The sequence below is a fragment of the Candidatus Binatia bacterium genome (assembly GCA_023150935.1).
Classification (GTDB): domain Bacteria; phylum Desulfobacterota; class Binatia; order HRBIN30; family HRBIN30; genus JAKLJW01.
On the sequence record JAKLJW010000036.1, the window covers coordinates 1 to 55,261 of the forward strand.

Sequence of the window (55,261 nt, forward strand, 5' to 3'; positions counted from 1 at the left end):
CGTGCCCCCACGTGGGTGTGCCGCCGGTAGGGGGCACGTAGCAACGTGCCCCCACGTGGGTGTGCCGCCGGTAGGGGGCACGTAGCAACGTGCCCCCACGTGGGTGTGCCGCCGGTAGGGGCACGTTGCAACGTGCCCCTACCCCGTGGACGCACTTCAAAGTTCCCTTGACAATGCGGTGCGCCGGGAGTAAGGGGGGCATCTCCTGCGGTTTTGGTTCCCCTGCTCACGGTCCGCCCTGCTGTATCCGGCGGCGCTAAATTGTGAAGGAGGCGTACATGAACCGGCCAGTCGTTTCGATCGTTTCCGTGGCAGTTCTGGTTGGCGGGGCACTCTACGCAGCGGCGGCGTCCGCGCAGCCGCCGCCGATAGTAGGGACGTGGAAGTGCGACGCCCTCGCCGGTAACGTCCAGATCCCGCAGCAGCTCTACAGTAGCGGGTTGTCGGGGTGGAAGTTCAAGGGTATAGGCACGGCGACAAACTGCACCCAGACCAGCGGTTCCGGTGGATATCCGGTCATCTGGGCCTCGTACAAGTTCAAGGGTTACCACCTTGGGCCGAACACGTGCACGGCGGCGGGCGGTCCCACATATTACGGGTACATGAAGGTCAGGTGGTACTATCCCTTCGTGAATTCCAGTGGCAACTACGTCATGGGGTGGGTGACCACGGTGTACAAGAACTGGGGTAACAACAGTCCACCCATGTCGTTCACGGCCTTACCGTGCCCGGGGCCGTTAACGGCCTCGCTGGATTACTCGAGTGGCTACGCGGCCGGGACGGGCGTAACCCTCAACGCCATGCAGACGAACCCCAACTGCACCGATACGGCGACCCAGTGTGCGAGTTCCTATCCGACCGGATTCGCCGGCTATACGTACGGCACACCGGGATACTTGGAGATGAATTGAGCGGGGGATCCGAGATGCGCTTTCCGCGCTTGCGCGCGGCGTGAAGAAATCGAACGGGTAGGGCGAGGCTCCCGCCGAGCCACGACGGTCCGCTGACGGCTCGGCTGGAGCCTCGCCCTCCCAAAGGCATGTCTGGTCAGGTCATGGATTGCGGGCGCCAGCCCGCTCCGCGAGAGATATCCCGACTCCGCAGTTCCGGCAGCGGAGGCCGGGCCGGGCAAGAATCGTCTTGCCGCCTCCCTCGCGTAACAATGTTACGCGATTCTTAACAGCTATGGTTGCATCGGCGCCGGCCGGCGCGTGAGCCCAGCTTCGAGGGGGGCTTCCCGGGTGGCAGCCCGAGCGCGCCGCGCGCGTTCGGGCTGCCACCCGCGCCGGCCTGCCGGTGCATCCGGATTTACGATCGATCCGCCGGACTCGGCAAGGGGGATTTCCGAGCCGTCGCCCTCGACGGCTGCCGTCGCCGAGCGCCAGGGGCTGGCGAACCCCACGGCGGTGCGTTGGCCGCAGTGAGCGATCTTTGCGCTGCCGGTCGACCCTTAACATTGTTTGGTCGTTTCTAACGCCTCTCTTACAGGCCGCGGTGCGCCGATGGTGCCGGACTGCCCGGAGTGGGCCGGTGGTTTCCGTGGCCTGGAATTGGACCGATGTCGATTTGCGCAAAGATCCTTCGCATGCAGTGCCCGCTGGTTCAGCGCCCGCCGCCGCTTGGTGGGAAGGTCAATGAATTTCAGCTTCCCAAACCCTTGCCCGATCTCGAACAGATTCGAAGGAGAAACGATGATGCACCTCGATCGTACGGTTAGCGGCTTACTGACCGGCACAGTTATGGCGATAGCTGCGGCGGGTATCCTTACCCTCCCCGGCGGCGCGGCGGCAGTGATGACCTGTAGCGGCCAGACACCGCCGGCAACCCTGACGGACGATTACCAGACGTTCGGCGGATACAACTGCTTCACGCTCTCGGCCGGACAGGACCTGAACATGAACGGAAAGAAGATAAGTTGCTACCCTGGGCACATCTGCGGTAAGGCGATCGTCGGTAACGGCGGGAACTCCGACGTGTCCAACGGGACAATCGAAGGGAACTTCTACACCGGCGGCGTCTCGAACGTGAGAACCGTCGAGAACCTGAACATCCGGTCGGGAGTTACCAACCCGCTAATAAACGTGAAACGTGCTCAGGGCAACGTCATCTCGGGCTTCTACGGGACGGCGATTCAGGCAACGTTTTCTCTCGGGACCGACTACGTGAGTGAGAACTACATCACGGGCGGCAGCGAGGGCGCGCAGTACGGTATTCGCGTCAACTCGACAGCGGCGACAGGCAGTCCCGATCTGGAGCGGAACTTCGTCCTCGCGGTCTCGGACACGGGCGTCGTTGCGGAAGGTGGACGTATGGATGTGAAGGGGAACATCGTCGGTCAGTTGCTCTACGTGTCAGAGCCTCCGATCCCGTTCGCCATCTCGGGTATTGTCGGCGCGGCGTTCGAGAATTTCGGCAGGGCGTTGCGCCCTGCCGACTCGCCGTCCGACTTACCACGGCATCGAGAAGGCGTACTCTACTCCGACCGTGGGGATGACGTCGGCGCGCACGCCGTCGTCGTTCAGCGGAATCAGCGCGTTCGCCGTGATCACCCCGGTTTCTGCAAAGAGTACGCGCACCCCGACCGAAGCGTCGAAGAGGTCCGCACGCTCGATTTGAAAGAAGAACGGATCCGGGATTTCGTCTGCCAACGAGCTGAATTGCGAGCGGCCGAGGAACACTACGGCCGCGTTTACCGGCCCGTACAGCCGCGCCGTGCCCCCGGCGGCCCACGCGAACACGCTGCGACTCGCGTCCTCCGTGTCGATGTCGACGGCAAGGTTGATCAACGGCTCGATCCGGTCTTCGAATACGTGCGACAGAATGAGCTGCGGCTGCACGCGCATCGTCCCCGCCCCCTGCAGGTCGTTGTCGTCGCCGGTGGGGAAACTCAGTCCCAGGCCGGCCGCAACGTCCACCCAGTCGAAACGGTGGAGCACGTACTTCGTCCGCAGCAACAGGTCGCCGATTCCGGCCGCACTCCCCGACTCGCTGAACGTCCGCGTCCCAGTTAGAGGGCTTCCGGCCGGCAGCGCGAACTGCGGCAACCGCGGATCCGGTACCTTTGCCGTCACGTCCAGACCCAATGACGTGACCATGACAGGCAAGGCCAGGTTGACGTCCCAGTCGGGCGTTATGCCGTACGTGATCGCCGGGGCGATGATGTGCGCGGTGACCGACAGATCGGCGCGCACGCGCACCGGCAGGTACGTGGTGAATCGTCCGTCGGCCAGCCGCGTGCCGCCGGCGACCTGAAAGTAAATGAAGCGGCCGTCGAGGAGCGGTTTGTTGACCAGGTTGTCCAGCGCCTCGCCGTTGATATCGGAGATGTTGACGTAGGAGTAGCTGACGCCGAGGTTCACCTGACCCTTGCCGATCGTCTCCGTGCGTTCGCCGAAGATCGGTCCGAGCACGCCGGTGCGGCGCTCGAAGGTCTCCAGCGCCGGATCGTAGACGTAGGTGACACTCGAGCTCGCGGACGCCACCGGGTAGGTCGACGCGACCGTGTTGGCCAGTGCCGGCCCCAGGGGCTTCAGTTGCAGGCCGGCCAGGGTCGGGTTGTCGAACAGGCCGGTAAGGTCGGCACGGGCGGCGAGCGGCAGTGCCGGCACGAAAGCCGCCGCCATCAGCGCGCGGATTACGAGGCGGCGGAACGAAGCGAATCGGACGCGGGCGGAGGGCAGCATAACGCGGACCGGGCCGGGCGGTTGTCGGCATTTACTCCGATTACCCGTTGCTTTACAACTTGATCAGGTTCGCCTGCGCGCACACCGTCATGCCTGACGAGACCCCGTTCACCCGCCGCATCTGCGCCGTGCTTCTTGCGGATGTAACGGGGTTCAGCGCCCTCATGGGCAAGGACGACGAGCGCACGGCGCGGGCGGTCCACCGGCTCCAGCAGGTCGTTCAGGATATCGTTGCCGAGGCCGGCGGCCGTGCCGAACCGTGCGCCGGCGACGCCATCTTCGCCACCTTCGATAGCGTCGTCGGCGCAGTCGCCGCGGCGCTCGGTATCCTGCGTCGCCTCGACCGCGAGCAGTTCGAAGGCCAGCACCTGAAACTGCGCATCGGCATTCACGTCGGCGACGTACTCACTCGCGACGGTGCCGCGTTCGGCGACGCCATCAACATCGCCGCCCGCTTGCAGGCGGTGGCGCGCCCCGGTTCGATCTGCGTCTCCGAGACCGTCTATCGCCAGGTTCGCAACCGCTTCGACGACCAGTTCGTCAGCATCGGCCGGCAAAATCTGAAGAACATCTCGGATCAGATACAGGCGTACCTGATCCTGCCGCGCGACGTCGCCGTCGGGCACAACGAGCCGCGGTACCGGCGTCCGCTCCTCTGGGGCGGCGCCGTGGCCGCCGTGGTGGCAACCGTCGCGGCGGGGGCGCTGCTGGCTGTGCGCGACCGGAGCGGCCCGACCATAGCGGTGCCGGCCGGCGGTGCGGGCTCGCAGGCCACGGTCAGGGGCGAAGCCGATTCGCCGGGTGTGCGCGAAGACGGCGGAGCCGATCTCGCGGCGGCGGCCGACAAGGTCGTGCTCGGGGTTATGGGCTTCAAGGGTCTCGGCGGGGGCGAGGGCGACGACTGGCGCCGCGAGGCGCTGCGCGACGGCCTCAACACGCAACTCAGCCAGCTCTCGCAAGTCAAGGTGTACTCGAAGGAGTTCATCGACTTCCTGATCTCCCGCAAAGGGCTCAGCGAGATCGAGGCGGCCAAGGATCTCGGCATCGCCAAGATGGTCTCGGGTAGCTTCGTGGTGGTCCGCGACGAACTCAAGATCGAGACGCACGTGGTGGACGTCGATACCGGCGTCCTCGAAGCGTCTTACGAAACCGCCGGGCAGGCGCACGAGTTTCTCGCGCTGCAGAATCAGCTCGCCCTCGGACTGATTGCGCGGCTCGATATCCCGATCACCGACGCGGAACGTCGCCTGCTTGCGCAGCGGCCGAGCAGCGAGGACGCGCTGCGCATGCTGCTCGAAGCCGAGGGCCAGGCCCGCCCGGCCGCGACGCCCGCCGCGCGCGGTCCGGGAATCGGCAGGCCGGTTATGCCACCTTCGGCGGCGCTGGCTGCCGTCTGGCCGTTCGCGGCGCGGTCGGCGCGGGCCGACGATGTGGGGCAGGCTGCCATCCTTGCCGCGCTGGAGAGTTATCGCGCGGCCACCGAAGCGCGCGACCTTGCCCGCCTGGCGGCGGTGTACAACGCTTTTCCGCCCGAGCAGCAGGCGGCGCAGCAGCGCTACTTCGACAACGTTCGCGATCTCAAGGTGACGATCGAAAACCCGGAGATCGCCATCGTTGGCGACGAGGCGGTCGTGAGCTACACGCGCACCGACGACTTCGTCGACGCCCGCACCGGCCGGCCGATGCACGTCTCCGTGCGCCTCACCAAGATCATGGTGCGCGACGACGGCAAGTGGCGTCTGGCGCCGGGGAAGTGATTTGGGGGTCCTGGGGTCCTGGGGTCCTGGGGGCTTGGGGTCTTGAGGTCCTGGGGTCCTGGGGGCTTGGGGTCTTGGGGTCTTGGGGTCCTGGGGTCCTGGGGTCTTGAAGTCTTGGGGTCTTGAGGGGGGATGGATGGCTGCATCGTACGCCGCCTTCCCCGGCGTCCGCTTCAGTCCTGGCCCTGATAGGCCATGGGGCCCGGGAACTGCGCGGCGATGCGGTCGGGGTCGATGACCAGGCCAGTGGTGTGGGTGACCTGGCGCAGGTTGGTGCCGCCGGCGTTCATCATGAACACCTGCGCGCCATCGGGGTTGGTGCCCAACGGGTCGCAGTTCGAATAGAGCAGCAGGGTGTCGGTGGGGGCGTCGTAACCGAAGATCAGGGTTGCGCACCCCAGACCCAGCGGTCCGAAGTTGCACCCGACTTCGGACTGTGGGGCCTCGTCGAACGAGGAGAGCTGGGTGAGGCCGGCGCCGGTGGTGTCGACGGCGAAGACCTGGCAGTTGTGCGACGGGTTGCTGCCGAGCGGATCGGCCGAGCCGACGAAGAACACGCGGGCGTCGTGTACGTCGATGACCGGGTTGGTGGTGTCGGAGCGCTCGAAGCCGGTCAGTTGCAGGTAGTTCGTGCCGTCGATGAGCAGGATCTCCTGGACGTTCCCTGCCGGCCCCTCGCGGGCAGGGGTGTCGCTAAGCAGGAGGCTCACGCCGGGCACCCCCTTCGGCGCAACGAAGGTCGGGTCGATTTCGCTGTCCGGTCCGACCTCGGTCGGCGGGAGCCGGGTCAGGTTGGTGCCGTCGACACTGACCGTGAAGAGTCCGAGCACCTGTTTGGGATTCAGATTGTCCGGATTGGCGGACGATGCGAAAGCCACCGTGCGTGGGTCGGCGAATCCCGGGCAACAGGTGGCGGGAAGATCCGGCGCCCGGCGTCCGGGCGGAAGTCGCGTCAATAGCCGCCGGCCTCCGGTGGTCAGGTCGAGGGCGGCGATCTGCACGGTGTCGATGCCGTCGGGTCCGGGGCCGCGGTCGGTGAACGCGGCGATCCGGCCGTTCGGGCTTAAGGCGAGCGACGGAATGACGAGGAGCGCATTCTCCCCTTCGAAAAAGATGGGCTCGGCGCTGGCCTCGCCGATACGGCGCAAACCGGTTCCGTCCGGCCGGACGAGAAACATCCCGCTGGCGCCGGGCGGCAGGGCGGGGGGTGTCAGGCAGAATTCGGGCGTGCAGTATGCGAGCCGATCGGTCACCTCGAACAGCACCGCAGAGCCGTCGGGAAGAACGCCGAGGCGCTGGAACACGCCCGCGAGGACGAGTTCGGGTCCGAAGCGGTCTTTCGCCAGTGCCACGCAGGCGCCGGTGGGTGCCGGGGGGCCGAGAATCGGGTACCGCACGACGGTGACCGCCGGGCCGTTGCCGCGCCGGACGACGAGGCGCTGCGTGCCGATCGGACTCAGGCCGAAACCGGTCTCTTCGCAATCGGTGATCACCCAGGCAAGGGTCCCGATGTCCGGGGCCGGCGGCGGCGCGCCGTCGTCGTCGCCACAGCCGGCGATGACCGGCAGCACGACCGCGAGAGCCGCACTCAGCGTCAGGACTCGGCGGGCGAATGGCGTAAGCCGGATCGGTGGTAGGTGCGGCATCGCAGCGGTCCGTTCGGGTCGAGGCCGCGACGATAGCGCAGTGGACCGTATCGGCTCAACGTGGTCGGGGCCAAAACACAGGAAGTTGTGGAAGTTGGGTGACGCAGCGTGTACGGTCGACAGGCGGCGCGCAGCAGGTCATGAGTTTCGTGTATTACACCGTCGACACCGGCATCGAGGCCAGCCAGATATTCTGGAGCCACGACTCGGTCGACGACCACGTCGGGCTCTGCGATTTCGAGACCACTCTGCCGGTCTTTCTCGAGGCGTTGCCGAAAGGCGCGGTGGTGATCGATGCGGGCTGCGGTCTGGCACGCTGGGTGTTCTACCTGCGGGCGCGGGGTTACCGCGTGATCGGTACCGACTGCGCCTTCGCGGCTCTGGCGCAAGCGAGGCGTCACCAGGCGACCGCGCCGCTGTTCGTCTCCGATACGTTGCAACTGCCGTTGCGCGACGAGTCCGTGGGCGGCATCATCTCTCTCGGGGTCGTCGAACACGCGATCGAGGGACCGCACCGCGCCCTGCGCGAGTTGCGCCGCGTGCTGCGGCCGGGCGGCGTGGCTCTGGTCGCAGTGCCCTACAACAACCCCTGGCGCCGCGCCCTGATCAATCAGTTGCGACGCTTCCGGGACTGGCAGAAACGCCGTGCCGGGTTCAAGCTCGACTTTGCCGAGTACCGCTTCTCCGCCCGCGAACTCGCCGGCTTCCTGCGCGATAGCGGGTTCGAGGTCGAGTCGGTGTACGCGGACGACTTCACGCCGCCCCTGGGCAAGGGCCTCTGGGTGGATTCCTCGTCGTTCTTCGGCTACCGGGCCGGGATGTTCGATCTGCAACCGGGGCGCAAGCGCTGGGAGCTGAATCGCCGCGGGCGGTTCGTGCAGCGCTGTGCCAACCTGGTCTCGCCGTGGTTGGTCGCCGGCGGGGTGCTCGCGGTCGCTCGACGCCGGTGAACCGTATGCCGTCGCAGCGCGCCGACGTTCCCAGCGTCGCGGTGATTGTCCTCAACTGGAACGGCACCGACGACACCCTCGAGTGCCTGCGCAGCCTCGTCGGGCAAGACTACCCGCGCTGCGAAGTGGTCGTGGTGGACAACGGCTCCCAGTCGTCGCCGCGGGCTCGCATCGCGGCCGAGTTTCCCTCGGTAACCTGTATCGAAACCGGGCAGAACCTCGGCTATTCCGGCGGCAACAACGTCGGTATTCGCTACGCGCTCGAGCGGGGTCACGATTACGTGTTCGTGCTGAACAACGACACGATCGTCGAACCGAACTTCCTGACGCGGGCGATCCCGGTGGCCGGCTCGGACCCGTCGATCGGTGTGGTCGGCATCAAGATCCTCGCGTGGGACCAGCCCGGACGCGTCTGGGTCGCGTACGGGGAGGTTACGTACCGGCAGAGTCTGGTGCGCCTGATCGGTTACTACGGCCTCGACGACGGACGCTACGACCACCCGTGCGACGTCGACTGGGTGCCGGGTACGGCGATGCTGTTTCCGCGGCAGGCGCTCGAGCGAGTGGGGCTCTTCGACGAGGCATTTTTTGCGTATCACGAAGATGTCGACTGGTGCGCACGGGCCCGCGAGCGGGGCTTGCGCGTGGTGTACACCCCGGTTGCCCGCATCTATCACAAAGGCCACCGCAGCTCGGGCGGCAAGGTGTACGTCACGCCGCGGCAGTATCTCGCCGGGCGCAATATGGTGCTGTTCGTCCGCAAGCACGCGCGCTGGTATCAGACGCTGCGCTTCGTCGCCTTCCTGTTGGCGACGCTGCCCTTTCAGTATCTGCGCCGGCTCGCCTCCGGTGAACAGCGCGGCGTGGTCCTGAAGGTGCGCGGCATGCTCGACGGCTGGCGCGGCCGTCCGGTACCATTCGAGCAACTGGGGTTCCGTTGAGGGTGGGCGAGACCCGCCGCCCGCCGGCGAGTTCCCCGCCGAGGACCTTTTCGTTTCGATGCGTGTCGCCGTTGTCATTCCGATGTGGAATCAGGTCGAGCTGACGCGGCGCTGCCTGCGGAGCTTGCCCCGGCTCGACCTCGCTCCCGACCGCGTTGTTGTGGTCGACAACGGCTCCCGCGCCGGGCCGGTGGGGGACCTGGGGGAGGATTATCCCGGGGTGACGGTGGTCCGTCTCGATCGCAATCGAGGATTCGCCGGCGGGTGCAACGCGGGGATTGGCGACGCCCTGGGGGCGGGGGCGGACGCCGTGTTGTTGTTGAACAACGACACGACGGTGCACCCGGGGCTGCTGACCGAGCTGGTGCACGCCCTGGCGGCCGATCCGCGGATCGCGGCCGCGGGTGCCAAGACGCTGACCGAGGAGGACCCGCCGCGCATACATGCCGCTTACGGCGTGCTCACCTTCCATGGCTCGCTGGTCCGCGTCGAAGGCTGGCTGGAGCCCGACGCCGGCAAGTTCAACGAGGCGTGCGACGTCGACACCGCCTTCGGCAGTGCGCTGCTGTTGCGGCGCGAGGCGCTGGAGGCGGTGGGGCTGCTCGACGAGGAGTTCTTTGCCTACCACGAAGATGTCGACTGGTGCGCCCGGGCGCGGCGCGCCGGCTGGCGGATTCGCTACGTTCCCACGGCGCGTGTGTATCATCGCATGCACGCCTCCACGGGCGGCGGCTATGCGAGTCCCATTACCTATCTTGTGGCCCGCAACAGCATCCTGTTCGTGCGCAAGAACGCGACCTGGGCGGAGGTTGCTACCTACTGCGTGTACACCGCCGGCAACCTGTTCAAGGAGCTGATCTTCCGCTGGCGCCGGGGCGAGATCGACGGTTACCGGCTGCGCTTGCGGGGCATGCGCGACGGCCTGCTGCGCCGCGCCGTGCCGCTCGCCGAGCTGGGATTGGCGCCTGACTGATCGCTTCCCTCCGGGCTGCCTGCCTGGCGCGGGCTGGCGCCCGTAACCTGTATTGGGATTTCCGCGGATGCGCCCACGGCGCGAAGAAATCTTCAGGCCATGGAGCGGCAGTGCCCCGCCGTTCGTCCCGAGTAGCCGCCGTCTTCTCAGGCGGCGTATCGAGGGAGGCGGGGGACCACGACGGCCGCCCCTCGATACGCGCCCTGTTTTACGATTTCCGAGTTTGCGCGCACGACGCGAAGAACTTTCCAGATGATCGAGGAGCAGGGCGCCACCGTTCGTGCCGAGTAGCGCCGTTTATTCAGGCGCGTATCGAGGCACGTCCGGTGTGACCCCTCCATACGGCCCCTGAACAAACGGGTCCTACTCGGGGCGAACGGGGAGTTGCGGGCATTGGGTTGCGGGTGGTAGCCCGCGCCAAGCCCTGCACGGCGTAAGTACGGCGACGCGTCTTGATCCGTGACATCTTCCGCTCGCACCGGGAGACCCGACCTTTGTCTGCGCCGGTTCGGCGCGCCCGTGAACGTATCACGTGCACCTCAGTGTACGCCGCGACCTGTCGAACGCACAACTCGGTGCGGGCGCGGGCCCGGGGAAGCTGGCCGTGGCGCACTGCCCCGCCGGTGGATGTAAGACAACCCGGCCGCGGACGGGTAGACCGTCCGCCGGCACCGCGTACGAGCCCGCCCGGCCCCTGACGAGGATCTTCACCAGTCCCGGAGTCCTTGCCGAGCGGTCCCGGACGACGATCTTGAAAACCCCTCCTGGGGCCGCCGGGCTGCGGTTGAGATAGGCCCACAGCGTCCTGGCTCGATTGGTTCTCCAGCCGGTGCCCGTTGCTCTGTCGTACTGCCCTCCCGGAACCGCGACGTCGACGACCGGTCCATGAGCGTTGTCGAGCAGCAGGCGAACTCCGTTGGCGTGCGGATCGAGCGGCGGACTGAAGGGGAACGACAGGCGCACACTGCCGCGGAAGACGAGCCTGTCGTCGCCGGGAGGCGTGTCGAGCCGGCTCAAGGCGATCTTCGCCTGGTTGACGCTGACCGCGCATTCGAGCGTGCAGCCCGAGTCGCAGCCGTCGCCGTTTTCAAGGTTGCCGTCGTCGCACTCCTCAGCGGAATCGATGGTGCCGTTGCCGCAACCGGCCGCTGTCGGCGTCGCGCTCTGCGTGCTTGTCGGCGTTGCGGTCGGGGTGGGCGCGCTCGTGGGCGTTCCCGTGACGGTCGGCGTTTCGGTTGCTGTGGCGGTTAGCGTCACGGTGGGAGTGAGGGTCGGAGTTGCCGTTGTGCCGGTCGGAGATGGCACGCACGCCGGACAGGACCCGGCGCATTCGTTCCTGGCGATGTCAACGCAGACAGGCAACCAGGACAACCGGCAGCAGTTCGGGTAGAGATCGCAAACGCACGCTTCGCACGGTGCGTCCCCGCAGGTTTGAAACGGTATGCAGCATCGCTCGCAGGGCTGCGGCTCTCCGGCGCAGAACACGATGGTAGAGCTCGACAAACATCTCTGGTCGGCGGGGCACTCGATCGAGGCGCCGCAGGGCGACCCGTCGCCGCTGCAGAATCCTGACATTAACGAGCAGGTCTCGCCCATGGTGCACGAGTTCCCGTCATCGCACGCGGTTCCTGGGGACAACCTCGTTCCCTGGCACCGCCCCAGGGTGCACGTCTCGCCTGTCGTGCACGGATCGCGGTCATCGCAAGGGGGCGAACCGGGCACTGCGCTGCCCGTACAGCGTCCTGCCGAACACGTGTCGGACTCGGTGCACAGGTTGAAGTCGTCGCAGGGTGCCCCTTCGGGCAAGGGATTCCCGGCGCATACCCCTGCCCGGCAGGTGTCGGCTTCGGTGCATGGGTTGGTGTCGGTACAGGCGACCGATCCGTCGGGCACCTGCGTACCGATGCAGCGCCCGGCCTGGCACGTATCGCCCAGCGTGCAGACGCGGTAGTCGTCGCACGGGTCGCTGTTGTCGATATGCACGCAGGCCCCGGCGCCGTCACAGACGTCATCGGTGCAGGTGTTCCTGTCCGAGACGCACGCACGTCCGCCCACCGCCGCCTGGCAGGTCGAGGAGCAGCAGTCGGAATCGTCGAAGTTATCGTCGTCGCACTGCTCGCCGGGCGCATCCAGGACGCCGTTCGGACAGCCGGTGCACGGTCCCAGCGCTTTCGGCGTCACGTTGGCGCCCGGCGTGACGGTCGCGCCCGTCAAGACGGGTGCGTTCTCGCACCGCAACGGCGTACCGCACGTCCCGTCCGTGCTCGGATCGGCGCAGCGGCATTCGATGAAATTGCCGCTAGGGCTATCCGTATCTGCCAGCATCGTCCCCCCCGTTGCGTCGAAGCTCCCGCGATAGATGACGAGGTTCTTTCCGCCGCCCCACTCGATATCCGTGTTTCTCGATGTGAGGGTGCCGGAAAGGCGGATCGTGCAGGCGGGTCCGACAGTGATGCTGCCGTTCCTGTAGCCGTTCGATGCGGTCGTTCGGGCGTCCAGCGTGCCGGCAATCGTGAGGCGGCGATTGGGGCCGGCGCTTACCGCGATATCTCCGCCCCACGCGCCGCCGCCGCTCGCGGTCGCGGCGACGTTGCCGGCGAGGTCCGCATCGCCGGCCGCCACCAACTCGATGCCGCCACCGCTTCCCCCGCCCGCGGCAACGGCGCTCAGCGAGTTGCTGCCGGCGGTCACGATGTCGCCAGTGTCCGCGACTGCGGAGATGTAACCGGCCGAGCCTCCGTTGCCGCCGTCGACGTTCCACGCGCTCCCGGTCGTGACCGCGCCTGCGGCCACTTCGATTGTCCCGCCCTCGGCCCCGGTGCCGCTGCCCGTGGCCGCGAGATCGGCGTCGATCGTGGCGGCGTTCTGCGCCCTCAACGAAATCTCGCCACCGCCACCCCTGTTGGGGCCATTTGCACGCAGGGGTGCCGTAACCGAGATCGCACCGCCGGCTTCGACAGAGATCGAACCGCCGGGAGCATCCGCCCCCCCGCCGCCGTTCGCGGAGGTCAGCCCACCGATGCTTATATCGCCGGCGGTCGCCTCCAGGGTAATGGAGCCGCCTTCTCCCCGGTTGTTGCCGTCGGCATGGATGGGGCTCGTGGTCGCGATCGAGGCGGCCACGATGGCGATTCCGCCCCCGTTCGTTGCCCCGCCGCCGTCGGCGGAAACGTCCTTGCCAAGCAGCATTACGCTCCCACCCGCGGTGATATAGACCCAACCCTCGGACGTGGCGGCGTCGGCCTTCACGTCGATCTTGCCCGGAGAGTTGCCGACCGACTCGGTCTTGAAGTTGCCGGTTACAACGACGTCGATCTGGCCCCCCGCCGCCTCCAGCAAGCCCTGGACGGTCAGGTTCCCCGCCAAGACGCCGTAAGACCCCCCGGGGGTGGCGGCCTTGAGAGCCGCCGAGCCGGCGACCGTTACGCTCCTTGCGCCGAGGTCGAGTTCGCACCCGTCGTCGAGGAAGTGGGTGCCAACGATCGTACAGGGATCTCCGATGCAGATGCCCGAATCGCACTCGGCCAGAGCCGTGCCGTGGGTCAGTAGGGTGCCAACGAGCCCGGCGGCCGTGAGGCTCCAACGCAGGAAGGGCGGGCATGCTCGGTAGCCGGGACGGGGCAAACCCTCCTCTGCCGTTTCACGCCGATGACGCTCCATTGCGGGCGCCTCCTCTTCGGGTTCGGAAAAGTGATTTCAGGTCAGAGACGCGATCGTCGAGCCGGTTCCCACCGACGAGGCACAGCGCCGACGCCACCGCATGTCACAGGATGAGCAAGAACGGGGCATCCGGCGCTGTGCCGATCTTGGAAGGCTACCCACCACCCTCCTCGTCTTATGATGTTCCCTGTCACGCCGCATACGATGTGACCTGATGCCTGTCAAGTTAAGATTCCACTCCGGGCTGTGGTCCGTAACGCCTTCGGCGTAAGGAAACCCTGCGCCACAGCAACGGGCGCTGTTCAGGTTAACGCGAATGGGGGCCGGTGATCCCGGGGGAATGGAACCGGGTGCTCAGCCGGCGCTGGCAGGCGAGTACTCGAAGGCCGGCGCCGCGGCGACCTCGATGGGCGTCTCGACACGGGCGCCGTCGGCCCAGAACTGATACGCCAGGTTGGGCCGCCGGGCGAGATAGTCCACGACCCGCGTCTTGGCGTAGGCGATCGTGCGCACCCGGCGCATCTGGTGAGCGAGGAAGCGGAGATTTTGCCGGTAGTACGCGGTCCGCATCAGCGGCAGGATGGTCGCTTTGGGGAAGCCGTGTACGGCCATGCCGAAGGCGACGTCCCAGTACAGCTCCTCCTCGGTCCGCGAGTGCATCAGGTGCCCGCCGTAATAGCGGTAGCCTCTCTGCGCGATGTGCTCGACGTCCGCGGGGGCAATGATCCCGTCGCGCAGGGCGCGCACGGTGAGGTCGACGCCGGGGAAATAAGCCAGAGAGAAGTAGTTGAAATAGAACGGCTTGGGCAGCCGGCAGAGCAAGTCGAGCGTCTCCAGACGCTCGTCGTCCGTTTCGTACGGGTTGTCGCCGATGAAATCGAGATTGAGGATCACCCCGAAGCGCTTGAAGAGACGGCAGGCTTCGACGATCGACTCGGTCGACGTCTCCCGATCGTAGCACTCGCGGCGCACCCTCTCGGAACCCGACTGGATACCCATGGTCGTCGCCCACAGGCCCGCGCGCCGCAGCATCGCGACCCGCTTCTCGTCCACCATGCGGGGAAACGAGTAGATGATGAACGGCAGACCGATCTCTCGCGGGTAGACCGAACAGAACTCCTCCAGCCACGGGCGTGGCGGTGCGAAGATGTCGTCGCTGAACGCGACGGTCCTGAGTTTGGGGCGGGCCGCGACCGCCTGCTTCAGTTCGTCCATGACGTGGCGAACGCTGCGCCGGCGGACGTAACTGCCCAGTCCGGCAGCATCCCTGCGCGCGATGTTGTGAATGCAGAAGCTGCAGTGAAACGGGCAGCCGCGCACGCCCATGACGTCGTAGCTGATTGCCTGCGCGTCCCACGACGCGACGTCGCGCCAGGTGTCGAAGCCGAGGTAGTACTTGTTCCGTGCCGTCAGGTCCGCCGGCGGCAGGACGTCGAGGTCGGGGATGAGCGGGCGGGGCGGGTTGCGCACGATGTCGCCCCCCGGCGTACGCAGCCAGCAGCCGTGAAGATCGCGGTAATCTTCGTTGCGGCCGATGCGGTCGGTCAGCTCGACGAGCACATGTTCGCCTTCGGAACGGCAGACGATGTCGGCGTCGGCGAGGCAGTCTTCCGGGCAGGTCTGCGCGTGTATCCCTCCCCAGATCACGACCGGGTTGACCGCCGCGCGCACGCGCCGGGTCACGCGCGCCGCGAGCTGGTAGTAAGTCGACCAGACGCTCATGCCCACGATGTCGGGCTTGAGGCGCGCGATCAGGTCGACCACCAGGTCTTCGTCGCGGGCGCTCGGCGTGTTGTAGGTGAAGTAGTTCTTGAAAAAGATGGAGTGTACGTCGTGCCCGCGGCGTGCCAGTAAGGGGTGAAAGATGCGCAGGGCGTGCGACTGGTAGTTGTAGAAGGCGACCAGCACCACGCGCAGCGGGCGCCCGGCGGCGGGCCCGTCGAGAGAAGTCGTAATCATCGGGTACCTCGTAGAGGCTTCCATCCCGGCGGCAGCGTGTCAACACGGTTCGGGCCGGTGCGACGGATCGACGCGTCGCGGTCGCTTTTACAAATCGGACCGCGACGGCTAGCATCCGGGCCTCGCATGATTCCCGACCCGCCCCCGCGCGTTGCCGTCGTCATCCTCAACTGGAATGGCCGCGACGATATCCTCAATTGCGTATCGACGCTGCCGCGGCTGACCTATCCGAACTACTCCGCCACCGTGGTCGACAACGCCTCGGCGGACGGCAGTGTCGAGGCCTTGCGCGAGCGCTTTCCGCGGCAGCGGGTGTTGGTGATGGAAAAGAACCTCGGCTTCTGCGGCGGCAATAACCGGGGCATTCGGGACGCGCTGGCGAACGGGGCCGACTACGTACTGCTCCTCAACAACGACACGGAAATGCACCCCGAGCTGATCTCCGAGTTGGTGCGCGTCGCGGTCACCGACGCGCGTATCGGTGCGGTCGGGGCGAAGAACCTGAGGCTGGAGGACCCGAGCGAGGTGTGGGGTGCCTACGGTCGGTTGACGTGGGGCAAGGAACTCGTGCAGGTCGTCGGCCAGGGGCGGCCCGACGGACGGGAGTATCGTGAGGTGCGCGACGTCGATTGGGCGATCGGTAACGGCATCATGATGAGTCGCGCGGCGTTGGAGACCGTGGGCGGGTTCGACGAGGGCTTCTTCGGCTATCACGAGGACGTCGACTGGTGCCAGCGCGCGCGCGAGCACGGCTTCCGGATAATGTTCAACGGCGACGCAATCATTTACCACCGGGGCTTCGGGGCTTCGCACCCCGGCCGGCCGATGCCGTTTCCGGTGCTGTACTTCCTCGGGCGCAACGGCATCTTTTTCGCCCGCAAGCACGGCACCCGGTGGCAGGTCCTCAAGTTCGGCACGCTCTTTCTGCTCGAGGTGGTGCGGTTGCTGATCCGCGGCGCGTGGCGCGGCGAGCGGCTGAAGGATTACCTGTGGCTGCTGCGCGGCTTCGCCGACGGCGTGGTCGGACGGCTGCCGCTGCGGGACCTCAGGTTGCAATAGACGCTGCAGGACGAGCCCGTCCAGGTGAAGAGGTGGTCGTTCCGTGGCGACACTGCGCCGGCTGACTTCCAACAGTGCGGTCGTGGTGGTCGGCAGTGCGCTGCAGCGGCTGCTGACCCTCGGGACGACGTTGCTGCTCGCCCGGGGTCTCGGGGACGAGGAGTTCGGTGTGTACGCCTTTGTCGGGGCGTACATGATGCTGTTCGGTTTCCTCGTCGATCTCGGCTTCGAGAGAGTGATTGCGCGGGAACTGGCCCGCGACCCGCAGCGGGTCGGAGTGTTGATGGGCACCGGCTTCATCCTGCGCGGGGCGATGTCGTTGGGGGCGGCGGCCGTGGCGGTGGGGGTCGCGTGGTGGCTCGACTTCGCCGCGGTGACACGGTGGTGCATCGTTCTTGCCGCGGCCGGCCTGCCGCTTTCGGTCGAGAGCCTGGTGCGGGCCTTCTTCCAGTCGCGGTACGAGATGCACTACGCCTACCTGTTGAGCCTGCCGGGGGGAGTGCTGTTCCTGGCCCTGGCCGGAACGATCCTCTGGCTCGGCGGCGGTCTGATCGGCGTATTCGCCGCTGCCCTGGTTACGGGGGCGACGATCGTGGTGGCGATGCTTTGGGTTGCGCTGCCGCACATGCAGCCGGTGTGGCGGATCGACTGGAGCCTGATCGGTTATCTCTGGCGGGAGGCGTGGGAGCTGGGCGTGGTCATCGTGATCTGGTTGATCACGATGCGCATCGACCAGATTCTGCTGTACTGGTTGCGCGGACCGGGCGAGGTGGGCCAGTACGCCGTGGCGGTGAAGATCACGGAAGCGTTGAGTGTCATTCCCGAAGCGGTGACGGCGACGACGTTCCCGTTGTTGGCGGCGGCGATCGGCTCCGCGCCGGAGCGCGTCGAGTACATCTATCGGTTGGCGATGCGCTATCTGATTCTGCTGGCGTTGCCGGTGGCGCTGGCGGTGTGGTGGTGGCGGGAGGCGCTGGTTCGTGTCCTGTTCGGCGCCGGCTATGTCGACGGCGGGAGCGATGCGCTGGGGGTGCTGGCGTGGTGGCTGTTCTTTTCTTACACCGCGGCGGTTTATCTGGGACTGATGATCGTGCGCAGTCAGCAGCGACTGATTGCAGTCATCAGCACGGCGGCGCTGGCGGTGAACGTGGGATTGAATCTGATCTTGATTCCGCGCTGGGGTGCGAGCGGTGCTGCGGTGGCGATGCTGACGAGCAGTGCGACGAGCTTCGTGCTGTTCTCGATCGCCGCGGACTCGCGGGCGGCGATGCGCGTCTGTTACGGCGAAGCGGCGCGCCCGGCTGCGGCTCTTGCGGTGGGCGGGCTTGCCGCCGGTCTGCTGGCGCCGTACGCGCTGGGTCCGGTGCTTGCGGTACCGCTCTACGTTGCCGCACTCGTCCTAATCGGTGGCCTGGGTCGAGAGGACATCGCCTTCGCGCGGCGATTGGTCGTGCGGTGATGCGGCGGTTGCGCTGCCGACGATCCTGGCCGGGTTGCCAGCGACAATGGCGTAGTCCGGCACATCGCGCGTGACCACGGCGCCGGCACCGACGATGGCGCCGCGTCCGATGCGCACCGCTTTGAGCACGATGGCGCCGGCACCCAGCCAGGCGTCGTCCTCGATGACCACCGGGCCGCTGGGAATCGAGCCCGTCAAGCCGTAGTCCGCACGGCGCAGCAGGGCGTCCGTCGGATGGACGTCCGTGTCGTAGACGAAAACCGAGGGGCCGAGCCGGCAGTGATTGCCGAGCGAAATGCCCTGGACCGCGCAGAGGATGGTGTTGGGGCCGAGGCTGACGTGATTGCCGATGCGGAGATGGGCCGCGTACGGACCGCCGAGGCCGACGATCCAGGTGCAGGGCGTGCCGATTTCGACGTGATCGCCGATGGCGATCTCTCCCGAGCCGAGGATCGCCGGTACCGGACCGTGGAGGCGCATGCCTCGGCCGACGCTGGCGCAACGAAAGCGCAGTATCGGCTCCCGCACGAGGGCCTGCATGACGACGTTCCAGAAGTTACGGACGAGCGGCGTGCCATACAGGAGTGCCTCGCCCAGGGTATTGCCGATCGGTAGCGCGTATCGGCCCTGCACTTCCGAGAGCTTCCAGATGAGTCGCACGAACGGGTGCACGCGGGGCGCGGACATGGCCGGCGCATAGGGGACGTCCGGCCGGGTGTCAACCCGGCGGCGACCTTCGACGCGATCGATTTCCAAGGTTTACATCGATGTGGGGGTCGGTTAGCGTCTTTCCTACCATGGGACATGCATGGCTGCGCGGGCCTGGCAGCCCGTTACGCCGCGCGCGGTTGCTGTATGCGAAGAACCGCTACCTCACCCCGCGCCGCCTGCTGAACTACTGGCACGTCCAGCACGAGATGAAGGCCGGCCGGACAACGCTGCGGTCGCGCCCGTACGAGCTGTGCATCGACACCACCAACAAGTGCAACCTCGGGTGCCCTTACTGCCCGACGGGCCGCAAACAGCCCGGACGCGGCAAGGGCAGCATGCCTTTCGACGTCTTTGCGTCGATCGTCGACGAGCTGGCGCCGTATGCGTTCACGCTCGAACTCTACAACTGGGGCGAGCCGTTCTTCACGCCGGACCTGCCGCGGCTGATCGCGCACGCTTACCGCCGCCGTCTGGCGACGCTCATATCGAGTAACCTGAGCTTCTCGCTGAGCGACGACTACATCCGCAGCATCGTCGAATCGGGGCTGACCTACCTGACCGCGGCCATCGATGGCGTCGACCAGGAATCGTACGAGATCTACCGGCGCGGCGGGCGCTTCGATCGCGTCGTCGAGAACCTGCGCCGCATCGTGCGACTGAAGCGCGAGTTGAACCGCGACCTGCCGAGCGTGTGCTGGCAGTACCTGATCTTCGCGCACAACGAAGACCGCGTCGACGAAGCCCGTCGTCTGGCCGCGGAAATCGGCGTCGACAAGTTCATCGCCTCGGCCGGCCTGTACGACGACCCGAGCTGGGCCCCGAAGGGCGATTACGGGATGCCCTACCTCGAAATGCACCAGAACCGCTGCACTTGGTTGTGGACCAGGGCGGTCTTCCACTGGGACGGTGGCATGGCCTCGTGCTGCATGGGGTACGACAAGCAAGATGACTTCGCCGATTGGGCGCCGGGGGATTTCGGGCGCCTGTGGAACAACGAGAAGTTCGTCGCGGCGCGCCGCATCTGGACCGAGCCGCAGTCGGCGCTGCCGGCCGGCCACTACTGCACCGAATGCGACAAGGTACGCTTCTATCGTGGCCTGCCGCTGCGGTCGCGGATGAAACCGGCCCCGGCGTTGAGGCAACAGGCGACGGGCTGAGGCCCGCGTGACGAAGCCGGGGGCGCGATCGATCTCAACTCGCTTTCGTTGCCGCCGGCTGAGGCTTGGTCTTCGATAGTTGCGGTAGCCCGCGATAGAAACGCACCTTGTCGCAGGAGGTGCAGTAGTGGCCCGCCGGGAGAGGTGACTCCCGCTCGGTCCAGATGCGCCGGGCGGCCACGAACTTGTCGTTGTTCCACAGGCGCCGAAACTCCCCCGGCGCCCAGTCGGCGAAGTCGTCGTGTTTGTCGTAGCCCATGCAGCACGAGGCCCAGCCGCCGTCCCAGTGAAACACAGCCGAGTTCCACAGCCACACGCAGCGGTTTTCGTGGACCTGGAGGTATTCCATCGAGTAATTGCCCGCGGGTTCCCAACTGGCGTCGTCGTAGGTCCCCGCCAGTGCCCGGAACCCGTCGAGCCCGAGTGCCGCTGCCAGCTCGCGCGCTTCGCCGACCCGATCTTCGTTCGGTGCGAAGATGAGGTACTGCCAGGTGATGCGTGGCGTGTCGCTGCCCATCCGGCGCTTGAGTCGCACGAAGGTGCGCAGGTTCTCGACGACGCGGTCGAACTTGCCGCCGCGGCGGTAGATTTCGTACGAGCGCTGATCCGCCCCGTCGACCGAAGCGGTGAGATAGGTGAGGCCGCTGCGGATGATCGTGCCGATCTGTTCCTCCGTGAGGGCAAAGCTGAGGTTGCTCGAGATGGTTGTGATCAACCCCTTGCGGTGTGCGTATTCCACGAGGCGGGGCAACTCGGGGTTCAGGAACGGCTCGCCCCAGTCGAACAGATCCAGCGAGAAGGCGTACGGCGCCAGCTCGTCGAGGATCGAGGCGAAGGTTGCGAACGAGACGTTGCCGCGCGGCCGCCCCTCGTTACGCCGGCCGGTCGGACAGAAAGGACAGCGGAGGTTGCACTTGTTGCTGACGTCGATCGTCAGCTTGTAAGGCCGCGAGCGCAGCGTCGTGCGGCCGAGACGCATCTCCAACTTGTTGAGCAGGGCGTTGAACAGACGCCGTGGGGTCAGGTTGGGGTTCTTCTCCAGCGCCGCGCGCACGGACGACGGCGCGAGTGGCGCAAGAACGCGAGTTACGATGGCCACCGGATCACCTTAGCACGGACCGCCGACCCATCGGCAATCGGGCGCTCCGGGCGTTGTGCGACCGGAACATGCCGAGCTACGATCGGTGCAGTGGCCCGTAAACACCACACTCTGCGCCGCATCTTGAACCGCTTCGCGGTCCAGGCCGAAATGAAGCTCGGCCGCAACCGCTTGTGGTCCTACCCGTTCGAGCTCTGCATCGACGTCACCAACAAGTGCAATCTGCACTGTCCCTACTGTCCGACCGGACGCGGCGAGCAGGGGGGGCGCGGACGCGGAACCGTTTCGTACGAGCTGTTCGCCGCCATCCTCGACGAACTCGGGCCGTACGCCTACGACCTCGAGCTGTTCAACTGGGGCGAGCCCTTCTTCAATCGCGACCTGCCGCGGTTAATCGCTTACGCGACCGGCAAGCGCGTGCGTACCGCCGTCTCGACGAACCTGAGCTTCCCGATGACCGAGGAATACGTCCGCTCCGTGGTAACGGCCGGCCTCGGCTCCCTTACCGCCGCTATCGACGGGGTCGATCAGGCGTCGTACGAACGCTACCGGCGGGGCGGCAACTTCGAGCTGGCGATCCACAATCTCGAGACGTTCGTGCGGGTGAAACGGGCGTTGGGTTCGCCGACGCCGGACATCTGCTGGCAGTATCTGGTGTTCGCGCACAACGAGTCGGCGATCGAGCGGGCACGCGCGATGGCGGCGGAGATCGGGACGGACTACTTCTCGGTCGCAGCCGGCCTGCACGCCGACCCCGCGTGGACACCGCAGGGGCGCTACAACGTCGACTACCTCAAGGTACACGCGAACCGGTGTACGTTCCTGTGGGAGAAAGCGGTCTTTCACTGGGACGGAGGCTTCGCTTCGTGCTGCGCGGGTTTCAACAAGCACGACGACTTCGACACGTTCCGCGCCGGCGATTTCCGCCGCCTGTGGAACAACGACAAGTTCGTGGCCGCGCGGCGCATCTGGACGGACCGCGACTCGGCGTTGCCGGAAGGCCACTTCTGCACCGAGTGCGACAAGGTGCGACTGTATCGTGGCCTGCCGCTGCGTTCGCCGGCACCGGCGCGGCCAGTCAGTGCCGCCTGAGCCCGAGCCCCTGGGGGACATCGGAGGTCTTCCTGCGCGAGGTGGCCTTTCTCTACGGGGATAGTACGGGGCTCCCCACGCCGAGCGCGGGCGACGCCGTCCGCCGCGAGGCCGAGTAGTCTGGCGGCTACAGGGCGTCCTCCTCGATCTGGTTGAAAAGCAGCAACGATAGAAGGAGATAAATTACGAGGATTGCCCCGAAGGCGCCTCGTTCGGCGCGGGTCGCGGCGTTAGAACCGGTCGATTCCATGATAGTGCAACGTGCGTGCGTATAGCGGGAACCCCGATCAGGAGAACATGGAAGACGTGAAATCGGAAGCCGAAAGCCGGGAAGGGGAGGTGGCGGGTGTGGTTCCCTGGCGACTCCGCGCTGCCGTGCGTCGGGCCAACCGCCCGGGATTCTTCTTCGTCAACATCGGCGCCAACGACGGCGTCAGCAACGACTACGTCTATCCGTTCCTCTGCGAGTACGGCTGGCGCGGCCTCGCCGTGGAGCCGCTCGATGAGCGTTTCGCCGCGCTGGCTCGCAACTACGCCCGCTTTCCCCGGGTGATTCTGGAACGGGCGGCGATTTCCGCCACGCCGCGCGCTCTCCACTTCCTTGCGCCGACGCCGGCTTACGACCGCCCTTGGATTCAGCAGGTGGGCTCGCTGGATCGCGCCCTGCTGCTGAAGACGATCGAGGGTATGCGCGCGTGGGAAATGGATGGCCCGGTGCCGGCGGATATCGAGCGAGCCATAGTTTCGGTCGACGTCCCCTGCCTGTCATTTGCGGCGTTGATGGAGAAGCACCACGTCGAGGCGATCGACTTCCTCAGCATCGATGCCGAGGGCTCCGACTACGAGATCTTCTGCTCCATCGACTGCGCACGCTACCGGCCGCGCATCCTCGTCATCGAGACCGGGAACATGACCGCCGCGCAGCGCAGCGACTTCGACGCCCGGCTCGTCCGGCTCGGTCTCGCTTTCCTGACGCGTCTGGACTTCCTCACCGAAGCGTTTGTCGAGCGCGAGCTGCTGCCGCCGTGGCCTCGGCTCCGCCTGGAAATCGCCCGGGCCTGCCGCCGCCTGCGAGATCTGGCCTCGATCTAAAATACCTGGACGCCATGGATTGGCCCCGGGCTCGTTTGGTCAGACCATGGGTTGCCGGACGACAACCCGTACCGTTGTTCTCCGGTTGGCGTGTACAAACCAGGGACCGCGGGTTACGGTCAGACGTGCCGCGTCTACGCAGCAGGCTGGTTCCGGTCTCCGGCGTGCTTTCGGTTATCGCCGCCGTCTGTCTCGTCGGGTGCCATAGGGAACGGCCAGGCCCACCGCCCGACGTCTTCATCCTTCTCATCGATACGCTGCGCGCCGACCGGGTCGGATGGTACGGCGACGGCCGGGGTATGACCCCGGCTCTGGATCGCCTCGCGGCCGGGGGAACAGTCTTCCAGCGTGCCTATGCGGCGAGCTCCTGGACTAACCCGTCGATCGCGTCGCTGTTCACGTCGCGCTTCCCGTCTCAGCACGGCGTCTCCCGCTTCGAATCCGTCCTCGCCCCTGACGAACTAACCCTCGCCGAGGAGTTGGCGGCGCGGGGCTACGCTACCGCAGGGTTCTCGGCCAACCTGCTGATCCATACCGGCGTCGGTTTCGGGCAGGGCTTCGACACTTACCGCATCTACCACAGCGGTTCCGTGAAGGATCGGGCACACCGCCTCGATACCGACGCATTGGCATGGATAGACGGCACGCGTGCGGCCGCACCTGCCAGGCCGCTCTTCGTGTACATGCACTACATGGAGGCGCACGAGCCGCTGCAGCCTCCACGCGATCTGCTCCATCGGCTTGGCGCGGCTCGGGGCTGGACCGCCGAATATATCGCCGCACTCGAGAAACTGGCGAGCGGGGCGCCACCACTGGATAAGATGGATAGCGCCACCATCCGGCTGGCAGAGGATCTGTACGACGCGGAGATCGTAAGCCTAGACGCCGAGATCGGCCGCTTCCTTGCTGAACTGGAGCGCCGCGGCCTGCGGGACAACGCGATCGTCGTTGTCAGCTCCGACCACGGCGAGGAATTCCTCGAACACGGGGGCGTCGGACACGGTCACACCCTGCACGAGGAACTCATTCGCGTGCCGTTGCTCATCTCGCTTCCGGGACAGAAGACCAGGAACGACGTTTACGACGAGGTCTCGCTCGTCGACGTGGCGCCGACCTTGATCGAGGCGATCGGCGCCGTACCGCCGCCGGCCTTCGAGGGGCGCCCTCGGCGGACGGCTCTGGAGGGCTCGTGTTTGCGCCGGATGTGGGAGGCTTACTTCGGTCAGTGGCGTGCCTTCAGCGAGCTTCCCGAGTTCGGGGCGTCGCCGCAGCGGCCGAAGACGCAGGGCCGCACGCTCGTCGAAGGCCGCGGCAAGGTCATCGAGCACCGCGACGGCCGCATCGAGGCATTCGATCTCGTCTCGGATCCGCACGAAAAGAACCCGGGCGCGCTGCCGGTCGGCCAACGCGATCGACTGGTTACTCGGCTCCAGCGCACTGTGGCCGACCTGGGCCGCGGCCGGTCCTCTGCCGGCACCGCGGCCATCGACGACGAGACGCGCGACCGGATGCGCGCCCTCGGATACGATCCCGAGAACTGAAAGGCGTCCGGTGGGCCGCGGCGGTCAGGTCATCGAGCCGTGCACTCACGCCACTCTACGAGAAACGGAACTGCTGCGATTGCGGATCGGCCAGCCACTCCGCCAGCGCCGGCGCCTGCTCGTCCTTCTCCGAGACGATGGGCGGGATATCGCGCGGCCAGTCGATCGCCAGTGCCGGATCGTTCCACCGGATCCCGCCTTCGCCGCCGGGGCCGTGCGGGGCCGTGCATTCGTAGATGACGATGGTATCGTCGGCGAGCGCGAAGGTGCCGTGCGCGAATCCAGGAGGAACCCAGACCACCCGATGGTTGCTGCCGGTGAGCTCGACGGCGGCGTGGTCGCCGCACGTGGGCGATCCGTGCCGGACGTCCACCACGACGTCGATCACGCCGCCGGCGATGCAGCGCACCAGCTTGCCCATCGGCGGGTTCCACTGGAAATGCAGACCGCGCACAACGCCGCGTTTCGAGTACGTCTGAATGGCCTGCTTGAAGACGCTCGGAACCCCGAGCGCTTCGAGATCCTCCGCGACCCAGGACTGCAACAGGAAGCCGCGGTTGTCGTGGAAGTGCCTGGCGGTGAAGACCACCAGGCCGGGAAGGGCGGATGCGGGGCGGAGCATGGGGTCTTGGGGTCTTGAGGTCTTGGGGTCTTGGGGTCTTGGGGGCTTGGGGTCTTGGGGGCTTGGGGTCTTGGGGGCTTGCGGGGCTTGCGGGGGGGCTGCGAAGTTCCGCTCAGGCTTCGCCGGCGTGCTGGCGCATCCAGCGGATATTGAAATAGCGGGCGTCGTCTTGCGGAGCGGGACCGAACTGGCCGGCTACGAGGGCGTCCCAGATCTCGAGTACGGCTCGGGTGGCGCCGCGCTCGGTCTTGAAGCCGAGTCGCTCCTGGATCTTGTCGCCGAGCACGTAGTAACTCCGCTCGCCGCTCTGTACCGAACGGTCGCGCCGCACCTGAACCGCCACGCCGCGATGCTCTTCGAGGATCTCGGTTACCCAGTGTGCCAGCTCGAGCAGGCGGTAGTTCTTGTGCAGCACGTTGAAGATTTGCGCTCGCACCTTCGCCGCCGGTGACGTCAGGCAGTAGACGTAGGCATCGACGGCTTCGCGCACGTGCAGGAGCGGCCGCCACGCCTCGCCGCTGCCGAACACGGTGAGCTGGCGCTTCTGCCAGGCGTGCAGCGTGAACACGTTGACCACCAGGTCGAAACGCATGCGCGGCGCGAGCCCGAACAGAGTGCCTTTGCGCAGCACCACGGGACAGAACTCGGGGACCGCTTCGGCGAGCTTCAGCAGTTCGATTTCCGCGAGGCGTTTCGCCTTACTGTAGTTCGCGGTCGGTGCCACGGGCATGCTCTCGTCCCTGGCCTTGATGTCGATTTCCTTCTCGGGCGTCGATGTGTAGTAGACGGAGCACGACGAACCGAACAGGAAGCGGATCTCCCGGCCTTCGGCAGATGCCCGCTGTGCAACCAGCTCGGCCAGCCGGCGTGTTGCCAGGACGTTGCTTTCGGCGTTGAGCCGGGGTGCGAAGTCGGCGGTCGGGTCGTTGGACAGACCGGCGAGGTGGATGACGCCGCGCACGCCGTCGAGCCAGGCGGGGTTGGCGTCGCGGACATCGGCCTGGATCAGATCGAGCTGCGGGTGCGGCGGTAGCGGGTTGCCGAACCACAGCGTGTCGACGACCCGTACGGCATGGCCGTGAGCCAACAGCTCGGGCACGAGCAGGCTGCCGACGTACCCCGCTCCTCCGGTGACGAGAATCATCCGTCCCTCCGGGGCCGTGCGCGGCCGATCCGTGACGCGGGCATCGCTGTGCGCAGTCGCATTGACATTCCCGGGGGGCGTAGACGAGAAGGTGGCTCAGGTCAATTCCCGCGCGCATGAGCGATCCCGACCGCAGCGGTGCAGACTTGACGGCGATCTTCGCAGTGGCGCTGGTCGTTCGTCTGCTGTTCGATTTTCTCGTCTATCCCGAGGTGGCGGGGAGTTTCGGTGCCGGGGACGGCTACGATGCGATCGCCCGCAATCTGGTGGCCGGCAAGGGCTACGTGCTCGACGGGCGGCCGGCAGCGGCGGAGCGGCTGCCGCTCTACCCGCTGCTGCTGGCCGCGAGTTTCCGCTTTTTCGGAGAGGTGGCGTGGCCGTGGCAGGCGGCGCAGGCGGTCTGCGGCGCGGCGACGTGTGCGCTGGTGCTGGCGATGGCGCAACGTTACGCCACCCGTGCCGGTGCCCTCGCCGCTGCGGGCATGTGCGCGCTGCACCCGACCCTTCTCCTGTACACGGCGCGCCCGCTCACGGAGACTCTGTACACCTTCCTGCTCGTGGCGTTCGTGCGCGAGGTCAGTGCCCCGTCGTGGCGACCGGGGCGGGTCGGGGCGTTGTGGGCGTTGCAATGGCTGATCAAGAGTACTGCGATGTTGCAGGCGGTGGCGTTGATTCCGGCGGCGCTGCGAGGCAGCTTCGCTCCCCTCGTGCGGACGGTGGCGGTTGCCGTCGCGTGTCTCGCGCCGTGGGTGGTGGTGAACCTGTGGGCGCACGGGCAGGCCAACCTGTTTACGGCCACCGGCGGTCGGGCGCTGTACCACGGGCTGTACATCGCGCGTCACGCAGGATGGACGGAGCCCGCCGCGGATCTGAACCGCGATGCGGAAATCGCTTTATGGGCGGATCTGGCGCGCCGCGGTGTCGCCCGCGACGCGGCCGTGGAGATGCGCGACATGGTCGCGGGCGAAGAGGCGCGGGCTTGGATTGCGCGCAATCCGACGGAGGCCGCCGCGCTGGCGGCCCGTAACGTGATCCTGACCTGGTATCTCGGCCGCAGCCGGCTGAGCATGCTGGTCCACGGCTTGTTGCACGGGGCGTTGCTCCTGGCGGCGCTGGTGGGTGCCGTGCGCATGTGGCGCCGGTGCCCGGAGCGGCGCGATCTCGTCGCTGTCGCGGTGCTGCTGATCGCCGCCTACACGGTGTTCCATGCCGTCGTGCAGCCTGCGGTCCGTTACGTGCTGCCGGTGGTGCCGCTGGTCGCCTTACTGGCCGCCGGCGCGACGGCACGGGGTCGGCGCAACGCGTCGAGTATCGTCTGACCACCCCTCGCCTGACCTCTCGCGAACCGCCGGGTAGCGACGCGATCAGGTTCCTCTCCCGGCGGGAGAGGTCGGGTGAGGGGATGAGATCGAACAAGGCACGAGCGCCACGACAGCACCCCGCTACGGGGTGAGGTTCCTCCCGGCGGGAGAGGTCAGGTGAGGGGATAAGAGTGAGCGAGGCACGAGCGTCACGACAGCACCCCTCTGCGGGGTGAGGTTCCTCTCCCAGCGGGAGAGGTCAGGTGAGGGGATAAGAGTGAGCGAGGCACGAGCGTCACGACAGCACCCCGCTACGGGGTCAGGTTCCTCTCCCAGCGGGAGAGGTCAGGTGAGGGGATAAGAGCGAATGAGGTACGAGCGTCACGACAGCACCCCGCTACGGGGTCAGGTTCCTCTCCCGGCGGGAGAGGTCAGGTGAGGAGATAAGATCGAGTGAGGCACGAGCGCCAGGCCGACTTCTGTTGCGTGGAATCGAGGTTGGTAGTGGAAGTCGACGGCGGTCGGCACTTCGAGCGGCGGGAACACGACGAAGAGCGTAGCCGGTTTCTGGAACGTCCGAGGTGCCGGATTGTGCGGTTCTGGAACATCGACGTGATTGAGAACCGCGAGAGAATGTGCCGGCGAGAATTGGGGAAGCGCTGCGGGCCGTGGCGATCGTGACACGGGACTGAACTGCAGGAGGATGTTGATCCCCTCACCTGACCTCTCCCGCTGGGAGAGGGACCTGACTCCGCGGCGGGGTGCTGTTGCAGTGGTGCGGCGGGTGGATCCCCTCACCTGACCTCTCCCGCTGGGAGAGGGACCTGACTCCGCGGCGGGGTGCTGTTGCAGTGGTGCGGCGGGTGGATCCCCTCACCTGACCTCTCCCTGCGGGAGAGGGACCTGACTCCGCGGCGGGGTGCTGTTGCCGTGAGGTCGGGGTCGGAAGCGCTATCGGGATCGAGGGAATCGAATCGATACCGACCCCGACGGATCCGCGCACGCGGGGTTGCCACTCTCGGCCGACGATCACTCCACGTACCCGAGACTGCGGAGTCGCTCGCGGTCGGCGGGCGATAGGTCCTGCGACGCCGGAAAGTTGCCGGTGCTGTCCGCCCCGGCCGCCTGCGCCCGTGCCCTGTACGCTGCGAGGAAGGCTCGCAGTTCGTCGAGCTTCGCCGGCGCTGTCGAAACGAGATTACGCTGCTCGCGCGGGTCGGCGGCGAGATCGTAAAGCTCTTCATGTACCACCGGACCCCAGAGGTCGAACGGCCTGCGCTCGCCGTCCGGCGAAGGCCAATCCTGGTGCGCAACCGCCGCCGGGCGCGCCGCCGGCGCTAGCCAGCGCTGCGCGGCGATGTACTTCCACTCGCCGCTGACGATCGTGCGCAGGACATTGCGTCCGGCAATGAGCAACTCGCCGATATACGGGTGGGCGGGAGCGGCGAAGCGATAACCGTCCGCCGTCGGCTCGACGAGCGCGCTGCCGTCGAACTCCGAGGGACGGTGCGGAATCTCGAGAAGTCGGAGCAGTGTCGGGGTTATGTCTACGGTCGACACCAATCCCGGGACACGCTCCGGTGGCAGCGCGCCGGGTGCCCATAACACCAGCGGCACGCGCAGCGACTCGTCGTAAAGGGTCCATGCGTGCTCGACGAACCCGTGCTCCAGGAACTCCTCGCCATGGTCCGCCGTTACCACCACCATGGTGCGGTCGCGCCGGCCCAGCTCGTCGAGACCGGCGAACAGCAGGGCCACGGCACGGTCGGTGTCGGCAATCTCGGCGTCGTAGCGCGCCACCATATCCTCGAAGCGGCTCTCGCCCGGTCCGAACCCCTCGCGGACAAGCTCGACGCAACGCGGTCTCACGTCGCGATAGACGTCGAGCGAAGTCGCGGCCGGGTGCGGCACGAACGCACGATAGAGATCGTCGGGAGGGTCGTAGGGGCCGTGCGGATCGAGGTAATGCAGGTAGAGCATGAACGGCCGGTCAGGATGACGCCGCAGGAATTCCACTGCGTGGGCGGAAAGGCGCGCGCCGGCGCGGCTTACACCCCATGTCGAGGAGTGCTCCACCTCGTCGAAGCCGGCGGTAAAGGTCGGATCGGTGAGCATGGTCGTGTTGCTGAAGAGCCCCGTCGCGTAGCCGGCGGCGCGGAGGAGGCGGGCGAGCGTGGGCGCGTCGGGCGCCGGCCTGGCGTTCCAACCGCTGCCGCCCCCGTGCGAGGGTAAACGCCCCGAAAACAGCGTGGCGACCGACTCGCGCGTGAACGAGGAGTTGGCCAGTGCGCGCTCGAAAACGACGCCTTGCCGGGCGAGGGAGTCTATGAAGGGCGACGTGTTGCGTGTGTAGCCGTAAGTGCCGAGGTGGTCGGCGCGCAGCGAGTCGATGTTGACGACGATCAGGCTGTAACGCGCCGGCGCGGCCGGGGCCTCGCGCTGACTGCACGCGGCACCCAGAAGCAGCGCCGCCAGACCCAGCAGTCGTGATGTACACGTCATGCGCGGGGGGAACGACAATGCCGCGACACGTGTTGTAGCAACGCGTTGCGCGCGGCCGGGGTGAGCCGACTGTCGGCGCTGCGGTCGAGATAGAACAGGACTCCGCCGCATGCCGCGAAGCGCAGGCGGCGATCGCCGATCGCGTCGAGGGTCGCGCGCGCTGCCTCGACGTTGCGATCGTCGATGAGCCGGCGCGCCATCGGCCAGCCGAGTCCGGCGAAGGCACGCTGCCGGCAGACCGGATCGCTCAGGACGGCGAGGCGCGCGATGGCCCCCGGCGCATCCCCCGACCGGTCCCACTCGGCGATGCCGAACACCTCGCAGCCGTCGAGACGGTCCTTCTCGAAATCCGGTTCGTAGGTGTTGCCGGCGCCGAACAGCGGGGCCTGTCCCCACACCCCCGCCAGCAGCGCGGCCACCACCGCCGCGCCGGCGATGCCTCGTCCCCATGACGACGCCGCGAAATCGACCGCCAATGCCAGAGTCCAGAACAACGACACCTGCATCGGTACGAAGAACCGGGCATGGTAGTAGCCCTCGTTCGGACGCAGCGGCAGTGTGGCCCATGCCAGCATGACGGCGCCGAGCACGGGCGCGAGGGCGAACGGCAGCAGCGCCGCCGGGGAGGCTGCCAGCCGGCCCGGCCATCGGCGCCGCAGCACGGCGGCCCAGAGCAACCCCAGCCCACCGCCGAGCAACCCCAGCAGGATCCCGCCGCCCGGCGGCGGGTAACCGAACGAGCCGGCAAGCACGGCGAGCGGCGCGAACACATCGTCAGAACTTGTCGCCGTTCCGCCCGACGGTCCGAGGTACGCCAACCAGGCAATCGCTCCGTGCGGGTGCAGCCACAGGTTTTGATAAGCCCAAGGCAGCGCGCCGGCGAGCAGACCGGCGCCGGTGGCGGCAACCGCCCTCCGACTGCGAGCGAAGAGCAGGTGGAGAGCCACGACCGGCAGCACGAACATCGCCGAGACGTAGGCGACCCACATTGCCACGCCGGCGGCAAGTCCGAGCGCGCCGGAGATCCAGGCCGACTCGGCCGCGCCCGCGGCGCGCCGCGATACCGCCGCCAGATAACAGCCGAGCGCCAGCGTGCACGGCAACACGGCTTCCGGGTGCGAACCCACCAGCGTCACATCGAGCCGGGCGAGGGTCGGGCTGAGAGCGAGGTAGAACGTTCCCAGCAGCAATGCGACGGTAGGCGAGAAGTAGCGCCAGGCGACGGTCATCAGTACGGTCAGGGTCAGCGTTGCCCACACGATCGCCACGCCCTTGAGTCCGACCATGCTGGTCCCGAAGAGCGAAACCCACGGCACGGCGAGCAGCAGGAGCACCACCGATCCGCCGTGGTTCAGATCGTCCTGGTGCGCGAACACCTGCCCCATCCCGTCGCGCAGCAGTTCGGTGGCGCTGAACAGGAAGACCGGCTCTTCCCAGTTATGGTTGGCGTCGTAGGAGGTCAGGAGCAACGCGGTGCGAGCGGCGGCGAAGGCGGCGAGGATGAGCGCCGCGGCCACGAGTTGCCACGCCGCGCCGTGGCGCCCGCGGTCGCCGTTTGCGCGCGTTGTCGGTTCGCGCGTGCAATATGCGGACATGGCCCGTAAGATCGTGATCTCGAGAGCGAGGGACCGGCCACCTGTTCTACGATTTCCGCGTTTGCGCGCACGGCGCGAAGAAATCTTCAGGCCATGGAGCGGCAGTGCCCCGCCGTTCGTCCCGAGTAGCCGCCGTCTTCTCAGGCGGCGTATCGAGGGACGCGGGGGATCACGACGGGCGCCCCTCGATACGCGCCCTGAGGAAACGGGCCCTACTCGGGGCGAACGGGTTCCGTCCTGGAACTCGGGTTGCGGGCGGCAACCCGCGCTGGAATCTCGGCCGCGGTTCCCCGGCCCGGTGCGGATGATGCCGGAACAGCCTCGTCGGCCCACGCGGCGGATCTGGACGAATGTCCTTCTCGCGATCCTGCCGACGTTAGTGCTGCTCCTCGTTGCCGAGGCGGTGTTGCGGTGGACCGGAGCGGCTGAGCGCTGCCCGGCCTTCGAGAACTCGATCCTCTGGGTGTGCGACCCGATCCTCGGCTTCAAGCCCAACCCGGGTCAGGCGATCGACGGGCAGCGGCTGATCAACGGCGCCGGCTTTCGCAGCCGCGAATTCGGGCCGAAGCGGGCCGGCGTGTACCGTATCCTCGCTCTGGGTGACTCGGGTACGTTCGGCGTGATTTCCCCAGGGTCGGAGGGCAAGCTCGCATATGTGGACGAACCGTATCCACAGCGCCTGGACCGGCTCCTTGCCGAACGGCAGGGAGCCGAGCGAGCGGAGGTCTTCAACGCGGCCGTGCCGGGATACAACAGTTTTCACGGGGCGTTGCTGCTGCGCTCGAAGTTGCGCGATCTACAGCCCGATCTGATCGCGGTGCGCTTCGGATGGAACGACCACGCGATGTCACCGGCGGGCGAGAGCGGGGCGTACCGCCGGATGAACGCAGGCGTCGGGCGGGTGGCGGAGGATCTCTTGTTGCGCACCGCCCTGTATCCGTTCAGTCGCCGGCTGGGCATGGAGCTGCGCCGGTGGTTGTCGGCGGACGGCGAGCAGGGGAGGGCGTTGTTGCCGCCGGCGTGGAAGCCCGACATTCCGATCGGGGAGTATGAGCGGAACTTGCAGCGCATCGTCGAGTTGGGTCGTGCCGAGGGGGCGGCGGTATGGCTGCTAACGGCGCCGCACGCCTTCGTGCTCGGCGGGCGCCGCGAAGCGGAGGATGCCCTGCCGGCGACTTCATCGGCGCACCGGTTGTTGGCCACCAACGCGATACCCTCGTTCGACCGGCTGATAGAGATCCACGAGGCCTACGCCGCAGCAACCCGCACGGCAGGTGCGCGGCTCGGGGTGCCGGTGGTGGATATGGCGCAGCTCTACGCCGATCGAGGCGATCCGGCGCTGTTCGCCCCCGGCGACGTCCTGCACCCGACCGACACCGGCCACGCTCTCGAAGCGGAGGCTCTGTACGAACGCGTTCTGGTCGAGCTCAAGGGAGGCGATACGACACCCGCGCCCCGCGCAGGCATACCCCGGGGGCGCTGAGCATGACCTGAAGAAGGTAGGAAGAAGCGTCGTTGCGTATCGCGGCGTCGGCGATCGGGGCGGAAGCCAGCGTTTCGGCATCTCCCGAACCAACCGATACGGGCGTGATGGCGAGCAGTTCGGGCCCCTCCGTCGTATGCCGGACGAGCGACATGACACCGAGCCCTTCACTGGAGTCGTTCTCGAGCGTGACCGCGATCTCCCGGATGCTGGCCCCGTCTTCAAGCTGCAGCGGAGCGGTGAAGTACCCGGCTCCCTTCGTCGGGCAGAGCACGCCCAGACCGCCCTGGCGCAGGAGGTACTGCGACGAATTGTTCGCCGGCACGAAAGCCGCCGGCGGCAGTGTGGCGACTCGGGTCGTGGGGTCGGGCTCCGCCCCGGCCACCGCCGTGGACACGAGCAGGCACAGCGACAGTAGTCCCGCGGCCCGACCGCCAGGTTTCATTCCATGTACCCCAGGCTGCGCAGCCGCTCCTTCGCTGCCTCGTCCAGCTCCCTGCGCGCGCTCGGTGCCCGGCTCGATTTCTGGTATTCCGCGAGCTTGTTTCGCATCTTGGCCTCGACGCCGCTTCCCTTGCCGATCAGATTGTTCGCCTGTCCCGGATCCTTGTGCAGGTCGTACAGTTCCTCGGTGCGGTATTTCTTCTGCACGTACTCCGGCACGGGCGGAGGATTGGAGTAGTCCAGAAACGGCGAGGGCTCGTTGACCAGATAGAGCCACTCGGGAGTGCGAACGCCGCGGCGGACGAACCCGACACGCTGGATCGAGTTGTCTTCCAGGCGTACCAGTTTGCCGAACGCCTCGGTCGCGGGCAGGTAGGTCTCGCAGTACATCTCGACCTCGCCGTCGGTTTCGCCGCGGGCCTTTGCCAGCAGCGAGGTGCCGTCCAGACCCGGCGGTACGCCGTAACCCGTCAGCTCCATGACCGTGGGGAAGATATCTATGTTGCGGGCAGTGGTCTGGACCCGCTTTCCGGCCGGCAGGTGTTCGGGAAAGCGCATGACGAGCGGGATGCGCAGCGTGGGATCGAACAGGTTCTTGCCGTGACCGAAATAGTAGTGCTCGCCGAGACTCTGGCCGTGATCGGCGTGCAGGATGACCAACGTGTTCTTGTCGAGGCCGTCCCTGGCGAGCGCATCGAGCAAGCGTCCGACGGCGACGTCGGTTTTTTGCAGGTCGGGATCGTAATCGCGCAACGTCTTGTTGTACGCGTCCTGCTCGCCGAGGCTCTCGTCGGAACGTTCGTGAGGGCCGAAGTAATGCGCCCAGAGGAAAAAGGGTTGCCGCGGTTTCTTGGCCAGCCACTCGATCGCCGCGTCGCTGACTTTGGCGTCCTCGCGAAAAGCGTCGGCGCGCGACTTGAGGAACTGGAACAGACGTTGATCGTCGACGTTCTTGTGGAACGTATCGGGAACGTGTTCGTCGACCTTGGCCTTGCCGCCGACGACGCTGGGGGTATCGAAGGTTTCGTCGTAGACATCGAAACCCTGGTTCAGCCGGAACGACGAAGCGAGGGGGAAGGAACCTATGAACGCGGCGGTGGTGTAGCCTTTCGACTTCAGCGACTCGGCCAGCGTCGTATTGGCCTCGTCGAGCTGCTGGTAGGTGGATTTGAAACCGTGGTGGGTGGCGTAAAGCCCGGTGTGAACCGACGACATCGACGGAGTTGTCCACGGGACGTCGCAGTACGCCCGTTCGAAAAGCACGCCGTCGGCAGCGAGGCTGTCTATGCGCGGCGTCTTGGCCTTGGTGTAGCCGTAGCACGAGAGCCGGTCGGCACGCAGTGTATCGATGGTGATGAGGACCACGTTCACCGAGCCCGGTTTCGGGGCCGGCTGACGGTTGCACGACACGGCGGCGACGCCGGCGGCCGCCAGCAGCAGTGCCGCCGCCGGCGTGTATCTCCACCGGCGGGATGCAAGTCTGGATGAGCGATCGGGGTTTCGCGACACTTATGGTTTCCTTCCGAGGACCTTGACGTCCGTCGCCGCCGGCGAAGGGTTTCGGGGTTCCTCTCGATGTTGGGTTATGAGGTTCGCTTGATATCGGCGGTCAATTGGAGGCGACCGGCGCGCACCGGCCTGACCCCATGACAGCCTCGTTTACCGCGAATTTCAAGGGCCATCGGGGGGGGCCGCGAGGGGCACGGCAGAGTTGCTGACGGGGCCTCGATACGCCGCCAGAAGAAGGTGGCTACTCGGCCCGAACGGATTTGAGGTTCCGTAATGCCTGAACGCCGTTCGCCCCGAGTAACGGCCCGCGTCTTGCGGGCCGTGTATCGAGGGGCGCCTTGCCCTCGGTGAACGACCTCGCCTTGGCCGTGGGCGGGGCGCCGGGAGGCGGCAGAACCGGGGGTGCCGGTTGGTTCTCGGCCACGGTTAGCGTGGCGGGGGATGCCGTGCGGGCGGCGGTTCGCGTCGTGGTCATGGGTTGGGTGCGAGTGGTCGCCGGGGAGGGCCGGCCGGCCGTCGGCGTCTCGGGCCGTGGGCTGGTCTCGGGGCTGCGGGACGGGGTCGACGCCAGCCCGGGACTGCGCGAGGTCGCCGGTGTTGGCGTCTGCGGCGTCCAGTCGGCGGTAGTGGTAGTTGCTGCCGGCGCCGTCGGCGGCGCGGTCCGCGCTGTCGGTGGCGGTGTCGTTGCCACCGTGCTCCGCGCCGGCGGCGTCCATTGATCGGGCCCGATCGACACGCCGGGTGGGACGGCAACTGCGGGGGAATTGCCGGCCGGGCCATGGACGCGCGGTGTTGTGGCGGGGCGCGATGCCGGTTCCACCACCAGTTCGAAGACGAGGATGCCGTCCGGGGAACCGTCGGGTTCGAGGCGATCCAGTCCGATCCGGTCGAGGTCGACGAAGTCCGACGGACGCCACTGCGAGGTCTCGCCGCTCGACGGCATATAGAAGGCGGCGCCCAGCCTGACGCGGTGGGTAGCGTCGGCGAACTCGGTGCCGGCGGTGCGGTCGGTGGCACGGCCGTCGAGCGCCACGGTCGACGAGGCCGGGTTGGGTACGAAGCGGGTCAACCCGTAAGTGAAGGGTACGAGAGCACTGATGGCGGGGTCCACGGTATTGCCGTTGAGGTAGACGTTGAGGACCATTGCGTCGCGCAACTCGCCGGGGAGGTACTGCCAGAAGAGCGTGGTGACGTGCGCTCCCGCGTACAGCGGCTTGACGACCTGAGCGGTGTCGGGTTCGTTGCCGAGCGGGATACTTCGGAGCAGCGGCGGAGGGTAGCGGGTCATTCCTAGCAAACGACCGCTGCGGTCCATCGACGTATGCCAGATCGGTCCCGCGACGTTGCCGGCGCGGTCGGCGGCGTGGATGAGTATGCCGCTGAGTTCGACGGCCATGGCCGGCGGTGGCACGGCGAGCACCGCCAGCGCGGCCATCGCAAGACGAAGAGACACGAGCCCGTTCATCCCACCTTCCTATGTAGACCCGCGTCGTGGTGGAACGCGCTCTCCGAGCGCGTTCTCCAAGGGGTGGAACGCGACCTCCGAGCGCGTTCTCGCAATGGGGTGGAACGCGCTCTCGGAAGCGCGGCTCGGCGGGAGTCTCGTCCTCCCCATCCGATTTCTTCCCGTGGTCAGCCGTTCGCCGTCTTGCTGACTCGCCCGCCCCGCAGGAGCACGGCGCCGCCGATCAGGTAGACGATCAGCGCGATGCCGTTGACGGCGCGGAAACCGATGCTGATGGCGAGCACTATGCACAGGATCGAACCCACAACCGAAGCGACGCCGTTGGCCGCCCACGCCCACGGGATGACGGCCGGGGCGCGCTCGCCGACGACGCGCATGCCGAGCGGCAGGAAGGTGCCCATGACGAGGCCGGCCGGCATCAACAGAAGCATGGCCACGCCGATGCGTATCGGCAGTTCGGTGCCGAGAAACGCACGGAAGGTGGCCGGGAGTCCGAAAATGTAGAAGACGTTGAGCAACACGAGAACCGCCAGCAAACCGCGCAAAGCGCCGCGCGTGTTGGCGAACATGGCTAGGCGCCCGGTCAGATAGCTGCCGATGCCCGAGGCAAGCAGCAAGGTGGCCATGATCACGGAGAGCGAAAACACCGGTGAGCCGAGAAACAGCGTGAAGCGCTGGATGTAGCTGATCTCGATGAAGATGAAGCCGATGCCCAGACACGCGAAGTAGAACAGGTAACGCGCGGCGCTCTCGGCGCTCGCCTCGCGCTTGCGCCACCACAGCGGGGCGAGGATCAGCAGCGCGGCGAAGACGATCGACTGCGCGAGAATCGCGAGCAGGACGAACTGACCCGACGCGAACGTGTAGTCGGCGCGCTTGTCGGCGGCCTGCAGCAGACTGCCCCACTTGAGGAAGTTGAAGAAGAAAGGCCGGTCGTCGAACACGGGACGGAGGTTCATCCAGTGTCCGGCGAGGAACGCCTCCTGCTCGGCGGCGTTCTTGGTCAGAAATGCGCTCACCGGCGACGACAGCGCCTCGCCCGGTACGTGCCAGGGCTGAAAACGCTCGGTCGAGGCATGCTGGCGGATGCGCTCGATGCGCTCCGGCGCGATGGGTTCCGGACCGATCAGCAAGCTGAAGATCGGCAGCGTGGCGTCCTTGCTCTTCGACATGGTGACCAAAATGTGGTCGGCCGGATTTTGCGCTCCAAGTTCGCGCAGGGCTTCCGTGGCCACCGTCACGAGGCGCAGGACCTGACGCGGCGGCAGATCGCCGAAACCCAGATCGCCGCGCACGAAGTGCAGGAAACCTCCGGGTTTGAGGTGGGTGAGGTACTCTTTCAGCGCTTCGACGGTGTAGAGGTAGCTCTCCGACAGCACGTAGGCGCCGGAATACACGGCGGCCAGCGTGTCGATGCCGGTGATCTGGATCAGGTCGTACTTCTTGTCGTGGCGCCGCACGAAGTTGCGGCCCTCGTCGACATGGATGTCGACCTGCGGCGAGTTGAAGACGTTGCCGGTGTAATCGACGAAGTCGCGCTTGAGCAGACCGACGGTAACCGGGTTGAGTTCGATGCCGGTCACGTGAGCGGCGCCGTGTTTCATCGCCATCAGCAAGTCGACGCCGCCGCCGGTGCCGATCACGAGCACCTCCGGCGAGGGGAGCAGGAGGTAGGGCAGGAGCAGCAACGAGCGATCGAGGATGCGCAGCTCGTCGAAGTTGCCGCCGAACTTGTAGATCATCGTCGACGCGTCGCCGTCGTGCGTGATGACCATGTTTTCCGGCGGGACGCTGTAGAAGTTGTCGCTGACGCCCCAGGCGGCGCGTTTGCCGAAGCGCATGGGCGTACCCGGTTTGCCGCGCACGACGTCGACGCGATAGACCGGGCTCCAGCGGGAGAACGCGACCTCGGTCTTGTCGCTCATGATGCGCGGGAGGAACTTGGTGCCCGAGGCGTACGGCTCCGCGTGGCGCGCCAGCGGCACGCAGGCGATCGCAAACAGTGCCACGACGGCCAGGATGCGGGGTCTGGCGGTGGAGTCGTCGAGGGCGAACAGGAAGCTTGCGAACACGAGGATGCCGGCGGCGAGGACGATCACGCCGGGTGCGCCGAGGGGGGTGAGCAGGGCAACGGCGGCGACGCAGCCCGCGGCGGCGCCGAGCAGGTCGGCGAAGTAGAGGGCGGGAATGCGCGCCGGCGCGTTGCTGAGAATGACGGTGATGCACAGGCCGGCGGCGAGAAACGGCGCGGTGACGGCGACGTAGAAGATCGACATGTAGAGGAACTGCCGAGGGTCGTTGCCGGCGCTGAAGTGTCCGCCGGGAAACAGTTCGGCCGGATCGAACGGCACATGAGCGACGACCAGCAGGCAGACGACCAGGAGCACGGCGGCCCCGAGCGACCATCGCGTCAGGGCGCGATTGACGCCGCCCTCGGTGAGCGACGGGAAGGCGTAGTAAAGGGAGCCCGACGCGCCGTAACCGAGCAGCGCGACGCTAATGGTCATATACGCGAAGTGGTACCAGATCGAGAACGAGAAGAAGCGCGTCAGGGCCACCTCGGTCATGAGCGCGGCGAAGGAGATCAGAAACAGCGCCGCGTAGATGCGATCGTCAACTTTCAACATGGCGGAAGGGTGTCCTCCAGTGCTCGACGTTTCGGCGATATCGGGCCTTGCGAACCGGACAGTGGTGTCCTTGTGCGGCTAATGCGCGCCACCCGGCACTTGTCCTTCGCTTCGGGCGGCGGGCAGCGCCAGCACGCCTACGCAGTATACTGCGGCGGCGAGAAACAACACGGTCCGAAAGCCGAACGAGATCGCCAGCACAATACTCAGGATGCTGCCGACAACGGAGGCGCCACCGTTGGCACCCCACGCCCATGGCACCAGCAACTCGTCCCGTTCTCGAACCTCGCGCAGCCCGGCCGGAAAGAACACACCGAGAATCAAGCCCAACGGCATCAGCCCCACCACGGTGCTGGCGTATCGGAAGGCCGCCGGCGTGCCCAACCATTGGGAGAAGAGAAGGGGCACGATCCACGCGTAGCAGACGATTAGCGCAACGAGGGTCGCGAAGCCCAGGTGAATGATCCTACGTGGCGCCAGCGACAATCGGCCGCTGGCAAAGCTGCCGATTCCCGTAGACACCAGCAACGCTAGAAGGATTATTGCCACCGAATAAGTGGGGTGGCCGAGGAATAGGATGAAGCGCTGGATCAGGCTGATCTCGATGAACATGAACCCGAGCCCGAGGGCGGCGAAGTAGGTTGCGAAGCCGAAAGTGCCCGGTCGCCGCAAACGACGGCTCGTTAACAACGGAACGACGATCAGACCCAGCGCCGCCACCGTAGCCACGACGAGAATGGCGGCGAGTACCAGTTGGCCCGTCGCCCCTGCGTGGCCCGTGTCGACCTCCCAACGCGCCGGCGACAGGAGATCGCGCCAGCGATAAAAATGAAAGAAGAACGGCCGGTCGTCGCCGGTGGCCGCGACATTCAATGGCTGCGTGTCGAGGAGTCGCTCTCGTTCGGCCGCATCCGCCGTGAGCAGCCGAGAATGGGGCGTATCCACATTCACCCCCGGCAGATGCCAGATCTCGAATCCGTTGGATGCGGCGAAGTCGCGAAGGGTGCTGATTTCGGCGTCCGTGAACGGCCTTGGTTTGAATAGCAATTCGATCATCGGAACCCCACCCGGGGTAGCGATAATTGCCGTGTGCGAAGCCGGATCGGCAATCCCGGCTCTCTCCGCGGCGCCGATGAAATTCATCACGTGCCGCAAGGAGAAGCGCGCCTGTCCGCCGCGCCAGTGCAGATCGCCGATCATCAGCGATAGCGTGCCGTCCGCGGAGAGATGCTGGAGGTACTCTTCAAACGCCTCGACCGTGTACAAATAGCTCTCGGCCAGCATGTAGGCGCCGGTCGATAACGCGGCGAGCGTGTCGACCCCGGTGAGCTGTATGACGTCGTAGGTGGCGGACGAATGGCGCAGAAAACTGCGGCCTTCCGTGGTCACCACGTCGACATCGGGGCGGGACAACAGGTTGCCCGCGAACTCCGCCTGTCGATTGCGGACGACGTCGACGGTGACCGGATCGAGTTCGACGCCGGTGACGTGCCGTGCCCCGTTGCGGAGCGCGTTCAGGACATCGAAACCGCCCCCAAGTCCGATGACCAGCGTTCGCGGCCGGTTCGCGATCACGTACGGTGTGGCGGAGACGTTGCGCTCGAGGAAGTCCAGTTCCGCCAGGTTCCCGCTGAACTGGTAAATGGGAGCTTCCGCTGTGCCGTCGTGGGCGATGAATCGGATACCCGGGACGGGTCCGGTGTAGTTCTGGCTAACCCCTCGCCGGGCGCCGGCCTCGCCCACCCCCGGGTAAACATCGACGCGGAAAATCGGGCTCCATCGAGAGTAGAAGGGCGTTACCCCAGCCGCCATCATCTTGGCAAGGAGCTTTTCGCCGCTCGGCCGGAACGGGACCAGAGTGACCGCGGCTGCGCAACCTGCCGTGACCATGATGCCAGCCATGGCGTACGGTATTCGCCGCTCGGGCCGCGCTACGACTAGGGCAGCGCAGACGAAGATCGAGGCGCTCGCGACCGCCGCACCCGGCGAACCGAGGAGCCATATCGCGCCGACGGCGACGGCACAGCCCGCGCCGGCGCCGAGGAGGTCGGCGAAGTAGATGTCGTTTGGCGACCGCGCACTGCGAAACGCGCAGGCCATCGCCAGCCCCGCTGCGAAATAGGGCGCGCTGCAAAGCACGAAGAACAACAACATCAAGAAGAGCTGGGTGAAGCTCGTGCCAATCGAAAAAGGCTGCAAGGGTATGAACAATATCGTCAGCAGGGAAATCAGAACGCCGACGGCGGCCAGGAGCATGGAGCGCACCATCAGCGCTGCCGGTGGCTGGCTTGACAACCATGCCGATGCCGATAGGAAGGCGCCCGAGGCGCCGTAACCCAGCAGCGCGACGGTCAGTGCGACGTATGTGAAATGGTACCAGAGCGAGAACGAGAAGATGCGTGTGTAAGCGATCTGGAGCAACAGGACCGCCAGCGACAGCATGAAAATGGCGATGCGGGTGAAGCCCGGCCGCTCTGTCATCTGGCTGGCAGTCGGCGGCGGTGCGGGTCTGACAAGACCTGCGTCCATGGCGTTTCTCCTTGCTTGGTGCGGCCAGGTTCCGGCAACCAGTATCAGTTGGGTGCGGTTGCGGCCGCGGTTACCGGAACGAGGCCCTGGTGGACTAGAAAATCCGCCGCTGTGTTCGCCGCCAGCCGGTTGCCGGCGGGTGTCCAATGCGGATCGAAACGGAAGAACAGGCGACCGTTGTCTTTGGCCTCTTCGAAAACGTCGAAAAGATCGACCGATTGGATTTGTTCCTTCTCCAAGAACTCCGTCAGGATACGGTTCGGCCGGCGCTGGTCCCACGTGCGCAGCCCTATGGGGTTACGCGCCATCATCCGCCGCCAGTCGACATCGTAGTGTGCCCACGGACCGTTCACGAGCATGACTGCAAAGAGTGCCCCCTTTGCCTCGACCTCCTGACGCAGTTTGCGCAGCAACGCTTGGTTCACGCGCCACGCCGTGTCGACCTCGGTCGAGTATTCCGGCGCATAGACCAGCATGTCCCAGGGCACCCACGGCACGTTGGGATCCGTGGGCGGGGGCACCCCCCGCGGTGGGGCGGGTACGAATGCCCGCCCCCCGAGCCGCTCGTAGACGTATTCGCCAACGTACAATCGGCGCCACCACGGCAATGGTGGCGGGGGCGGTTCGCCGGGGCGTTTTTCCAGCGTTCCGTCGTCCCTCAAAGCGAAGCTTGGCTTGGTCAGGTTTGCGCGGGGCGACTTGCGGTTGAAGGGTGCGTAGCTCTCGCGGATGTCATTCGCGGTTGTGAACGACAGCAGAACGAGGTCCGCGCCGTACCTGTAACCTTCATTCTGGAAGTACAACAGCTCGTTGTCCGTTCCAAAGCTTGCGACGCCGCTGTTTATCACTTCGATACGAGTGTGACAGCGCTGATTCAGCTCTTGATCGAGGATGCGCCCGAAGGTCTCTTCCAGTTCTACCTGCAGCGCCTCCATGTAGGAATCCCCGAGGATCAGGATGCGGAATACTCCCTTCGGCTTCGCGTAGGCATGCTCGACGTCGCGGAGGCCCTTCGAGTTGATACGCACCGAGGTCTTGAACTCGCCGTGGTCGTCGTACCACGTGCCGGAGCGTCCGGGTGGGTGACGCCAGCCGAATGGCGGGTGCGGTTCCCAGAAAAAGCCGCGCTCGTTTGTTGGGCGGACCCAATGGTATACGTGGAAGCCCGCCTCGATCAGTCCGGCACCGATGAGGCATCCACCGACCATCAGCGCTCCCCCCAACGCCGCTGCGTGCCAATTGCGCAGGCTGGAGCGATCAGCCATTAACCCCTCTTCTTCAGGAACTGCAGGTAGACGCCGGCGTTGTAGTAATTGCGTACGCGGCGGATGCGCCCGTCGCGCACCTCGATTAGCGTTACGCCGTCGATCGGGACCGCCTTGCCGCTCGGATGCGTTTGCTGCAACTGCCACTCGATCGCGACGACGTCGCCCTGAGAAAGCTTGCGCTTCGCGGTGTAAACGCGATCCCGCCAGAGCGCGTTGCTGCGATCAAGCCAGTCTCGCACCGCTACCGGCCGCAGCGGCTGCATCAGCGTCGGGTCCCGCAACTCGGCGTCGGCGTCGAGCAGGCGCAGCGCCTGCTCCGAATCGTGACTGTTGAGCGCATCGAGCCAGCGCTGCCCGACGTCGTTGCGGTCATCCTGAGCACAGCCCGCCACGGCCAGACATGCGGCCAACGCCAACGCCGTCAGTCCGAAGCGGCCGCGCCGTCCCGCGGGCGCCACGTCCGGCGTGCGATCGGTTGCCCCGCGTGCTGTCGACTCGTTCATGCCCGTTTCCTTTCCTTCGCCGCGGCCCGCGCGTCGCGACAACTGCCCGGCGGCCGATGCTATGGCCGGCACACGGCCAGCAAGTCCAGCGCATCGGCCGTTTCCTCCCGGATCGCGAAATCCTCCGGGCCGATCGCCGGGGTGCCGCCGCTGCCCGCCGCTATGTTGCGGCGCACCAGCTTCGCCAGACGCGGATACGCCCACTCGATCAACGCCCGCGGCAGCAGCCGCCGCAGGTTCAACGGATCGAGCCGCAAGATGCGGTTCGCCTGCACGCCCCGCGCACGCTCGTAAGCCATCACCCGCTCGTTGCCGCACACGCCGCGCATCTCGACCTGCCCGAACACGCCGCGCAAGACGCCCTCCAGCTCGTCGGCGAAATACTCGTGCACGTGATACGGGTTCTCGACGAACGAGTTCGCCTTGTTCGGCGTCGTGATCACCAGGCACCCGCCGGGCCGCAACACCCGCCGCACCTGCTCGAGAAACGGCCGCGGATCGACGAGGTGCTCGAGCACCTGAAAGTTGCACACGACGTCGAACTCCTCGCCGAGGTCGGCCAGCCGCTCCAGCGGGCACGCTCTGTACGCGAGGTTCCCCTGCCGGTAGCGCTCCGTCGCCACCGCAATTGTGCCGGTAGAACGGTCCACCCCCAGCGCCCGCGTCGCCGTCTGCGCGAGCAGATGCGTGCCGTAGCCGTCGCCGCAGCCGGCATCGAGCACGACCTTGCCGCGCACGACCTCCTGCGCCCACCGATACGCCACCAGATGCCGCGCGAAATCCGCCGCAAACAACGGATCCCCGGCGACGAGCCGCTCTCCGGTGAAGATGCCTGGTTGGTCCATATGATTTAACGGGATGCCGCAATACGGTTGCGGGCCCTTTGCCGGAGCCTAGCGCGGGCTGGCGCCCGCAACCCAATGGTCGTCCCGTACTCGTACGCGTACCCGTACTCGTACGCGTACACGGAACGGTGTTGAGCCAACTGGCCCGTGTACGAGGACGTGTACCGCTTCGCTGCGTACGTGTACGGGAGAATCTTGTTGCCCGGCTCAGAAACCTGGCGATCGCGGCTCAGGGCAGGCTGACCCCCGCAACCCAAAGCGAACAACCAGCCCGTTCGCCCCTGCCGAGCCTCTCCCTCGATACGCCGCCTGAGAAGACGGCGGCTACTCGGGACGAACGGCGGGACACTGCTGCCCCATGGCCTGAAGACTTCTTCGCACCGGGCGAGCAAACGCGGAAATCGTAAGTCAGAACAGGCTTCGCGGGGCTCTCGGCAGCGCCGAGACCTCCGCAGCCCGAACGGGTTTGGGGTGGATTTCATTGGCTCCTCACTTTCCTCCCCGGTCAACCTTCCGCCGTGCCGCCGCGGCCGCTGCCGCTACCTGGTCATTGCCGTCGCCGGCGGCTTTGTCGAGGACGGTCGCACTGGCCGGGTCGCCGAGCTCTCCCAGCGCCCAGGCCGCCGCCAGCCGCACTTGTAGCACGGGATCGTCGAGGCCCGCTTCCAACGGTTTGCGCAGCTCCGGGTCGCGCAACGCCGCAGCCGTCCAGAACGCCGCCGTACGGGTTGCGTCGTCCACGCCCGACATCAACTTCGCCAGCTCCGCCCGCGCCGGCTCCGGTCGCTCCGCGTACGCGTCGACGAGCAGGGCCGCGGGGATAGCCCGGTCCTTGCGAAGGAGCTTGACGATCGCCGGCAGCAGCGACGCGCCGAAGCCGAGCTGTGCCAGACTCTCGGCGGCCTGAACGCGCAGCTCGGGGGCCTGTCCGGGGTCACCGAGCAGGCGGACGAGAAAAGGAATGACTACCCGATTCGGTTGCCGCGCGGCGACCCGGATCGCAAACGAGCGCAGCATCGGCGATTCCCACGGATTGTCGATCCATTGTATGAGCAGGTCGAGATCGACCGTGCGGGCGAACGCGGCGAAGGCACCCGGATCCGGCGGCGCAAACCACTGTTGCTCCTTCGCGGACTTGTTAGCTGCCGTGAACATGAGGCCGCCGAGCGCCCAACGATTCCAAGAGTCGGCGGCTTGCCACATGCGTAGCAGAGGCGGTAGCGATCCCGCGTCGCCGAGTTCCGCCACCACGCGGAAGAACAGCTCGCGCAGCTCCGGCGGCCCCGTGTAGTTCTCCAGTAGCAGCGCGATTGCCGCCGCACCTTCGGCGCTGCGGCTCTTGCGGATCAAACGCGCCAGCTTCTCCTGGGCGTCGGGCTCGGCGGCGCCGAGAGCCGCAGCCAGTCCGGGAACATCGGCTGCAGTCAATCCCTTCAGCGCGGCCGCGGCCGTTCGCGCCGGCGGTCCCGGGTTGTGTTCGAGCTCGGCGTGCCACAGGGCAATGGTGTCTCGCAGCCGCCCGGTGGCTTCGCCGGATCGATCCTGCCGCTCCGCCGTCGCTCCGGTGGGTCCGAGAACGTCGAGCGTATCGAACCGTCGCTCCAGCCTGTAATTGTCTCTGACGTGGCGCCGCAGCATGGCGTAGTACACGGGGGCGTGTCCGAAGAAGAGCGAATGATCGTGCAGAGCGACGATATACCGCGGCGGGCGCGCTCGCAGCGCATCGAGGACCTCGGCCTCGACATCGTGCCCGGGCCAGCCCGGGAAGAAATACCCGTGCCGGGTCGGGTTCTGCCGGTCGGCGAGGAACGAGACGATGTCGAGCGCCGGGAACGCGAAGACCGTGTCGTCGGATGCCGAATGCTCACGGAGGTAGCGCGCCGTGGACCCGAGGGCGAGAAACGGCCGCGCCGCCGCGGGTTCCAGAACCAGCGGCGCTCGCGTCCTGTCCAACCAAACGACCGCCCTATCGTCCCGCTCCCACCAGGCGCGGGCGAGGTAGGAGATGCGGCCGAGCGCCGGGGCGACCAGCACGACGACGAGGGCGTAAACCGGCAGGGCCACGGCGCTCGCGACCAGGGTCCGCCCGCGCTTCGTGCGGGCCATGCCGCGCGCCCACACCTGCGCGAACAGGTGCAGCAGCCAGGCGCCCAGGATCAGTATCCCGGGCGATGCCGGTACCAGGTGCATGAAGTCGCTGCGCGGGTAGAGCTGCATGTGGGTCAGTGTCCCCGACAGCAGGAGAATAAGCAGGACGCCGAGTCGCGGGCCGTAGGCGCCGGCGCCTGCCCGTGCGCCCGCTTCCGCATCCTGCACCAGGGAGAGCGCCCGGCCACGCCAGGTTTGCAGGCCATACACGAGCAGCGCTGCCCACTGTGTCACCTGGATCAGCACGAAGGCGATGTCGCGGACGCGCATGACCACCGAACTCTGAAAACCCTCCACCATCGGCGGCGGATGCCGGATTAGCCATACCGTGGCGATTATCAGACCGGCGACGAGCCCGCCGGTAACGATGCGGGGTGACAGCACCCGCCGGCGCATCAGGACGCCGACGGCGAATGCCGCTCCGAGTGCCGCGCTCAAGGCCAGGCCCCAGGCGCCGATCGGCGGGTACGCCATGTAATAGAAGCGATCGAAGCCCGTGCCGACGAACAGGATGGCGCGCAGGGCGGGCATCGTTCCGAGCCGCATCCAGAAATAGACCACCCACGGCAGGGTGACGGCGGCGAATCCCAGCGACAGTAGTACGAGGTTGCGCCACAGAACCGCCGGCGCCACTTGCCGCGCTACGCTGCGGGCCTGGGTCAGGGTCGCCTTGTACGCAATCAGCACGATCAGCGGCGCCGCAAACAGCAGGACGCCGCGCGCGCCGGCGCCGCGCGCGAACAGGTCGGTCAGGGCGACGGTGAGTGCCAGCGGTATGAGCCAGCGCACGATACTGGCCGACCGCGCGACCAGACGCGCGCCCCGGCCGGGGCGGCGTGCCGGGTCGAGACGCGGGACTTCGAGCAGGCACAGCGCCATCAGCAGCGCCGCAAGGTTGAGCAGGCCGCTGTTCGGCTTGAAGCCGAAGACGATGCCCGCACACAGCCCCGCCGCCAGCCACAGGCTGCCGCGGCCGGTCTCCCACCAGCGCACCACGCACACGACGCTGAGTTGCCAGAAGAGGGTCACGTACCAGATCGGGTACGGGATGTTGAACGCGGCGAACTGGCCATCGTAGAAGGGGATGAAGGCGAGATACAGAAGGCCGCCGGCGGCGGCCGCCGCGCCGGAAGTGCCGAGGCGCCGCGCCAGCCAGTACATCAAGTAGACGCTGAGGCCGTTGATCGCCGCCAGGCACAGCCGCAGCACGACTACGTTGACGCCGAACAGCGAGAAGAGCGTCGTGTTCCACCGGTAAATCCCGGGTGTGTAGCCGGCGTGGAAGTCGACGTAGAGCGTCTGACCGAGATAGGTGCGGTAGATCTGGTAGATCAGGGTGCCTTCGTCGTCGAGGTTCAGTCCGTAAGGAGCCAGCGCCGCGAAGTAGGCGACCGCGACGACGAACAACAGCAACCCCCCGCCGCGGAAGCCGCGCGCCGAAGCCATTCTGCCGGTAGGCGATGAAATTTGCGGCGGCGCCATGTTCACCCTGCCTGTGCCTGTAGCCGCTCCATCGCGGCGGCGGCAAAGCCGCGCACGACGACGTCAGGGTCGGCCAGCGCGGCACGAATTGTCGCGGTTGCGGTCGCACCAGCGGTGCGGCCGAGAGCCCAGATGCCGGCGGCGCGCACCCGCGGCTGCGGCGCCGCGGCGGCCTCCCGCAGGGACGGCACCAGGGCCTGCCATTGCAGGACGCCGGCGAGGAACGCCACCACCTCCCGCTGCTCCGGGTCGCCTTCTCGCAGTGCCCGTAGCAACACCGGCTCGGCGGCGGCCGGGTGCGCCCGGCTCCAGGTCAGGGCGAGGCTCGGGGCCAGTGCCGGGCTCGCGGGCACCAGCGCGAGAATACGCTCGAGAGTTGCGGCATCGTCGTCCAGCGCCGCCAGGGCGGCGACTGCGGCGACTTGCAGGCCGGAGTTCGGGTCTTCGGCGAGGCGCCGCAGGTCGGACAGGAGCGCGTCCCGGTCGGCATCGGCGCCGGCGCGGTCGCGTCCGAGGGCCCAGGTGGCGAACAGGCGCAGGCGCACGTCGGTATCCGCCGACACCACCCAGTGCCGCAGCACGTCGCGCAGCGCCCACACGTTGAAGAGCTGCAAGCCCGCATCGCCCGAAGCGGCTGCGGTGCCCTGGCGCAGAACGTCCTGCGACGCAAGGCGGACCGGAGCGCTCGCTGCCGCCACGTCGAGGGACGCCGCGCCGAACTGGAAGGGTTCCAGCAAACCGCGGATGGCGATGTTGAACAGCGCCGTCGAGACGGCGTCGCGGGCCGGCCCATTTTCGGGCAGGGGCGCGCGCAGAAGACGGGCCGCGGCCCGGGCATCGCCAAGCTCGCCGACGACCCGGAGGGCAAAGAGAGCCGCCGGCGGGGATGCCGCGAGTTGGCCGTTCGCGAACAGTTCGGCGAGCGCAAGGGCAGCTTCGGGCGAATCGGTCTCGCGCGCCCGCTGCAACAGTGCAGTTGCGGTGCGCGCATCGGCGGCGGCCAGACAGGCTCCCAGGGCGGCGCTATCGCCGTCGGTGACGCGGCGCTCGCAGACCGTGGACGCGGGGTCGTCCGCGGACGGGGAAACCTCGCTTTGCGGCGCGGCATCGAACGGCGGTGCCGCGTCGCCGGCGCGCACCAGCAGCGCGAACGTCCCGGCGCGTCCCACCGGCCGGTACCCGGCCCTGATGTGCTCGCGCAACATGAAGAAGTACGCGGGGGAGTCCGAGAAGTAGAGCGGGGCGGGGTTGGCGACGACGGCGAAACGCGGCGGTTGCCGGGTCAGCGCATCGACGACTTCCGCCTCGACGATATGGTCCGGCCAGCCGGAGTAGAAGTAACCGATGCGCGCCGGGGTGTGCAGACCGGCAAGGAAACACAGAAGGTCGAGGTTGGGGAACGTGAACAGTCGATCGCCGGGCTGCTGCGCACGTTCCAGGTAGTCGACGACCGCGGCCAGATCGCGCATCGGCTGCCCGCTGCCGTCGGCGCGTACGAGCAGCGGCGCGCGTTTGAGTGGCACCGAAACCAGGCCGCTGCGTTCCGGCGCGAACGGGTACATGGCCACGTCCACGCATAGGGCCAGTTGCGGTGCCGCGATGACGACGAGTCCGGCGGCCACGGCCGCTACGACCGTGCCGTCCAGCAGGCTTCCGATCCGAACCGGCAGGCCGGCACGCCACAGCGCCACCAGCCAGTAAGACAGGGCAGCGGCGAGGACGAGGGTGAACGGGGCGGAGAACACGAGGTGGAAGAAGTCGCTGCGCGGATAGACGGTCAGATACAGGAACAGCGCGGCGACGAGAAGCAGCAGTAGATCGCGCCGGCGTTGTGCCCCTCCGGGTCGGCCGTCCATTCGGTCGGCAACCCCGGCCGACAGGCAGCCGATCGCGGCCCAGTGGACGAGTATTGCCGCGGCGAAGCTGGCATCCTGGACGCGCATCAGGACGGAGCGCTGGAAGCCCTCGGGCATCGGCGCGGCGAGTCCCAACCATGCCGCGGTGCCCGCCACCAGGGCGAACAGGCCGGCAAGGAGCGACCGGCCCGAGACCCGGCCGCGACTGCACGCGTACGCCATGGCGACAAGCCCGGCGAGACCGGCAGCCAGCGCCGCGTCGCGCCACGCCGGCGGACGGTAAGCGAGATAGAAGAACTGCTCGTAGCCCGCGTCGATAAACAGTACTTCACGGGCGAATCGCGTCCAGCCGAGCTGCCAGAGATAGTAGGCGAGCCACGGGCCGCTGACGACTGCGAAGCCGGCGAGTAGCGAGCCGGTCGCCGCGATTCCCCCTGGTCCGTGCCCGGAAACGGCTCGCTCCGGATATGCGAGCAGGCAAACGGCGGTCAGGGCAACGATCGGAAGGACGAGCAGCAGCCCTTCCTGTCCGAACAGGTGACTGCGGAACACCACCGCCACGCCGCCGAGCACGGCGGCCGGCACGAGCCAGTTCGCGGCAATGGTTTTCCACGGCCGCCCCGGCGCGCTCTGTGTTTCGGCGTTGCACAGGAAGCTCACACTGAGCACGGCTGCCGCGAGATTGAACAGGCCACTGTTGGGCTTGAACGAGAAGTTCAAGCCGGCGAGGGCGCCCGCCAGCAGCAGCCAGACCGCCCGCCCGTCCGCGCTCCAGCGCCGCAGGGCGTGTATCCCGACGGCCCACAGCAGGATTGCGTACCAGGCCGGATAAACGACGTTGAACGAACACGATACCGCCGGGACCACCGGCAGCAGTGCGGCATAGGCGAACGCCCCGAGCGCCGCGTAGCGCGGCGGTACGAGCGTGCGGGCCAGGGTGTAGAGCACCAGTACGGTAACGGCGTGAACGAGCACAAGCGCGGCGCGCAGTACCAGCAGGTTCGTTCCGAACACGTCGAGCAGAAGAGCGTGCCAGTAAAAGAAACCCGGGGTGTACCCGCTGATGAAGTCGATGTAGGGCCGCTGACCGTGCAGGGTGCGGTCGATGAGGTAGACCGTGCCGCCCTCCTCGCCGACGTTGAGCCCGTACGGGGCGAGCAGTCCGAAGTAGGCGAGGGCGGCTGCGAACACGCCGAGGCGCTGCCAGCGTTCGGGGTGTTTCAATAGAAACCTCTTCCGTGCAGGATTTGAGCCCGCCCGGATAAAACGTGCGCTCCGCGCGCCTTCACCACGCATGACACTGCCACAGCACGGCAACAGCACCCCGCCACGGAGTCAGGTTCCTCTCCCGGCGGGAGAGGTCAGGTGAGGGGATGAGATGAAATGAGGCACGGGCGTCACGACAGCACCCCGCCACGGAGTCAGGTTCCTCTCCCGGCGGGAGAGGTCAGGTGAGGGGATGAAACGAGACTGCCGTCCGGTATGGGTGTCGGCGCCGGCGTGGTCGGGCAGTTCGTAATGCGATCGGGTCATTTTCGCAGCCGCCGGTGCGCGGTTGATCACACCCCCTCACCTGACCTCTCCCTGTGGGAGAGGAACCTGACTCCGCAGCGGGGTGCTGTTGCCGTGGTGCGCCGGGGGGATCCCCTCACCTGACCTCTCCCGCCGGGAGAGGAACCTGACTCCGCAGCGGGGTGCCGGCGTGGCGCTGGTGCCCGGTTGGCTCTCATCTCCTCACTGAGTTCGATCGCACCGCCTCACCTGACCTCTTCCAGCAAGGGTGCCGGCGAAGGGCCCGCGTCGCGAAGGCATCCCGAGGTCCCCCGCGTGGGCCCAGGACTCGTTCTTCGCGACGGTTTCGGCGGTGCCGAGACCTGCTCAGCCCGAACGGTGTTGGGCCCGATCGCGTCCGGGTGGTGTCGATCGATCGACGATGCGGCGCCGATTCGTGGCCCCGGTCACGAATCGCCCCACGAGCCGCGTAGTGGCGCGTTCAGTTGTGGTAGCGAGCGGCTCTGCTGCGACGGCGCGGCCACCGCTTCGATGACTGCGGCGACGTCGGCGGCGGCACCAGCCCACGAAAAACGCCCCGCCCATGCAACCGCAGCCCGGCCGAGACGCTGCCGGTATTCGCCGTCCGACAACAGACGGGCGAGAGCGTTGCCAAGCGCTTCCACGTCGCCGTGCGGCACCAGTAGGCCGGTTTCCTCGTGGCGCACGGCGTCGCGCAGGCCGGGGACGTCGCTGGCCACGGCCGGTAGGCCGCAGGCGTTCGCCTCGAGCACGGTCAGCCCCCAGCCTTCCTTCTCCGAGGTGTTCGCGACGACGTGAGCGCGGCGAATGTGAGCCACCTTCTCCTCGTCCGATACGAAACCCGTGAACGTTACCCGTGACGAAAGGCGGCGTTGCTCGGCCTGGCGCACCAGCGAGGTACGGGCGGCGCCGTCGCCGACGACCAGCAACTGCACGTCCGGAACGAGCGGGACGAGTCGCTCGAGCGCCTGCAGCACCAGTTCGATGCGTTTGTAGTACTCGACCCTTCCCAGGACCAGTAACGTGGGCCGTTCGGCGGGGACGCGACCGCGGTCGTGATAGAGGGCGTGATTCAATCCGTTCGGGATGACATTGATGGCCGCGGACGGAATTCCGCGTTCGACCAAGTCGTCGCGGGTGCTCGGCGATACGGCGATGAACTGCCGGCCGCGATAGACGAACGGGATAAGCTTCTCGCTGCCGTAGACGACGGTGGCCACCGGGAACGGCACCTGGCTGAACGCCGTGGTGCCGAACAGATGGTGAACCAGCGGCACCACGGGCGCTCGCACGTAGAGCGGGGTGCAGAAGGGGACCTTGTTGAGGTGCTCGACGACGACCGTGCCGGGTGTGCGCAGCTCGCGGCGGACGGCGAACGGGAGCATGAGGTAGTAGGTGAGGCGATTGCCGAATCGCCGCACGCGCAAGCCGTCCTGCATTTCCTCCGCCGCGGCGCCTGCGAAGCGGGTACACAGCAGCACCGGCTCGTAGCCGGTGCGGGCGAAGTGCGTGGCGGTTTCGGCGATGTGGAGTTCGGCGCCGCCGGCCCACGGATGGCGCCGGTCGCGCTCGTTGAGAATGACGAGCTTGCGGCCCATCGAGACCTACAATCTGCCGGCGAGATCCATTGCGCGCAGCCACCAGACGATCCACAGGGCCTCGGCGGCGATCGACTTGTTCATCTTCGAGTCGCCGGTCTTACGGTCCATGAAGATGATCGGCAGCTCCTTGATCTGATGGCCGATCCGCCAGGCGCGGTAAGTCATCTCGATCTGGAAGGCGTAACCGTTGGAACGTACGCGATCGAGCGGTATGCGTTCGAGGGTTTCTCTCCGCCAGCACTTGAAGCCGCCGGTGACGTCGAACAGGGGCAGGCCGGTGACCTTGCGGGCGTACCAGTTACCGAAGTAGCTGAGCAGCAGCCGCTCGATCGGCCAGTTGACCACGGTTATCCCGGCCAGGTAGCGCGAGCCGAGCACCATGTCGTAGCCGTTGATCTGCTGGCGAAACTCGTTGAGCATCGCCACCGGGTGTGAGAAGTCGGCGTCCATCTGCACAACGTAGTCGGCCCCGGTGTGCAACGCCTCCTTGAATCCGTCGATGTATGCCGGTCCGATGCCCTGGCGGTGCGGGCGCCGCAGCACGCGGACGCGCGGATTGGCGGCGCCCATGGCAGCGACGAGGTCGGCGGTCCCGTCCGGCGAGGTGTCGTCGACGACGAGCACGGAGAAGCTCTCGTCCTGCGCGAGAATATCGGGAATCAGTCGCTCGACGTTTTCGCGCTCGTTAAAGGTGGGAATAACGACGGTCGTCCGCTTCGGTGTCTTGGTCAAGTGTAGGTGCGCCTCTTCGACGTGAACTTGCCGCCGCCACGCATATGGCTCCGCCATGCCCGCCTGCGCCCCGCTCTGCAGCCCGTCTCGAGTAGCTATCTACGGACAGCGCGGTTTTGCAAGCGAATGCGGCGGGCGGGAGAGGGCGTGAGGGCCTGGGGGCGTGGGGGCTACGCGCTTTCGAGCAGGCCTGCGGTGTGGAGTTGGATCTTGAGTTGCTCCAGTCCTTCGCGGGGGCCGCGCAGGGGGCTCTTGAGGACGGCGCGTGCCTTATCGATGACGAGGCCGCCGCGCAGCGGCCGCGGAGCTTTTTGTCCGAGTTCCGCGGTGGTGCGCGGCTGGAGGAATCCCGGGTCGAGATCGAACACTGCGCACACGAGGCGGGCGAAGCTGACGCGGTCGAGGAACTCCGCGCCGACGACGTTCCAGACGCCGCGATGTTCCGCGGTGGCCAGCTCGCGCACGGCCGCGGCGAGGTCTTCGACGTAAGTCGGCGTTCCCCACTGATCGAGCGGCACGTACATCGTTTCGCCGCGCCGGCTGCGGCCCAGAAGTGCCATGACGAAGTTCTTGGCGGCGCGCTCGAATCCGTAGACGCCGCAGACGCGTACGATCAGGTGATCGTCGAGAGTCGCGGCAATGGCCTGCTCGGCCGCGAGTTTGTGCCGGCCGTACACGTTGATCGGGTCCGGAGTCGAGTCTTCCCGATACGGGCCGTCGTGACCGTTGAAGACGTAATCGGTGGAGAAGAACACGTAGCGGGCCCCGGCGGCGCGCGCCGCCGCGGCGACGTTGCGCGTGCCGGCGACGTTGACGGCATACGACTCCTCGGTGTGCTCCTCGCACCAGTCGACGTGCGGCTGTGCGGCGGGGTGAACGACCAGGGCGGGGCGAACCTCGGCGACCAGGCGGCCGACCGCCGCGGCGTCCCGAATATCGAGCGGCAGCAGTCCATCGACCGGGTGATTGAAATAGGTCCCGGCCGTGCCGGGTCCGAACGTTTCGTGCAACACGCCGCCGATGAAACCGGAGGCGCCGATAATCAGAGTGCGCATGAGCCGAGCCTATGCAGCGCGCGGCCCGGAGGCAAACGGCAGACTCTGTCCGTGTGGCGGGCGGCCCGGCGACCTGGGGGCCTGGTGGCCTGAGGGTGTGAGGGCCTGGGGGCCTGTGGGCTGGTCGATTCTTTTGGTGCGATGAAAGAAGGGCCCCCCTTCCCGGTTGCGGGGAGGGGGGCCCTGGGGTTTCGGTTACGGCTTCACCAGCTTGAACTGGAAGACGGTGACGAGATCG

Annotated in this window: 36 protein-coding genes; 13 read left to right on the plus strand and 23 right to left on the minus strand. The window is 66.9% G+C overall.

Features of this window, described 5'->3' with window-relative positions:
* Positions 1–278: 278 nt before the first annotated feature.
* Positions 279–911: a hypothetical protein gene (locus tag L6Q96_17795; protein MCK6556408.1), complete on the plus strand. Its 633-nt coding sequence runs from the start codon at positions 279–281 to the stop codon at positions 909–911.
* A gap of 1,536 nt (positions 912–2,447) precedes the next feature.
* Here the strand turns inward: L6Q96_17795 and L6Q96_17800 are convergent.
* Positions 2,448–3,683, minus strand: coding sequence for a transporter (locus tag L6Q96_17800; GenBank protein ID MCK6556409.1), 1,236 nt, complete (start codon positions 3,681–3,683; stop codon positions 2,448–2,450).
* 89 nt (positions 3,684–3,772) lie between these two features.
* Here L6Q96_17800 and L6Q96_17805 point away from each other — a divergent pair, with 89 nt between their 5' ends.
* Positions 3,773–5,440: a DUF4440 domain-containing protein gene (locus tag L6Q96_17805; GenBank protein ID MCK6556410.1), complete on the plus strand. Its 1,668-nt coding sequence runs from the start codon at positions 3,773–3,775 to the stop codon at positions 5,438–5,440.
* A gap of 173 nt (positions 5,441–5,613) precedes the next feature.
* Here the strand turns inward: L6Q96_17805 and L6Q96_17810 are convergent, their stop codons facing one another.
* Complete coding sequence (locus L6Q96_17810; protein MCK6556411.1) at positions 5,614–7,086, minus strand: hypothetical protein; 1,473 nt, start codon at positions 7,084–7,086, stop codon at positions 5,614–5,616.
* Positions 7,087–7,184: 98 nt separating this feature from the next.
* On the opposite strand from L6Q96_17810, the gene L6Q96_17815 reads away from it, so the two are divergent.
* Genes L6Q96_17815 through L6Q96_17825 form a run of 3 tightly spaced genes read left to right on the plus strand, consistent with a single transcriptional unit; the run spans position 7,185 to position 9,950 of the window.
* Positions 7,185–8,036, plus strand: a complete 852-nt coding sequence (locus tag L6Q96_17815; protein MCK6556412.1) for a class I SAM-dependent methyltransferase — start codon at positions 7,185–7,187, stop codon at positions 8,034–8,036.
* Between the two features lie 5 nt (positions 8,037–8,041).
* Complete coding sequence (locus L6Q96_17820) at positions 8,042–8,977, plus strand: glycosyltransferase family 2 protein (GenBank protein MCK6556413.1); 936 nt, start codon at positions 8,042–8,044, stop codon at positions 8,975–8,977.
* A gap of 58 nt (positions 8,978–9,035) precedes the next feature.
* A complete protein-coding gene (locus tag L6Q96_17825) occupies positions 9,036–9,950 on the plus strand; it encodes a glycosyltransferase family 2 protein (protein ID MCK6556414.1) in 915 nt (304 codons plus the stop codon).
* Between the two features lie 528 nt (positions 9,951–10,478).
* Here the strand turns inward: L6Q96_17825 and L6Q96_17830 are convergent.
* Entirely contained in the window at positions 10,479–13,610 is a 3,132-nt protein-coding gene (locus L6Q96_17830) for a hypothetical protein (GenBank protein ID MCK6556415.1), read from the minus strand.
* A gap of 354 nt (positions 13,611–13,964) precedes the next feature.
* Positions 13,965–15,569, minus strand: coding sequence for a B12-binding domain-containing radical SAM protein (locus L6Q96_17835; GenBank protein MCK6556416.1), 1,605 nt, complete (start codon positions 15,567–15,569; stop codon positions 13,965–13,967).
* 126 nt (positions 15,570–15,695) lie between these two features.
* On the opposite strand from L6Q96_17835, the gene L6Q96_17840 reads away from it, so the two are divergent.
* Positions 15,696–16,628, plus strand: coding sequence for a glycosyltransferase family 2 protein (locus L6Q96_17840; GenBank protein MCK6556417.1), 933 nt, complete (start codon positions 15,696–15,698; stop codon positions 16,626–16,628).
* 43 nt (positions 16,629–16,671) lie between these two features.
* Positions 16,672–18,087, plus strand: coding sequence for a flippase (locus L6Q96_17845; protein ID MCK6556418.1), 1,416 nt, complete (start codon positions 16,672–16,674; stop codon positions 18,085–18,087).
* Here the strand turns inward: L6Q96_17845 and L6Q96_17850 are convergent.
* Positions 18,028–18,774, minus strand: coding sequence for an acyltransferase (locus L6Q96_17850; protein ID MCK6556419.1), 747 nt, complete (start codon positions 18,772–18,774; stop codon positions 18,028–18,030). The genes L6Q96_17845 and L6Q96_17850 overlap by 60 nt on opposite strands.
* Before the next feature lie 80 nt (positions 18,775–18,854).
* Here L6Q96_17850 and L6Q96_17855 point away from each other — a divergent pair, with 80 nt between their 5' ends.
* Entirely contained in the window at positions 18,855–19,955 is a 1,101-nt protein-coding gene (locus L6Q96_17855) for a radical SAM protein (GenBank protein MCK6556420.1), read from the plus strand.
* 34 nt (positions 19,956–19,989) lie between these two features.
* Here the strand turns inward: L6Q96_17855 and L6Q96_17860 are convergent, their stop codons facing one another.
* Positions 19,990–21,054: a radical SAM protein gene (locus L6Q96_17860; GenBank protein MCK6556421.1), complete on the minus strand. Its 1,065-nt coding sequence runs from the start codon at positions 21,052–21,054 to the stop codon at positions 19,990–19,992.
* Positions 21,055–21,144: 90 nt separating this feature from the next.
* Here L6Q96_17860 and L6Q96_17865 point away from each other — a divergent pair, with 90 nt between their 5' ends.
* The 3 genes from L6Q96_17865 (at position 21,145) to L6Q96_17875 (ending at position 24,779) form a co-directional block, all read left to right on the plus strand.
* The gene (locus tag L6Q96_17865) at positions 21,145–22,146 is read left to right on the plus strand and encodes a radical SAM protein (GenBank protein ID MCK6556422.1); all 1,002 of its coding nucleotides are present in this window, start codon (positions 21,145–21,147) and stop codon (positions 22,144–22,146) included.
* 297 nt (positions 22,147–22,443) lie between these two features.
* On the plus strand, positions 22,444–23,238 hold the full coding sequence (locus L6Q96_17870) for an FkbM family methyltransferase (protein MCK6556423.1): 795 nt from the start codon (positions 22,444–22,446) through the stop codon (positions 23,236–23,238).
* Between the two features lie 125 nt (positions 23,239–23,363).
* Complete coding sequence (locus L6Q96_17875; GenBank protein ID MCK6556424.1) at positions 23,364–24,779, plus strand: sulfatase; 1,416 nt, start codon at positions 23,364–23,366, stop codon at positions 24,777–24,779.
* A 55-nt stretch (positions 24,780–24,834) separates the two neighbouring features.
* Here L6Q96_17875 and rfbC read toward each other — a convergent pair whose 3' ends face one another.
* Positions 24,835–25,401 carry a dTDP-4-dehydrorhamnose 3,5-epimerase gene (rfbC, locus tag L6Q96_17880; protein MCK6556425.1) on the minus strand — a complete coding sequence of 189 codons (567 nt, stop codon included), beginning with the start codon at positions 25,399–25,401 and terminating at the stop codon, positions 24,835–24,837.
* Positions 25,402–25,513: 112 nt separating this feature from the next.
* Complete coding sequence (locus L6Q96_17885) at positions 25,514–26,545, minus strand: SDR family oxidoreductase (protein MCK6556426.1); 1,032 nt, start codon at positions 26,543–26,545, stop codon at positions 25,514–25,516.
* Between the two features lie 116 nt (positions 26,546–26,661).
* On the opposite strand from L6Q96_17885, the gene L6Q96_17890 reads away from it, so the two are divergent.
* On the plus strand, positions 26,662–27,864 hold the full coding sequence (locus tag L6Q96_17890) for a glycosyltransferase family 39 protein (protein MCK6556427.1): 1,203 nt from the start codon (positions 26,662–26,664) through the stop codon (positions 27,862–27,864).
* Positions 27,865–28,875: 1,011 nt separating this feature from the next.
* On the opposite strand, the gene L6Q96_17895 is transcribed toward L6Q96_17890, so the two are convergent.
* Complete coding sequence (locus L6Q96_17895; protein MCK6556428.1) at positions 28,876–30,348, minus strand: sulfatase-like hydrolase/transferase; 1,473 nt, start codon at positions 30,346–30,348, stop codon at positions 28,876–28,878.
* Positions 30,345–31,943, minus strand: a complete 1,599-nt coding sequence (locus tag L6Q96_17900; GenBank protein MCK6556429.1) for a glycosyltransferase family 39 protein — start codon at positions 31,941–31,943, stop codon at positions 30,345–30,347. The genes L6Q96_17895 and L6Q96_17900 overlap by 4 nt, the downstream gene beginning before the upstream one ends.
* A 307-nt stretch (positions 31,944–32,250) precedes the next feature.
* On the opposite strand from L6Q96_17900, the gene L6Q96_17905 reads away from it, so the two are divergent.
* Positions 32,251–33,426, plus strand: coding sequence for an SGNH/GDSL hydrolase family protein (locus tag L6Q96_17905; protein MCK6556430.1), 1,176 nt, complete (start codon positions 32,251–32,253; stop codon positions 33,424–33,426).
* Here the strand turns inward: L6Q96_17905 and L6Q96_17910 are convergent.
* The 13 genes from L6Q96_17910 to L6Q96_17970 all read right to left on the minus strand — a co-directional run bounded on the left by L6Q96_17910 (position 33,371) and on the right by L6Q96_17970 (position 55,023).
* On the minus strand, positions 33,371–33,871 hold the full coding sequence (locus L6Q96_17910; protein ID MCK6556431.1) for a hypothetical protein: 501 nt from the start codon (positions 33,869–33,871) through the stop codon (positions 33,371–33,373). The two genes, L6Q96_17905 and L6Q96_17910, sit on opposite strands and share 56 nt — an antisense overlap.
* Positions 33,868–35,379, minus strand: coding sequence for a sulfatase-like hydrolase/transferase (locus L6Q96_17915; protein ID MCK6556432.1), 1,512 nt, complete (start codon positions 35,377–35,379; stop codon positions 33,868–33,870). The genes L6Q96_17910 and L6Q96_17915 overlap by 4 nt, the downstream gene beginning before the upstream one ends.
* Before the next feature lie 241 nt (positions 35,380–35,620).
* Positions 35,621–36,844, minus strand: coding sequence for a hypothetical protein (locus tag L6Q96_17920; GenBank protein ID MCK6556433.1), 1,224 nt, complete (start codon positions 36,842–36,844; stop codon positions 35,621–35,623).
* 167 nt (positions 36,845–37,011) lie between these two features.
* On the minus strand, positions 37,012–39,471 hold the full coding sequence (locus L6Q96_17925; protein ID MCK6556434.1) for a hypothetical protein: 2,460 nt from the start codon (positions 39,469–39,471) through the stop codon (positions 37,012–37,014).
* Between the two features lie 78 nt (positions 39,472–39,549).
* Positions 39,550–42,000, minus strand: a complete 2,451-nt coding sequence (locus tag L6Q96_17930) for a hypothetical protein (protein ID MCK6556435.1) — start codon at positions 41,998–42,000, stop codon at positions 39,550–39,552.
* 44 nt (positions 42,001–42,044) lie between these two features.
* Positions 42,045–43,265: a hypothetical protein gene (locus L6Q96_17935; GenBank protein MCK6556436.1), complete on the minus strand. Its 1,221-nt coding sequence runs from the start codon at positions 43,263–43,265 to the stop codon at positions 42,045–42,047.
* Entirely contained in the window at positions 43,265–43,771 is a 507-nt protein-coding gene (locus tag L6Q96_17940) for a nuclear transport factor 2 family protein (protein ID MCK6556437.1), read from the minus strand. The genes L6Q96_17935 and L6Q96_17940 overlap by 1 nt, the downstream gene beginning before the upstream one ends.
* Before the next feature lie 59 nt (positions 43,772–43,830).
* On the minus strand, positions 43,831–44,616 hold the full coding sequence (locus L6Q96_17945) for a class I SAM-dependent methyltransferase (protein MCK6556438.1): 786 nt from the start codon (positions 44,614–44,616) through the stop codon (positions 43,831–43,833).
* A gap of 489 nt (positions 44,617–45,105) precedes the next feature.
* Positions 45,106–48,210 carry a HEAT repeat domain-containing protein gene (locus L6Q96_17950; GenBank protein MCK6556439.1) on the minus strand — a complete coding sequence of 1,035 codons (3,105 nt, stop codon included), beginning with the start codon at positions 48,208–48,210 and terminating at the stop codon, positions 45,106–45,108.
* A gap of 38 nt (positions 48,211–48,248) precedes the next feature.
* Entirely contained in the window at positions 48,249–51,326 is a 3,078-nt protein-coding gene (locus L6Q96_17955) for a glycosyltransferase family 39 protein (GenBank protein ID MCK6556440.1), read from the minus strand.
* Positions 51,327–52,060: 734 nt separating this feature from the next.
* Positions 52,061–53,233: a glycosyltransferase family 4 protein gene (locus L6Q96_17960; GenBank protein MCK6556441.1), complete on the minus strand. Its 1,173-nt coding sequence runs from the start codon at positions 53,231–53,233 to the stop codon at positions 52,061–52,063.
* A gap of 6 nt (positions 53,234–53,239) precedes the next feature.
* A complete protein-coding gene (locus L6Q96_17965) occupies positions 53,240–53,968 on the minus strand; it encodes a polyprenol monophosphomannose synthase (protein MCK6556442.1) in 729 nt (242 codons plus the stop codon).
* A gap of 170 nt (positions 53,969–54,138) precedes the next feature.
* The gene (locus L6Q96_17970; GenBank protein MCK6556443.1) at positions 54,139–55,023 is read right to left on the minus strand and encodes an NAD(P)-dependent oxidoreductase; all 885 of its coding nucleotides are present in this window, start codon (positions 55,021–55,023) and stop codon (positions 54,139–54,141) included.
* Between the last annotated feature and the right edge of the window lie 238 nt (positions 55,024–55,261).

Bases quoted from the DNA above. Each gene is read 5' to 3' on its own strand.
- L6Q96_17795 (MCK6556408.1), top strand. From the start codon at position 279: ATGAACCGGCCAGTCGTTTCGATCGTTTCCGTGGCAGTTCTGGTTGGC.
- L6Q96_17800 (MCK6556409.1), bottom strand. From the start codon at position 3,683: ATGCTGCCCTCCGCCCGCGTCCGATTCGCTTCGTTCCGCCGCCTCGTA.
- L6Q96_17805 (MCK6556410.1), top strand. From the start codon at position 3,773: ATGCCTGACGAGACCCCGTTCACCCGCCGCATCTGCGCCGTGCTTCTT.
- L6Q96_17810 (MCK6556411.1), bottom strand. From the start codon at position 7,086: ATGCCGCACCTACCACCGATCCGGCTTACGCCATTCGCCCGCCGAGTC.
- L6Q96_17820 (MCK6556413.1), top strand. From the start codon at position 8,042: ATGCCGTCGCAGCGCGCCGACGTTCCCAGCGTCGCGGTGATTGTCCTC.
- L6Q96_17825 (MCK6556414.1), top strand. From the start codon at position 9,036: ATGCGTGTCGCCGTTGTCATTCCGATGTGGAATCAGGTCGAGCTGACG.
- L6Q96_17830 (MCK6556415.1), bottom strand. From the start codon at position 13,610: ATGGAGCGTCATCGGCGTGAAACGGCAGAGGAGGGTTTGCCCCGTCCC.
- L6Q96_17835 (MCK6556416.1), bottom strand. From the start codon at position 15,569: ATGATTACGACTTCTCTCGACGGGCCCGCCGCCGGGCGCCCGCTGCGC.
- L6Q96_17840 (MCK6556417.1), top strand. From the start codon at position 15,696: ATGATTCCCGACCCGCCCCCGCGCGTTGCCGTCGTCATCCTCAACTGG.
- L6Q96_17850 (MCK6556419.1), bottom strand. From the start codon at position 18,774: ATGTCCGCGCCCCGCGTGCACCCGTTCGTGCGACTCATCTGGAAGCTC.
- L6Q96_17855 (MCK6556420.1), top strand. From the start codon at position 18,855: ATGTGGGGGTCGGTTAGCGTCTTTCCTACCATGGGACATGCATGGCTG.
- L6Q96_17870 (MCK6556423.1), top strand. From the start codon at position 22,444: ATGGAAGACGTGAAATCGGAAGCCGAAAGCCGGGAAGGGGAGGTGGCG.
- rfbC (MCK6556425.1), bottom strand. From the start codon at position 25,401: ATGCTCCGCCCCGCATCCGCCCTTCCCGGCCTGGTGGTCTTCACCGCC.
- L6Q96_17885 (MCK6556426.1), bottom strand. From the start codon at position 26,545: ATGATTCTCGTCACCGGAGGAGCGGGGTACGTCGGCAGCCTGCTCGTG.
- L6Q96_17890 (MCK6556427.1), top strand. From the start codon at position 26,662: ATGAGCGATCCCGACCGCAGCGGTGCAGACTTGACGGCGATCTTCGCA.
- L6Q96_17895 (MCK6556428.1), bottom strand. From the start codon at position 30,348: ATGACGTGTACATCACGACTGCTGGGTCTGGCGGCGCTGCTTCTGGGT.
- L6Q96_17900 (MCK6556429.1), bottom strand. From the start codon at position 31,943: ATGTCCGCATATTGCACGCGCGAACCGACAACGCGCGCAAACGGCGAC.
- L6Q96_17905 (MCK6556430.1), top strand. From the start codon at position 32,251: ATGCCGGAACAGCCTCGTCGGCCCACGCGGCGGATCTGGACGAATGTC.
- L6Q96_17910 (MCK6556431.1), bottom strand. From the start codon at position 33,871: ATGAAACCTGGCGGTCGGGCCGCGGGACTACTGTCGCTGTGCCTGCTC.
- L6Q96_17920 (MCK6556433.1), bottom strand. From the start codon at position 36,844: ATGAACGGGCTCGTGTCTCTTCGTCTTGCGATGGCCGCGCTGGCGGTG.
- L6Q96_17925 (MCK6556434.1), bottom strand. From the start codon at position 39,471: ATGTTGAAAGTTGACGATCGCATCTACGCGGCGCTGTTTCTGATCTCC.
- L6Q96_17930 (MCK6556435.1), bottom strand. From the start codon at position 42,000: ATGGACGCAGGTCTTGTCAGACCCGCACCGCCGCCGACTGCCAGCCAG.
- L6Q96_17935 (MCK6556436.1), bottom strand. From the start codon at position 43,265: ATGGCTGATCGCTCCAGCCTGCGCAATTGGCACGCAGCGGCGTTGGGG.
- L6Q96_17940 (MCK6556437.1), bottom strand. From the start codon at position 43,771: ATGAACGAGTCGACAGCACGCGGGGCAACCGATCGCACGCCGGACGTG.
- L6Q96_17945 (MCK6556438.1), bottom strand. From the start codon at position 44,616: ATGGACCAACCAGGCATCTTCACCGGAGAGCGGCTCGTCGCCGGGGAT.
- L6Q96_17950 (MCK6556439.1), bottom strand. From the start codon at position 48,210: ATGGCTTCGGCGCGCGGCTTCCGCGGCGGGGGGTTGCTGTTGTTCGTC.
- L6Q96_17960 (MCK6556441.1), bottom strand. From the start codon at position 53,233: ATGGGCCGCAAGCTCGTCATTCTCAACGAGCGCGACCGGCGCCATCCG.
- L6Q96_17970 (MCK6556443.1), bottom strand. From the start codon at position 55,023: ATGCGCACTCTGATTATCGGCGCCTCCGGTTTCATCGGCGGCGTGTTG.